Source organism: Acetobacter farinalis (genome assembly GCF_011516935.1).
Classification (GTDB): domain Bacteria; phylum Pseudomonadota; class Alphaproteobacteria; order Acetobacterales; family Acetobacteraceae; genus Acetobacter; species Acetobacter farinalis.
Genome location: NZ_WOTF01000001.1, coordinates 518,797 through 576,467, shown reverse-complemented (window position 1 = coordinate 576,467; position 57,671 = coordinate 518,797). Strand labels below are relative to the sequence as shown.

The 57,671-nt window shown below is 61.5% G+C and carries 48 protein-coding genes and 1 pseudogene (2 of these 49 only partly in view); 23 read left to right on the top strand and 26 right to left on the bottom strand.

From position 1 onward, the window contains the following. Positions 1-3,313: the 5' portion of a transcription-repair coupling factor gene (gene mfd, locus GOB82_RS02575; RefSeq protein WP_166119173.1), read on the bottom strand. The gene continues 167 nt to the left of window position 1, outside the view; the window shows 3,313 of its 3,480 coding nt (coding positions 1-3,313); its start codon is at positions 3,311-3,313; its stop codon lies off the left edge, out of view. Further along, a complete protein-coding gene (locus GOB82_RS02570; RefSeq protein WP_166119170.1) occupies positions 3,310-3,633 on the bottom strand; it encodes an FAD assembly factor SdhE in 324 nt (107 codons plus the stop codon). The genes mfd and GOB82_RS02570 overlap by 4 nt, the downstream gene beginning before the upstream one ends. A 69-nt stretch (positions 3,634-3,702) precedes the next feature. On the opposite strand from GOB82_RS02570, the gene recG reads away from it, so the two are divergent. Beyond that, the gene (recG, locus tag GOB82_RS02565) at positions 3,703-5,847 is read left to right on the top strand and encodes an ATP-dependent DNA helicase RecG (RefSeq protein WP_265793945.1); all 2,145 of its coding nucleotides are present in this window, start codon (positions 3,703-3,705) and stop codon (positions 5,845-5,847) included. 207 nt (positions 5,848-6,054) lie between these two features. After that, on the top strand, positions 6,055-7,347 hold the full coding sequence (locus tag GOB82_RS02560) for a GGDEF domain-containing phosphodiesterase (RefSeq protein WP_166119168.1): 1,293 nt from the start codon (positions 6,055-6,057) through the stop codon (positions 7,345-7,347). Positions 7,348-7,537: 190 nt separating this feature from the next. Here GOB82_RS02560 and GOB82_RS02555 read toward each other — a convergent pair whose 3' ends face one another. The 5 genes from GOB82_RS02555 to GOB82_RS02535 all read right to left on the bottom strand — a co-directional run bounded on the left by GOB82_RS02555 (position 7,538) and on the right by GOB82_RS02535 (position 10,807). Next, positions 7,538-8,161, bottom strand: coding sequence for a thiamine phosphate synthase (locus tag GOB82_RS02555; RefSeq protein ID WP_166119165.1), 624 nt, complete (start codon positions 8,159-8,161; stop codon positions 7,538-7,540). Beyond that, entirely contained in the window at positions 8,158-8,934 is a 777-nt protein-coding gene (locus GOB82_RS02550; protein ID WP_166119162.1) for a thiazole synthase, read from the bottom strand. Before GOB82_RS02550 ends, GOB82_RS02555 begins: the two co-directional genes overlap by 4 nt. Positions 8,935-8,940: 6 nt before the next feature. Beyond that, on the bottom strand, positions 8,941-9,138 hold the full coding sequence (gene thiS / locus GOB82_RS02545) for a sulfur carrier protein ThiS (RefSeq protein WP_166119159.1): 198 nt from the start codon (positions 9,136-9,138) through the stop codon (positions 8,941-8,943). A 95-nt stretch (positions 9,139-9,233) separates the two neighbouring features. Continuing rightward, complete coding sequence (gene thiO, locus GOB82_RS02540; protein WP_166119156.1) at positions 9,234-10,217, bottom strand: glycine oxidase ThiO; 984 nt, start codon at positions 10,215-10,217, stop codon at positions 9,234-9,236. A 113-nt stretch (positions 10,218-10,330) separates the two neighbouring features. Further along, on the bottom strand, positions 10,331-10,807 hold the full coding sequence (locus GOB82_RS02535; RefSeq protein WP_166119153.1) for a DUF3429 domain-containing protein: 477 nt from the start codon (positions 10,805-10,807) through the stop codon (positions 10,331-10,333). 180 nt (positions 10,808-10,987) lie between these two features. Here GOB82_RS02535 and eno point away from each other — a divergent pair, with 180 nt between their 5' ends. After that, positions 10,988-12,265 carry a phosphopyruvate hydratase gene (eno, locus tag GOB82_RS02530; RefSeq protein ID WP_166119150.1) on the top strand — a complete coding sequence of 426 codons (1,278 nt, stop codon included), beginning with the start codon at positions 10,988-10,990 and terminating at the stop codon, positions 12,263-12,265. A 157-nt stretch (positions 12,266-12,422) separates the two neighbouring features. Next, positions 12,423-12,752: an FtsB family cell division protein gene (locus tag GOB82_RS02525; protein ID WP_166119148.1), complete on the top strand. Its 330-nt coding sequence runs from the start codon at positions 12,423-12,425 to the stop codon at positions 12,750-12,752. 154 nt (positions 12,753-12,906) lie between these two features. Here GOB82_RS02525 and rpmG read toward each other — a convergent pair whose 3' ends face one another. Next, positions 12,907-13,074: a 50S ribosomal protein L33 gene (gene rpmG / locus GOB82_RS02520; RefSeq protein WP_003623017.1), complete on the bottom strand. Its 168-nt coding sequence runs from the start codon at positions 13,072-13,074 to the stop codon at positions 12,907-12,909. A 151-nt stretch (positions 13,075-13,225) separates the two neighbouring features. Here rpmG and GOB82_RS02515 point away from each other — a divergent pair, with 151 nt between their 5' ends. Then, positions 13,226-14,425 (top strand): molybdopterin molybdotransferase MoeA, encoded by a 1,200-nt coding sequence (locus GOB82_RS02515; protein ID WP_166119145.1) that lies wholly within the window; start codon positions 13,226-13,228, stop codon positions 14,423-14,425. A gap of 8 nt (positions 14,426-14,433) precedes the next feature. Here the strand turns inward: GOB82_RS02515 and GOB82_RS02510 are convergent, their stop codons facing one another. Continuing rightward, positions 14,434-15,723: a carbohydrate porin gene (locus GOB82_RS02510; RefSeq protein ID WP_166119143.1), complete on the bottom strand. Its 1,290-nt coding sequence runs from the start codon at positions 15,721-15,723 to the stop codon at positions 14,434-14,436. A gap of 296 nt (positions 15,724-16,019) precedes the next feature. Between GOB82_RS02510 and lexA the strand changes: the two genes are divergently transcribed. After that, entirely contained in the window at positions 16,020-16,685 is a 666-nt protein-coding gene (gene lexA, locus GOB82_RS02505; RefSeq protein WP_166119141.1) for a transcriptional repressor LexA, read from the top strand. On the opposite strand, the gene bioD is transcribed toward lexA, so the two are convergent. From bioD to GOB82_RS02490, 3 genes are read right to left on the bottom strand one after another with little or no spacing between them, the layout of a single operon-like run. Continuing rightward, on the bottom strand, positions 16,679-18,103 hold the full coding sequence (gene bioD / locus GOB82_RS02500) for a dethiobiotin synthase (protein ID WP_166119138.1): 1,425 nt from the start codon (positions 18,101-18,103) through the stop codon (positions 16,679-16,681). The two genes, lexA and bioD, sit on opposite strands and share 7 nt — an antisense overlap. Next, on the bottom strand, positions 18,100-18,783 hold the full coding sequence (locus tag GOB82_RS02495; RefSeq protein ID WP_242007149.1) for an alpha/beta fold hydrolase: 684 nt from the start codon (positions 18,781-18,783) through the stop codon (positions 18,100-18,102). Before GOB82_RS02495 ends, bioD begins: the two co-directional genes overlap by 4 nt. Beyond that, positions 18,780-19,976, bottom strand: a complete 1,197-nt coding sequence (locus GOB82_RS02490; RefSeq protein WP_166119688.1) for an aminotransferase class I/II-fold pyridoxal phosphate-dependent enzyme — start codon at positions 19,974-19,976, stop codon at positions 18,780-18,782. Before GOB82_RS02490 ends, GOB82_RS02495 begins: the two co-directional genes overlap by 4 nt. A gap of 147 nt (positions 19,977-20,123) precedes the next feature. Between GOB82_RS02490 and GOB82_RS02485 the strand changes: the two genes are divergently transcribed. Next, entirely contained in the window at positions 20,124-21,377 is a 1,254-nt protein-coding gene (locus tag GOB82_RS02485; protein ID WP_166119685.1) for an adenosylmethionine--8-amino-7-oxononanoate transaminase, read from the top strand. A 100-nt stretch (positions 21,378-21,477) separates the two neighbouring features. On the opposite strand, the gene GOB82_RS02480 is transcribed toward GOB82_RS02485, so the two are convergent. The 6 genes and pseudogenes from GOB82_RS02480 to GOB82_RS02455 form a co-directional block, all read right to left on the bottom strand. Further along, complete coding sequence (locus GOB82_RS02480) at positions 21,478-21,942, bottom strand: molybdenum cofactor biosynthesis protein MoaE (RefSeq protein ID WP_377792076.1); 465 nt, start codon at positions 21,940-21,942, stop codon at positions 21,478-21,480. 5 nt (positions 21,943-21,947) lie between these two features. Next, a complete protein-coding gene (moaD, locus tag GOB82_RS02475; RefSeq protein WP_166119135.1) occupies positions 21,948-22,211 on the bottom strand; it encodes a molybdopterin converting factor subunit 1 in 264 nt (87 codons plus the stop codon). Positions 22,212-22,481: 270 nt separating this feature from the next. After that, a pseudogene (locus GOB82_RS02470) lies at positions 22,482-22,997 on the bottom strand (hypothetical protein); the annotation flags it as partial. Between the two features lie 164 nt (positions 22,998-23,161). Continuing rightward, entirely contained in the window at positions 23,162-23,734 is a 573-nt protein-coding gene (gene pgsA, locus GOB82_RS02465) for a CDP-diacylglycerol--glycerol-3-phosphate 3-phosphatidyltransferase (RefSeq protein WP_166119132.1), read from the bottom strand. 99 nt (positions 23,735-23,833) lie between these two features. After that, entirely contained in the window at positions 23,834-25,747 is a 1,914-nt protein-coding gene (uvrC, locus tag GOB82_RS02460) for an excinuclease ABC subunit UvrC (protein WP_166119130.1), read from the bottom strand. 267 nt (positions 25,748-26,014) lie between these two features. Then, positions 26,015-27,103, bottom strand: coding sequence for a dipeptidase (locus GOB82_RS02455; protein WP_166119127.1), 1,089 nt, complete (start codon positions 27,101-27,103; stop codon positions 26,015-26,017). 102 nt (positions 27,104-27,205) lie between these two features. Here GOB82_RS02455 and GOB82_RS02450 point away from each other — a divergent pair, with 102 nt between their 5' ends. Next, on the top strand, positions 27,206-28,012 hold the full coding sequence (locus GOB82_RS02450) for an exodeoxyribonuclease III (protein WP_166119124.1): 807 nt from the start codon (positions 27,206-27,208) through the stop codon (positions 28,010-28,012). Positions 28,013-28,072: 60 nt separating this feature from the next. Here GOB82_RS02450 and GOB82_RS02445 read toward each other — a convergent pair whose 3' ends face one another. Both GOB82_RS02445 and GOB82_RS02440 read right to left on the bottom strand, forming a co-directional pair. Next, the gene (locus GOB82_RS02445; protein ID WP_166119122.1) at positions 28,073-32,401 is read right to left on the bottom strand and encodes a translocation/assembly module TamB domain-containing protein; all 4,329 of its coding nucleotides are present in this window, start codon (positions 32,399-32,401) and stop codon (positions 28,073-28,075) included. Continuing rightward, positions 32,401-34,287 carry an autotransporter assembly complex protein TamA gene (locus GOB82_RS02440; protein WP_265793934.1) on the bottom strand — a complete coding sequence of 629 codons (1,887 nt, stop codon included), beginning with the start codon at positions 34,285-34,287 and terminating at the stop codon, positions 32,401-32,403. Before GOB82_RS02440 ends, GOB82_RS02445 begins: the two co-directional genes overlap by 1 nt. Positions 34,288-34,621: 334 nt before the next feature. Between GOB82_RS02440 and GOB82_RS02435 the strand changes: the two genes are divergently transcribed. From GOB82_RS02435 to GOB82_RS02400, 8 genes are all read left to right on the top strand, one after another. Beyond that, complete coding sequence (locus GOB82_RS02435) at positions 34,622-35,698, top strand: lysophospholipid acyltransferase family protein (protein WP_166119680.1); 1,077 nt, start codon at positions 34,622-34,624, stop codon at positions 35,696-35,698. Positions 35,699-35,825: 127 nt separating this feature from the next. Then, positions 35,826-37,229, top strand: a complete 1,404-nt coding sequence (gene miaB, locus GOB82_RS02430; protein ID WP_377792069.1) for a tRNA (N6-isopentenyl adenosine(37)-C2)-methylthiotransferase MiaB — start codon at positions 35,826-35,828, stop codon at positions 37,227-37,229. Beyond that, positions 37,226-38,347 (top strand): PhoH family protein, encoded by a 1,122-nt coding sequence (locus GOB82_RS02425; protein WP_194300304.1) that lies wholly within the window; start codon positions 37,226-37,228, stop codon positions 38,345-38,347. The genes miaB and GOB82_RS02425 overlap by 4 nt, the downstream gene beginning before the upstream one ends. Beyond that, positions 38,331-38,870 carry an rRNA maturation RNase YbeY gene (gene ybeY, locus GOB82_RS02420; protein WP_166119114.1) on the top strand — a complete coding sequence of 180 codons (540 nt, stop codon included), beginning with the start codon at positions 38,331-38,333 and terminating at the stop codon, positions 38,868-38,870. Before GOB82_RS02425 ends, ybeY begins: the two co-directional genes overlap by 17 nt. Beyond that, positions 38,867-39,811, top strand: coding sequence for a hemolysin family protein (locus GOB82_RS02415; protein ID WP_166119111.1), 945 nt, complete (start codon positions 38,867-38,869; stop codon positions 39,809-39,811). The genes ybeY and GOB82_RS02415 overlap by 4 nt, the downstream gene beginning before the upstream one ends. Before the next feature lie 71 nt (positions 39,812-39,882). Continuing rightward, complete coding sequence (locus GOB82_RS02410) at positions 39,883-40,509, top strand: thioredoxin domain-containing protein (RefSeq protein ID WP_166119108.1); 627 nt, start codon at positions 39,883-39,885, stop codon at positions 40,507-40,509. Between the two features lie 35 nt (positions 40,510-40,544). Then, complete coding sequence (locus GOB82_RS02405; protein ID WP_166119105.1) at positions 40,545-45,071, top strand: AAA family ATPase; 4,527 nt, start codon at positions 40,545-40,547, stop codon at positions 45,069-45,071. A gap of 15 nt (positions 45,072-45,086) precedes the next feature. Then, positions 45,087-45,845: a hypothetical protein gene (locus tag GOB82_RS02400; RefSeq protein WP_242007148.1), complete on the top strand. Its 759-nt coding sequence runs from the start codon at positions 45,087-45,089 to the stop codon at positions 45,843-45,845. Between the two features lie 22 nt (positions 45,846-45,867). Here the strand turns inward: GOB82_RS02400 and GOB82_RS02395 are convergent, their stop codons facing one another. Beyond that, positions 45,868-47,385 (bottom strand): succinate CoA transferase, encoded by a 1,518-nt coding sequence (locus tag GOB82_RS02395; protein WP_166119102.1) that lies wholly within the window; start codon positions 47,383-47,385, stop codon positions 45,868-45,870. A 266-nt stretch (positions 47,386-47,651) separates the two neighbouring features. Between GOB82_RS02395 and GOB82_RS02390 the strand changes: the two genes are divergently transcribed. The 4 genes from GOB82_RS02390 (at position 47,652) to gltA (ending at position 50,776) form a co-directional block, all read left to right on the top strand. Beyond that, a complete protein-coding gene (locus GOB82_RS02390) occupies positions 47,652-48,395 on the top strand; it encodes a metallophosphoesterase (RefSeq protein WP_166119100.1) in 744 nt (247 codons plus the stop codon). Between the two features lie 79 nt (positions 48,396-48,474). Continuing rightward, entirely contained in the window at positions 48,475-48,792 is a 318-nt protein-coding gene (locus tag GOB82_RS02385; RefSeq protein WP_265793928.1) for a chorismate mutase, read from the top strand. Further along, on the top strand, positions 48,789-49,316 hold the full coding sequence (locus tag GOB82_RS02380) for a SixA phosphatase family protein (RefSeq protein ID WP_166119095.1): 528 nt from the start codon (positions 48,789-48,791) through the stop codon (positions 49,314-49,316). Before GOB82_RS02385 ends, GOB82_RS02380 begins: the two co-directional genes overlap by 4 nt. Positions 49,317-49,465: 149 nt before the next feature. Further along, entirely contained in the window at positions 49,466-50,776 is a 1,311-nt protein-coding gene (gene gltA, locus GOB82_RS02375) for a citrate synthase (protein WP_166119092.1), read from the top strand. Positions 50,777-51,013: 237 nt separating this feature from the next. Here the strand turns inward: gltA and GOB82_RS02370 are convergent, their stop codons facing one another. Both GOB82_RS02370 and GOB82_RS02365 read right to left on the bottom strand, forming a co-directional pair. Next, complete coding sequence (locus GOB82_RS02370; protein WP_166119091.1) at positions 51,014-51,253, bottom strand: hypothetical protein; 240 nt, start codon at positions 51,251-51,253, stop codon at positions 51,014-51,016. A gap of 130 nt (positions 51,254-51,383) precedes the next feature. Continuing rightward, positions 51,384-52,295, bottom strand: a complete 912-nt coding sequence (locus GOB82_RS02365; protein ID WP_166119088.1) for an ELM1/GtrOC1 family putative glycosyltransferase — start codon at positions 52,293-52,295, stop codon at positions 51,384-51,386. Positions 52,296-52,409: 114 nt separating this feature from the next. Here GOB82_RS02365 and GOB82_RS02360 point away from each other — a divergent pair, with 114 nt between their 5' ends. Both GOB82_RS02360 and GOB82_RS02355 read left to right on the top strand, forming a co-directional pair. Continuing rightward, positions 52,410-53,171, top strand: a complete 762-nt coding sequence (locus GOB82_RS02360) for an orotate phosphoribosyltransferase (protein WP_166119085.1) — start codon at positions 52,410-52,412, stop codon at positions 53,169-53,171. 13 nt (positions 53,172-53,184) lie between these two features. Beyond that, on the top strand, positions 53,185-54,054 hold the full coding sequence (locus tag GOB82_RS02355) for a glutamate racemase (RefSeq protein WP_166119083.1): 870 nt from the start codon (positions 53,185-53,187) through the stop codon (positions 54,052-54,054). Between the two features lie 72 nt (positions 54,055-54,126). Here GOB82_RS02355 and GOB82_RS02350 read toward each other — a convergent pair whose 3' ends face one another. Then, the gene (locus tag GOB82_RS02350) at positions 54,127-55,074 is read right to left on the bottom strand and encodes a polyprenyl synthetase family protein (RefSeq protein WP_242007167.1); all 948 of its coding nucleotides are present in this window, start codon (positions 55,072-55,074) and stop codon (positions 54,127-54,129) included. Positions 55,075-55,332: 258 nt separating this feature from the next. Here GOB82_RS02350 and GOB82_RS02345 point away from each other — a divergent pair, with 258 nt between their 5' ends. After that, complete coding sequence (locus GOB82_RS02345) at positions 55,333-56,070, top strand: tRNA1(Val) (adenine(37)-N6)-methyltransferase (RefSeq protein WP_166119078.1); 738 nt, start codon at positions 55,333-55,335, stop codon at positions 56,068-56,070. A 157-nt stretch (positions 56,071-56,227) separates the two neighbouring features. On the opposite strand, the gene GOB82_RS02340 is transcribed toward GOB82_RS02345, so the two are convergent. Together GOB82_RS02340 and GOB82_RS02335 are read right to left on the bottom strand one after the other, a co-directional pair. Beyond that, positions 56,228-57,244 (bottom strand): ribonucleotide-diphosphate reductase subunit beta, encoded by a 1,017-nt coding sequence (locus GOB82_RS02340; RefSeq protein ID WP_166119077.1) that lies wholly within the window; start codon positions 57,242-57,244, stop codon positions 56,228-56,230. 59 nt (positions 57,245-57,303) lie between these two features. After that, positions 57,304-57,671 carry the end of a ribonucleoside-diphosphate reductase subunit alpha gene (locus GOB82_RS02335; protein ID WP_194300303.1) on the bottom strand. The gene runs 1,570 nt beyond the window's last position, so 368 of the gene's 1,938 nt are visible here — the last part of the coding sequence; its start codon lies off the right edge, out of view — the gene reads right to left on this strand; its stop codon occupies positions 57,304-57,306.

Here is a 57,671-nt window from a genome sequence, read left to right as displayed (position 1 = left end):
GCCCCGCAGGATTTTTGAAGCTGTTATTACGGAACTGAAGCACCATTCCCTTCGGTCCGGCTTCCAGACGTTCAACACCAGCAGCGCGGCACAGCCTCTTCAGGTCCACAATATCCAGCAGGTTCTTGACCTCCGGCGGCACCATACCGAAGCGGTCCACCAGTTCTGCTTCCATGGCTTCCAGCTCGGCATCTGAACCAAGCCCGCTGATACGCCGGTAAAGGCCAAGGCGCACCGGCAGGTCCGGCACATACGCATCCGGGATCAGAACAGGCAGGCCGACAATGATATTCGGTGTCCAGTCCCGGTCTTCCGCACGGCGGCGGCTGGTTTCGGAACGCAGGTCCGCCACGGCATCTTCCAGCATCTGCTGGTAGAGTTCGATCCCCACCTCCCGCACATGGCCGGACTGCTGGTCTCCCAGCAGATTGCCTGCCCCGCGCAAATCCAGATCATGCGAGGCCAGCGTGAAGCCGGCGCCCAGCGTATCGAGCGTCTGCATCACTTCCAGCCGCTTTTCAGCCGAGGCCGAGAGCACATGCGTCTGCGGCCAGGTCAGATAGGCATAACCCCTCTGCTTGCCACGCCCCACGCGCCCGCGCAGCTGGTAGAGCTGCCCCAGACCGAACATATCCGCCCGGTGGATAATCAGCGTGTTCACCGCAGGCATGTCCAGTCCGCTTTCCACAATGTTGGTGGAGAGCAAGATGTCATACTTGCCATCGGAAAATTCGGTCATGACCCGTTCAAGATCAGTCGGCGTCAGGCGGCCATGCGCCTGCACCACCCGGGCATCGGGCACAATGGTGGCAATGCGTTCTGCCAGACGCTCCAGATCCTCAATGCGCGGCGCCACACAGAAAATCTGCCCGCCACGGAAGCGTTCGCGCTGAATGGCCTCACGAATCACAACGCTGTCAAACGGCATGATGAAGGTACGCACCGCCAGCCTGTCCGTTGGCGGGGTGGCAATCAGGCTCATCTCCCGCACGCCGGAGAGCGAGAGTTGCAAGGTGCGGGGCAGCGGCGTTGCGGAGAGAGTCAGCACATGCACGTCTTCCCGCAGGGCTTTGAGCTTTTCCTTATGCGAGACGCCAAAGTGCTGTTCTTCATCAATAATCAGCAGGTCAAGCGAGGCAAACTGCACGGTCTTGGCCAACAGGGCATGTGTGCCGATCACGATGTTAACGGACCCATCCGCCAGCCCCTTGCGCACGGCGGTTGCATCCTTGGCTGTCACCATACGGGACAACTGGGCGACCTTGAGCGGGAACCCTTCAAACCGGGCGGAAAACGTGCGGTAGTGCTGGCGCGCCAGCAGCGTGGTGGGCACCACAACCGCCACCTGTCCGCCAGACATGGCCGCCACAAAGGCCGCCCGCAGCGCCACTTCCGTCTTCCCGAAGCCGACATCACCACACACCAGACGATCCATGGGCCTGCCGGACGCCATATCATCCAGAACATCCGCAATGGCGCGGGACTGATCATCCGTTTCCACAAACGGGAAGCGCCCGCAGAATTCGTCCCACATCCCTTCCGCCGGGGCCAGCACCGGAGCGTCCTTCAGCGCGCGCGCGGCAGCCGTACGGATCAGCTCCCCGGCCATATCGCGTATGCGCTGCTTCATCCGCGCCTTGCGGCCCTGCCAGGCCACGCCGCCCAGCTTGTCCAGCGGCACACCGGCCTGATCAGAACCGAAACGGCTCAACAGTTCGATATTCTCAACCGGCAGATAGAGTTTCTCGCCACCATCATACAGCAGGCGCAAACAGTCGTGCGGGGCGACACCCACACTGACAGTCTCCAGCCCGTCATACCGGCCAATCCCGTAATCCTGATGGACAACCAGATCTCCGGAGGAAATTTCTCCAGCCTCGGCAATCAGTTCATCCGCACGGCGGCGGCGGCGCGGCGGGCGGCCAATCCGTTCCCCCAGCAGATCCTGCTCGGAAACAAATGCCAGATCATCCGCAACAAAGCCGCGCTCCAGCCCCAGAGTCAGCAGGCCAACGGAACCCGGCCTGGCCTTGCTGGCCGAAGCCCAGTCCTCATAACTCTGCGTGGCAACACCATGTTCACGCAGCAGGGTGCCAATGCGCTCGCGGGAGCCTTTGGTCCATGCGGTAACATACGTGCGGCGGTTAACCTGCCCCCAGTCCCGCACCTGCTCACCAAGCAGGGTGAAAACCTGCTCACGCTGGGCACCGGGAACAATCTTGGAAAACATCTTGCCCGGTCTGCCGCCCACATCCATCCCCGCCGCGCCATCCGGCTTGGCGAAGGGGCTGAAAGCCACAACGGGCAGACGGCCCAGAATGGCGTCCCACCCGGCGGAATCCAGATAAAGCCGGTGCGGAGGCAGGGCGCGGTACGGTGTTTCCCCCTCCCGCGCGGGCTGACGGCGCGCCTGATAATGGTCAGCAATCATCTCCAGCCGCGTGCGGAGCACGTCCTCCACCTGATAATCAAGGGAGACAGAGGCATTCGGCAGATAATCGAACAGGGTTTCCAACTGCTCATGGAACAGGGGCAGCCAGTGCTCAATGCCCGGATAACGGCGGCCGTCTGAAATATGCTCGTAAAGCGGGTCAGACGCAGCGGCGGGACCAAAGCTGTCCCGCCAGCCGGTGCGGAAACGGGAAATGCTTGGCGCATCAAGCGAGAATTCTGAAACAGGGCGGAGTGTCAGCGCGTCCTGCTTACCGGTGGAACGCTGGGTGCCGGGGTCAAACGAGCGGATATTTTCCACTTCATCCCCAAACAGGTCGAGGCGGACAGGCTCTGCCGCGCCCGCAGGGAACAGATCAAAAATACCGCCACGGGAGGCAAATTCGCCAGCCTCCATCACCGTATCCGTACGCGTGTAGCCATTGGCTATCAGCAGTTCGATCAGGAAAGCCTGATCAAGGCTTTCCCCCTGCCTGACTGTCAGAGACTGCCCCGCAAACGTGGCGCGCGGCGAGACACGCTGCACCACGGCGGCCACAGTTGTGAGCACCAGCCGGGGGCGGCCGTCAGACGGCTCGAGCAGGCGTGTCAGTGTGGCAACACGCTCCGCCACAAGAGAAGGGTTGGGAGAAACGCGGTCATACGGCAGGCAGTCCCATGCCGGAAAACGCAGGGTTTCCACATCGTCCGCCACATAGGCCAGCATATCCGCCAGGCGGGCGGTGGAGGTATCATCCCGCGCAATATGCAGAACGGGGCCTTTATGTTCCCTGGCCCGTCTGGCCAGCAAAAGCGCATCATACCCTTCCGGCACGCCCCAGATGGGCGCAACCCGGCCCTCTGCGCTCGTCTCTTCCTTCATCCGGCTATCCCAACTCCCTTTGCGCGACACGCATCAACCATCCGGCGTAACATGGGCGTCTCCCGTTCCACCGGCAATGGCAGACGGCCAAACAGCCAGTCTGTCAGGTCCGGGTCCGGAATTTCCAGAACAGCTTCCATATCCGCAAGCTCCGCTGCATTCATGGACGCCACATTGGTTTCCACAAACCCGCCAATGAGCGCATCCGTCTCGAACGTGCCGCGATGCAGGGCCCGAAACAGCAGTCGACGGCGCCGAAGATCGAGCTGGTCTTCGGAGTCCTGTTCGGGCGGGAGAGCAATGGTTGAATTGTGTTGCATGACGCTGGTGTCCTATAGCCTTGGCGTTCTCTTCTGTCAGCCTGCCAAACAGAGGCTTCTGTCGCGCCCGTGTCCAGCCCCGATCCCATCACATCCGCTTCGACACCCCGCCCGCCTGATGGCGCGGACCTGTCCGGCGTGCTGGCCGCGCTGGACACTCTGCCGGGTGTCAGCACCGCACGGGCGAAGCTTCTCGCCCGTATTGCCGGTGGCACGCGGGTGCTGGACCTGCTGTTCTGCCTGCCTGAAAGCGTGACAGACCGCCGCCTGCGCCCGCCTCTGGCGCAACTCAGGGCTGACACCATCGCCACAGTCTCCGGCACCGTGCAGGACATCCGCGCCCCGGCCCCGCGCACACGCCAGCCGTGGCGTGTCACACTGGCAGATGGCACCGGCTTTCTGGAACTCGCCTTTTTCTCCAGATGGCAGGCCGAGAAGGTTGTCGCGGGCGAATCGCTTGTCGCCTCCGGCAAAATCGAACGGTTTGGTGAGCGCCTGTGCATGACATCACCCGACTATCTGCTCCCGGCCCGCCTGGCTGAGCGTATTCCGCGCCTTGACCCGGTCTGGCCCCTTACCGCGGGGCTGTTTGCCGGGCATGTCCGGCAGGCCATGACCGCGGCCCTCGCCCGCCTGCCCGCCGCCCTGCCGGAATGGCATGATGCGGGCCTGATCAAACGGAAGCGCTGGCCAGATTTCATCACCGCGCTGACATGGATGCAGTGCCCGGACCAGATTCCGCAGAGCGAGACAGGGGACGCATGGCGCGCGGAGCAAACCCGCGCACACGCCCGGCTGGCGTGTGATGAACTGCTGGCGGACCAGCTTGCCACCCGCATTGCCCTGCATGCCTCCCGCGCCCGCCCCGGCCGCAGCCTGATGGGAGATGGCACCCTGCAAAAGCAGGCCCTTGCCGCGTTTGGCCATAGCCCCACCCCCGGGCAGAACAAGGCTCTTCGTGAAATCGAGGCCGACATGGCCGCCCCATGGCGCATGAGCCGCCTTTTGCAGGGGGATGTGGGGGCTGGCAAAACACTGGTGGCGCTGCTGGCCATGCTGCGGGCTGTAGAGGCCGGTACTCAGGCGGCCCTGATGGCCCCCACGGAAATTCTGGCCCGCCAGCATGCCGCAACCTTTGCCCGCCTCTCTCCGGTGCCGGTGGCGTTCCTTTCCAGCTCTGTCAAAGGCAAAGCCCGGAAAGCGGCCTTGCAGGACATAGAGGATGGCACAGCCCGGCTGGTGGTCGGCACGCATGCGCTGGTGCAGGACAGCGTGAAATTTGCGGACCTCGGGCTGGCTGTTATTGATGAGCAGCATCGGTTCGGGGTGGAGCAGCGCCTCGCACTGGTCGAAAAAGGCCCCGCCACGGACATGCTGGTGATGACGGCAACCCCCATCCCCCGCACGCTGCTGATCACCCGCTTTGGTGACATGCAGATCAGCCGGCTGGAGGGCAAACCCGCAGGCCGCAAGCCTGTACGCACCTCCCTCCATGCCATCAGCGCCATGGAGGACGTGGTGGAGGGGCTGGCCCGCGCACTGGCAAATGGGGGGCAGATTTTCTGGGTGTGCCCGCTGGTTTCAGAAAGTGAGGCTCTGGACATTGCCGCTGCCGAAGCCCGGCAGGCGAGCCTGCTGGAACGCTTCGGGCCCATTGTCGGGCTGGCGCACGGGCGGCAGGACACCGCCTTGCGGGAGGACGCTCTTCAGGCGTTTGCGCAGGGCAAGACCCGTATTCTGGTTGCCACCACCGTAATTGAAGTGGGCGTGGATGTGCCTACAGCGACCATTATGGTGATTGAGCATGCCGAGCGCTTTGGCCTGGCCCAGCTTCACCAGCTCCGTGGCCGGGTGGGCCGGGGGGCTGCGGCCTCCTATTGCCTGATGCTGCATGACGAAGGCCTCGGCCTGACAGCGCGGCGCAGGCTGACCTGCCTGCGTGAAACGGAAGATGGCTTCCTGATTGCCGATGAAGATTTCCGCCTGCGGGGCGGTGGAGACATGACAGGCCGCCGCCAGTCCGGCCTGCCGGACTACCGGATGGCACCGGAAATTCTGGTGGATATGCTGCTGGAAACCGCTCATGCGGAAGCAGAAAAACTGCTGCCGGATACCGGGCCAAACGCTGCGGCCCGCCCCCTGCCCCCGGCGGCCAGAACGCTGCTGCTCCTGTTCAACAAAATGGATGCGGCCCGCATTTTCTCTGGCGGCTAGAGCGTCCGCTCTCTCGCACTGCTCATTCTATCCGCGTCATCAACAATCAAATCCTTGGAAATTAATGTTATTTTTTAAATGTCTAAAATAAAATACTGTTGTCTTATTTTTTACATTTTTATTTTAAATTAAATACCCCTCCTTTAAAGACGAAAGATAAAGCATTTCGTCCGGCATTTTTCTGAACCAGCAAGGATAGTTTTCCGTATGCATCTTTCAGACCAGTCCACCTCGCACGGTCAAAAGCCCGAGGCGGACACTCTACCCGGGTGCTCCTCAGGGTGGCAGGCTCTGGAATGCGCCCTGACCCAGACACTCGAAGGTGTCATGCAGGCACCGCAAGACGCCTCCGTGGCACTCCTGCGTATTGCTCTGCTCCACGGCTCTTCTACAGAGATTGAAACAGACTGGCTGGCCGCCAGTTCCTTAACCCGACAGATTCTGGAGCGCCTGCACAAGGCCTTGCCGCAAACACTCCACAGTTTCTGCATTTCTCCAACGCAACTGGCACTTGTCCTGCAGGCTGATCCCAATGGGGAAACGCTGGCCGAGCTTGTTGCGAATGCGGAAGAAGCCCTGTCCCGCACCGTTGAGATTGAGGAGAGCCCCATCCTGGCAGAGGCCGTGACAGGCGCTGCGGTTTTCCCTCAGGATGGGACCACCGCCAGCGCGCTGATCACCGCTGCGAACGCCGCCTTGTTCGAGGCACACAGCAAGGGCGTTTCGTATCAGGAAGCCTCGGCTGACAGCACCGAATCTTACAGCGACCATATTACGCAGGATCACGCCCTGCGCCGCGCCATAACACGGGCAGACCTTCACCTGGAGTTTCTGCCTGTTATGGAAAGCACGAGTGAACGGATTATCGGCTTTGAAGCCAGACCGCTCTGGATCCGCCCCGAGCACCGGCACGAGCACCGCACTACTCCCGTAAACCTGCGTCAGGCCACACGGCTGGGGCTGATTGAAACCCTGAATATCTGGACCCTGAAAAATGCCTGCCTTCAGGCGCTGACATGGTCGCAGCCGCTGGGAGTCAGCGTCAGCATCTCTCCGCTGTGGCTGAGCCATGAACGGCTTTCCGAAACCCTGCGCAAGCTGCTTGCGGAAACCGGATTCCCTGCCCAGCGCCTGCAGCTGGAATTGTCCGAGCGCTCCTTCTTTTCAGCCCCCGAAATTGCCCGCAAGGAACTGGCCCGTATCCGCGCCATGGGGGTGCGGCTGGCGCTGGATAATTTCGGAATGGGCTATTCTTCTCTGGAACGCCTCAAGCATTATCCTTTTGACCAGATCAAGCTGGACAGCACCTTCACGCACAACATTCTTGAAGACTGGCGGGCGCAGGCGCTCCTGAGAGCCATTCTGCATCTCGTGTCCTCTCTGGACATGCGGTGCTGCGCCACCGGCGTTGAAACGCAGGAACAGTTTGCGTTTCTCGCCGTCAATGGCTGTCAGGAAATTCAGGGCAAGGTGGCAGGACCGTCCATCGAAACCTGCTAGAGCCCACGCCAGAGAGCCTGCCGGAGTTCAGGTCCGCCCTGAGGTCCGGCTCGGCCCAGACTGGAGTGCTCCAGTCTGGCTCGCTCCAGCCCGCCCCCGGTCTGGCTCATCCCAGTCTGATGCACTTCAGTCTGGTGCTCTTCTAGGCTGGCCCGTCTCAGTCAGGCCGATCCCGAGCCTGACCCGCGCCTCAGCCGGGTTGTTCCGCAGTCTCTCCGGCCTCGGCCAGCCAGGCTTTGACCTGCCCTTCCGGGTCTGCATGCTGTGTGAAAGCAGAAACGGCGGCAACACTGTCCGCCCCGGCCTCCAGACACGGGCGCAGGCGGTCCAGTGTAATGCCGCCAATCGCCACCAGAGGCAGATCACCAATCAGGGTTTTCCACTCTGTCAGCCGTTCTGTTCCCTGCGGGCCGAACGGCATTTTTTTCAGGCGCGTGGGCCAGACGGGGCCAAGCGCTACGTAATCCGGCTTGCAGGCAAGCGCCCTGTCCAGCTCTTCATGGCTGTGCGTGCTCAGCCCCAGCCGGATACCCGCCTTGCGAATTGCCCCGAGGTCCGCCGTATCCAGATCTTCCTGCCCGAGATGAAGATACCCAATCCCTTCGTCCAGAGCGATCTGCCAGTAATCATTCAGCACCAGACACACGCCGTGCGTTTTTGCAAAAGCATGTGCCGCACGGATTTCCGCAAGAAGCGCGTCATGCGGAAGGTCCTTGATACGAAGCTGGATGAAGCGGGCACCCGCTCCCCCCAGCCGGTCCACCCATCGGGCGGTATCAACAACAGGATAAATTTTCTGCGGGAGGGATGTCATGCCAGCATGGCCTTTCCGGCAACAGGGGTTGAAGGAACAGCCATATCACGCTCTTCCATGGGGTCTGCCGTGCGGGCAAGCGCCCCCGCCTGCACGGCAAGGCGGAATGCCTCGGCCATCCGGGCGGGATCTCCCGCCTTGGCCACGGCTGTGTTGAGCAGAACGGCGTCATACCCCAACTCCAGCGCCTGCGCCGCGTGAGAGGGCACGCCAATGCCCGCATCCACCACCAGCGGCACATCCGGAAAATGCGCACGCAGGGCGCGGAGCCCGAACACATTGTTCAGGCCCTTGCCTGACCCAATGGGCGCGCCCCATGGCATCAGCACCTCACACCCGGCAGCCAGAAGCCGTTCCGCCACCACCAGATCTTCCGTGGTGTAGGGAAAGACCTTGAACCCATCTTCCGCCAGCACCCGGGCGGCTTCCACCAGCCCGAACACATCTGGCTGAAGCGTATCCAGTTCCCCGATCACTTCCAGCTTGATCCACTCCGTGCCGAACACCTCACGCGCCATATGCGCCGTGGTGACGGCTTCCTTCACGGTGTGGCACCCGGCTGTGTTGGGCAGAACCGGCACGCCCAGTTCCTGAATCAGATCCCAGAAAGCCTGCCCAGCCCGCTCCCCGGCAGACTCACGCCGCAGAGAGACCGTCACAACGCCCGGCTGCGCGGCCTTCACCGCGTCCCTCAGAATATCCGGAGAAGGATACTGCGCCGTTCCCAACATAAGCGGAGAGGAAAGCGTGGTGCCGTAAAAGGATTTTGTCATGCGTGCTCACCCTCCCTGCATGGGAGCAACAATTTCAACCTGCGCCCCATCCGGCAGGAGAGTCTCGGCGCGCTGCGTGACCGGCACAAAGCGGCCGTTCAGAGCCGTGGCAATCCGCGCTCCGCTATAGCCCAGCTCATCAATCAAGGCCGCCAGCGTTCTGGCTGACACCTCATGAGCTTCATCATTGACCATGATCTGCATATGGGCGTTTCCCCTTCACTCTTCTGCGGCTGCGCCATGTCCGCCGAACGGCTCAGCCCGCTTGCCGCGCATGCCCCGCTTCTGGAACAGCAGCCTCATGCGGCCTTGTCCTGTGCGCCAAAAATCATATCCGCTGCCTCCCGCGCGCGGGCGGGAGAGAGCAAAAACCCGTGGCGATACATACCGTTTACATAAATATGCCGTCCATCCCGCACCACCAGCGGCATGTTATCCGGGTAGGAGGGCCGCAGCCCGGTTCCCATTTCCAGAATTTCCGCTTCCCCAAAGCCCGGATGCAGCACCCACACCGCATTGAGCAGTTCGGTCATGGAGCGCACGGTCATCCCGCCCGCATTCTCGCTTTCAATCATGGTGGCTCCCACCATGAACACATGGTCAGCCCGTGGCACGATGTAAATGGGAATGCGCGGATGCAGCATGCGCACAGGGCGATGCAGTTCCACATCCGGGCAGCGCAACAGAAGCATCTCTCCGCGCACGCCGCGCAGCGTGCTGAGGGCCGCGCGCGCGTTCAGGCCGGTGCAGTCCACCACCCAGTCAAACTGTGTTTCATCCGGTGCATGGGCACTGTCCAGCAGGACAGTCCCGCCCATGGCCTCCAGACTCTTCCGCAGGGCAAGAAGAGCCTTGCGCGGGTCTACATGCCCTTCCTCGGCAAAAAACAGGGCCTTGTGAAAGCGCCCGGCCAGATCGGGCTCCAGCCTGGCAATCTCTTCGGAACCCAGTGTTTCAAAATGGGATGTGCGCCGCCCGAACCGGGCGATTTCCCCCACATCACGCGGGGGGGCCAGCACCAGGCTGCCCGCCCGCACAACATCGGGCACATGCGCTTCCCACCAGTCCACTGAGTCAACAGACTGCGCCGTGACCTCCGCAGGAGCAGATTCTGCTTCACACCACGGGGCCAGCATACCGCCCGCCATCCATGAGGCCCCGGCGCCAATCCGCCCGGCGCACTCGTAAAGTGTCACCTGCCCGCCGCGCTCCGCCAGCGTGACCGCCGTGGTCACACCGGCCACACCGGCCCCTTTCACCAGAATGCGCGGAGTGCTGTGCATGGTCTTTCAATCCTTCCACGTCCATCCGGACTGCCCGTTCGGATTTTCATGTTATAACAACACAACAACAGGAGACAGAGGTCCGCGCGCCTCGTCTCGCATTCCTGATCTGTCTAGAACAGGCGCGCCATAAGCACCACCAGCAGGCAGGCCTCCGTAACCGCGGTGATAATCCACCGCAGGCCCATATACCCGCTGGGCAATGCTCCCATGCGCCAGCCCTGCCGCTCCACCAGCGCCAGCAGCGGCACCGCCACGGCCAGAATCGCAACGCCGACCACAGGAGCCCACGCAAACGCCATGCAGGCGGCAACCCACCCCACAAAAGCGGGCACAACGCCCAGCGCAATCCGGATAAGGTTCAGCCGGTCCGCCCCGCTGGTGATGATCACGGGCGCAGGCTCAAGCGCCAGCCCCCAGTGCACCGCCCCGAAAAAGGCCAGAGAGACCGCACCATAGGAAACAAAAGCCATCATCAGATTCGGGATGGGCACACCGGATGCATAAAACACAATTCCGCATGCACAGAGGAGAAACGGCAGCAGCCCCGCCAGTGCCAGCACCACAGCCACAAAAGGAAGTCTTTTCATAAGTGTCCGGCGTGCCTCCTCTGCACAATTTCAGGGCCTGAACTGGTTGACAGAAAAGCCGAACAGGAGGCCACTAGCAACTCCAGCGGAACATGCGCTGCCGCGTTTCGTTGCATCAAAAAGAAAAACAACGCATCCGGAGCAGACAAGTCGCCTGCGCCTGAAACGGGAATGAAAATTATGAGTGCCATCGTCGATATCATCGCGCGTGAAATTCTTGACAGCCGCGGCAACCCGGCCGTTGAAGTGGATGTTGAGCTGGCCTCAGGCGCAAAAGGGCGGGCTGCTGTCCCCTCCGGCGCCTCCACCGGCGCGCATGAAGCCGTCGAACTGCGCGACAAGGACCCCAAGCGCTACGGCGGCAAGGGCGTTCTGCAGGCCATTGAAAATATTGAAAATGAAATTCTGCCCACCCTGCAGGGCGCGGAATCGTCCGACCAGATTGATATCGACAATGCGATGATCGATCTGGACGGCACGCCGAATAAGAGCCGCATGGGGGCCAACGCCATTCTGGGCGTGTCTCTGGCAGTTGCAAAAGCTACGGCGGCCGAACTTGAAGTGCCTCTCTACCGCTATGTGGGCGGTGTGTTCGCCCACATCCTGCCTGTGCCCATGATGAACATCATCAATGGCGGCGAACATGCCGATAACCCCATTGATATTCAGGAATTCATGATCCAGCCGGTGGGTGCGCCAACGGTTTCCGACGCCATCCGCTGGGGTGCGGAAATTTTCGCGCAGCTCAAGAAGGCCCTTCATGCCGCGGGCCACAACACGAACGTTGGGGATGAAGGCGGATTCGCCCCTGCCCTGAAATCAGCTGATGAAGCGCTGGGCTTTATCACCCGTGCAGTGGAAGCCGCAGGCTACCGTCCGGGTGAGGATGTCACCTTCGCGCTGGATTGCGCCTCCACCGAGTTCTTCCGTGATGGCAAATACATCATGAAAGGCGAAGGCAAGACGCTTGATTCGGGTGAAATGGTCAGCTGGCTGGCAGACCTCACCAACCGTTACCCGATTGTCTCCATTGAAGATGGTCTGGCGGAAGATGACTGGGAAGGCTGGAGCCTGCTGACGCAGACACTGGGCAAGAAAATCCAGCTTGTCGGGGACGATCTGTTCGTGACCAACCCTGAGCGCCTGCGCCGCGGCATCAAGGCCGGTGTGGGCAACTCCCTGCTGGTCAAGGTCAACCAGATCGGCACGCTGACAGAAACACTGCAGGCCGTCCAGATTGCCCAGCAGGCGGGCTACACTGCGGTCATGAGCCATCGTTCCGGTGAGACGGAAGATGCCATCATTGCCGATCTGGCTGTTGCCACCAACTGCGGCCAGATCAAGACGGGCTCTCTCTCCCGTTCTGACAGAACGGCAAAATACAACCAGCTCATCCGTATCGAGCAGGAACTCGCAACGGCAGCCCAGTATGCAGGCCGGACGATTCTGAAAAGCTGATCTACAGGCCCGCGGGCACACCCTGCATCACAAAAGCCGTGTTCTTCGGAGCACGGCTTTTTTTATACCCGAAAAGCTTTCCTGTGCAGATATTCATGGTTTAGACATACAGTTATGAACAGGATCATATTTTCCGAGGCAAAGGGACGCTGAGACCGTGAAGATTGGCCGCTTTATCCGGCGTGTAGTGCGCGCCACTGTTCCGCCCACCGTTTTTCTGGGCATTGCGGCCTATTTCGGCTGGAACGCCACGCAGGGTGACCACGGTATCAAGGCCTATCAGAGCCAGCTCGTGCTGCTTGATCAGGCAAAGCAGGCCCAGCAGGACGCCACAGCCGAGCAGATTGCCTGGCGCCGGCGCGTGAATGGCCTGCGGGAGCAGTCTCTGGATAATGACACGCTGGATGAGCGCGCCCGCGCCATGCTCAATCTGGCCGACAAAAATGATATCGTGGTGCCGTATGACCGGCGGGACCCGCTTTACTGAAGCCGTTCTCCGCTTCAGCCTGCACGTCTCTCCCTGATCCGACCGTTCCTGAACCCCGCAGAACTCTCTGGCGGGGTTTTTCTTTGGAAAATGCGCATAAAAAAAGCGGCTCCCTGAGGAGCCGCCTTTTTGATCTTCTCCAGAACGGAAAAGATTATTTGATCTTTGCTTCGCGGAACACGACGTGCTTGCGGGCAACGGGATCGTACTTCTTCAGTTCCATCTTGCCGGTGTGCGCGCGAGCGTTCTTCTTGGTGACGTAGAAGTAACCGGTGTCCGCCGTGGAAACGAGACGGATTTTGATAACATTGGTCTTGGCCATAGCGTCCTCAGCAGAGCATCGTTAAACCCGGCAACGCTCCTGCACGTGTTCGGGTGGTGTTCAAGTGCCGGCAAAATGCGCATACAAGAGCCAAACGTCAAGCATTCTTGCATCATTCTGGCGTGGGAATAGCCGAAAGGAGTAAAAAAACATGCTGGATGTGGCTATTGCGCGCGCCCGAATCCTTGAAAAAATCTCACCCTGTGGTCTGGAAACCGTTTCTCTGGCCAATGGATGCGGCCGTGTACTGGCCTCTCCGCTCTCCGCCCGCCTCTCCAATCCCCCGGTTTCCGTCTCCTCCATGGATGGGTACGCCCTGAAGGCGGAAGACGCGCGGGAAGGTGCTGTGCTGCGCATTATCGGGGAAGCCCCCGCAGGCCACCCTTCCAGCCAGACTGTAGAACGCGGCACCTGCCTCAGGCTGTTTACCGGCAGCCAGATCCCTGCCGGGGCCGATATGGTCATGATTCAGGAAAACGTGCGCCGGGAGGGTGAGAGCGCAACCCTTCTCAGCGCCGGGCGTCAGGGCCAGTTTATCCGCCATGCCGGGCAGGACTTCCATACGGGTGATACCCTTCTGCCCGCGGGCAGGCTGCTCGGCCCGCGCGATATCGGGCTGGCCGCCGCCGGGGGGCACATCTGGCTGCCTGTCTCGCGCCGCCCGCGCATTGGTGTTCTGGCTACGGGGGATGAAATTGTTCTGCCGGGTGACCCGGCCAGTGCGGACTCCATCGTGAATTCCGGCGCGTTCATGATCATCGCCCTGCTTCAGTCTCTGGGCGCAGAGGCCATCCTGCTGCCTCTCGCGCAGGATAATGCCGACTCACTCTCCGCCGCCATCGCGCAGACGCACACACTGGATATGCTGGTGACAATCGGCGGGGCCAGCGTGGGCACGTATGACCGCGTCCGCAGCACTCTGGAGGCTCACGGGCTCACGCTGGATTTCTGGAAAATTGCCATGCGCCCCGGCAAGCCGCTCATGTTCGGCCAGCTTGGCCACACACCGGTTCTTGGCCTGCCGGGCAACCCCGTGGCAGCACTGGTGTGCAGCCTCATCTTCGTGGCCCCTGCCCTGCGCAAACTGCTCGGCCAGACGGTGCCGGAAGAGATGGAGACGGAACCCGCCCTGCTGGGGGCGGATGTGGGGGAAAATGACCAGCGGCTGGATTTTATGCGCTGCCGCCTGACACCACAGAGCAACGGGCACCCGCCGCTGGTAACACCGTTCAGCTCACAGGACTCAGCCCAGTTGAATATTTTTGCGCAAAGTCAGGCCCTGCTGCTCCGGGCCCCTTTCGCACCCGCAGAAAAAGCAGGAACGCCCTGCCGCATTCTGCGCCTGCCGTAAAAGACCCTTCAGAACGCAACGTTGGAATGCAGGCCAAAAACAGCCTCATCCCGCACCTTCCGGCCTGAGATGCTCAGCACACCACCACTGGGGGAGAGCATGCCCTGTATATCAGGCTGGATCTGAAGCCAGGGTGTAGCCTGAACCAGATAGGTCAGTTCCAGATGAGACTCGGCATGCGGCGCTGGCTGGCCTGCCTGCCGTCTGGCACGCCGCAGGACAGGACTGGCCTCTCCATAGCCAAACCCCAGCCCAAGCACGTCGGCAGCTCTCTGAAACGGCGCATTCAGCACAATCCCGGTATCCGCCGCATTCGCAATCTGGTTCCTGTCCGTTGGCGGAGCCCATGTGACCCGCACAAAGCCTGCCACCGTCCGGGTACCGGAAAGGCGGGCCAGAATCTGGTCCGCCACCACATAAAATGTCCAGTTGCCCCGGTGCCGCACCGTCGGGTCTGCCTGATCGGGAAAACGGCCTGTATCGCCATATCCACCAATCTTGTAAGTCCCGCTCTCGCCCAGCATGTTGGTATGATACTGCGCCTCAAGAAACATCAGCGCGCCGGTGCCAAAGTGAAACCGCAGGCCGCCGGGGTCCTGATTCTGGTTCCAGGGGTCGGTGTCATTCAGGAAGCTGGCACCAATCGGGTTATCATCCCCCACAGCGGCCAGAACCGTCCAGTTACCAGAAAGCCTGTATTTCGCCCTGACGGCAGGCGTGCCCAGCGGGGATGCAGGCCCCTGATCATACAGGTTGTTATCCGGCACCATGGGCCAGGTGAAGGAGGCGTTCAGAAAGGACTGGCTGGTGTCGCTCTGCATGAAGTCATGGCTGAAATCGAGCCTGCCAACCCGCATATCGAGCCGCTTGTGCAGGAATGTCTGCCCATACCATACCTCATAGAGCCTCAGGTTCACATCGGCCTCAATGCCCGAAACCTGATTGAACACATACAGCCGCTGGTTACTGAAGGGGTGCCCGCGTATATCAACGCCGCTGATGCCAAGAGTGCCCAGCGGCAGATGAACAAGATGCTCGAGGTTCAGGGAAAGCTGCGCCGTTGTCATGGCGATATAGGTGTTTGAAGGCTTGCTGCCGCCCACGGGCACTGCCCAGAATTCGTTCTGGTCTGTCAGCTGCAGATCCACGCCATGCTCAGCCAGCACACGCCGCACGCCGCCCCAGTCCTGTGTCAGGCGTCCGTCAAAATTATAGGTCTCACTGGTGCTCTGGGGAGATGAAGCACTCTGGGCTCCGGCCCGGGACGGGGTGAGAAAAACGGCCGCCACAAAGGCCATCTGGGCCGATAGGATCTTTTTAAAACAAACTCTTTTCAATGCTTTGATATTGCCGCCAGCAACAGGCGATACTCCGTTTTCCAGACAATCCTGTTTATTTTGATGAAACCCGCTCCCTCAGTCTGCCCGAGCCCGCCACAGGCAGCAACCGGGACACAGGGCTGCAAATTTCACACACGCCGGAAAGGATGCAGAAAACATCAGGACTGGTAGAATAACCCCTTGACCAAAAAAGAGAACTTATATAGAACAAACTTCTATAAATACAAAAACACATATCTGCTCCGAGGTGCCGCATGCTGACCCGCAAACAGCACAAACTGCTGCTTTTTATTGATTCCCACCTCAAGCAGACGGGTTTTTCTCCTTCTTTCGATGAAATGAAAGATGCCATGGGCCTGCGGTCCAAGTCCGGCATCCACCGCCTGATTTCCGGACTGGAAGAACGCGGCTTCCTGCGCCGCCACCATCACCGGGCACGCGCGCTGGAAGTGATTCACCTTCCCGAAATTGCTTCCGCGTCTGAAGCCCTGCCCGCCAATGTGGTCCGGGGAGATTTCGTACGCCAGCAGAACAGTGCTCTGAAAATTCCGCTCTATGGCCGCATTGCCGCGGGTTTGCCGATTGAAGCTCTGGCTGAAACCGATACGTTTCTGGATATCCCGAAAGACATGATCGGCTCAGGAGAGTTCTACGCTCTGGAAGTCGCCGGAGATTCGATGATTGACGCCGGCATCATGGACGGAGATCACGTGATTATCCGCCGTGCGGAAGATGCTGAGAATGGCCAGATTATCGTCGCTCTGATTGATAACAGTGAAGTCACGCTCAAGCGCCTGCGCCGCAAGGGCAACACCATCGCGCTCGAGCCCGCCAACCCGCGTTATGAAACCCGCATTGTGCCAGCCGAACGCCTGCATATTCAGGGGAAACTGGCCGGATTGATCCGCCGGTATCATTGATCCTGCACGGGTGTGCAGACATCACGCCATGAGGGAAGCAAACGGCTCAGCTCCACAACACTCTGAGCCGTAATCTTCTCCTGCTGCGGAAGTGCTGCCAGAATGCGCACCCGTCCTTTTTCCTGAATTGTACGGCTGTTTTCCGGATTAAGCGGCCCGCTGAACACCACACCCGCAACAGCCAGCCCACGCGCACGCAGGGCCTCCAGACTCAAAAGGGTATGGTTCAGGGTGCCCAGCCCGCTGCGGGCAACCAGCACAACCGGCAGCCCCCAACGTTCTGCCAGATCAATCATCATCAGTGTTTCTGTGGCTGGCACCATCAGGCCGCCAGCCCCTTCCACCACCAAAGGACGCTCGGCCTGATCCAGAGGAAGAATTAGGCCTGCCGGGTCAATCTCCGCCCCTTCCGCCTGTGCCGCTGCCAGAGGGGAGAGCGGTGCCTGATAAGCTCCAGCAGGAGCAAAGCAGTCCTCCACCGCGCACCCGCTCAATGCCTGAACCGTTGCGGTATCCCCCGCCTCATCCGCAAGGCCGCTTTGCAGTGGTTTCCAGTAGAGCGCCTTCCAGGCCTGCACCAGACAGGCGGACGTCAGGGTTTTTCCCACACCGGTATCTGTTCCGGTCACAAAAACCCCGGCACGCTGCGGCTTCTGAAAACAGCCATAGGCCAGATTCCAGGTCACAACAGCGCCAGCTTTTTCAAAACGCCGTAAAACACGCCGCAACTGCGCCGGAGAAAACGGCCGCCGCCCTTCCCGTGGCACAGATGCCCCCGTATCTTTCAGATGCCTGACAAAAGCCAGACCGTCCTCAAAGGACTGGAGGCAGCGTTCCGCCACCCAGCGCCCGGAACACAGGTCGGGCTGCCATGCCTGAAGGGCCTGCTCTGCGGGATACTCCGGTGTTGCGGCCGCAAGCCCTTCCGCAGCGCAGGCCCTCTGCCATTCCTCAAATGTCCCTGCCAGCAGGGTTGAAACCCCGACCACCCCGCCGGGAGCCAGCAGGCCAGTCAGCGTGCGCAAAACTGTTTGTGGTGCGTCCAGCCACTGAAAAACCAGATTACCGCAAATCAGGTCAAACGGCCCTGAAACATCGGGGCGGGCGGCATCCATCTCATAAAACCGCACGGTATTGCCAACGCGCGCGCGGGCGCGCTCCAGCATGCGTGGGGCCAGATCTGTCGCCACCAGCTCCGCCTGAGGCCATGCCCTGTGAAGCAACTCCGTCAGAAAGCCCGTGCCGCAGCCAATTTCCAGAATGCGGGTCGGCACGCGGCCTGCCAGCCGTCTCTGGATCTCTTCAAACAGACGCCGGGCCGCCACACGTTGCAGCACGGCGGTGGCCTCATACGCCTCAGCGGAGTCAAAACTTTGCTGAATTCGGACGTGTCGGGCGTGAGAAGAGGCGTCAGTCATGGCTTTTCCATCGTTTCAGACATCATGCGCCGCACAGCCCCGGCGCAGATATGCGGATGCGTGAGCGGCAGCATGTGGCCCCCCTCGCCCTGCCATTCAACCGGCACACCGGCCGGAAGGGAAGCCCGTGTCATATCCGGGCTAACAATTGGGTCCTGCTCGCCCGCCAGAATCCTCACATTCCCGGCCAGATGCGCCAAAACAGGCCGTGCATCCAGCGTCATCAACCCGTTCAGCCCGTCCGCCAGTGCTGGCACGCACAGATCGTGCGCGGCCGCGGGTTCTGCGCCGCACCGGGCGCGAAAACTGTTCACCACCTGCCCGGCATCACGCTGCAAGCCCGCCTGCATACGGGACAGCACACGCGGTGCTACGCCTTGCACAAACGTATCCCCCGCGGAAAAACGCCCGAATGCATTGATCCCCAGAAAGTGGCTGCCCTCCGGCCACGCGCCCTGCGAAAGCCCCCAGAGAAACCCGAAGGAATGGCCCACCAGCAGCACAGGCCGCCCGCTCTTCATCAACGCATGGTGCTGAGCCTGTGTTTCCGCCTGTGGCGCCCCGAAGTAGCCCAGATCCAACAGGGTTGAGGAAGGCTGCTCAAGCGCTTCCAGCACGGGCCGCCAGACCTCCGGCCCGAACCCCCACCCATGCACGAAAACCGGTTGCAGGCCCGTCATGACAGCCCTTCTGCCTCAAGCTCCGCCACGGCAGCGCATAGCCCTTGCGCAAGCTGATCCACCTGCGCTTCCGTGTGTGTGCCGTGCAGCACCACACGCAGGCGGCACGCGCCCGGGGGCACGGTTGGAGGACGAATGGCGATGGCCAGAAACCCTGCTTGCTCCACCTTGCGTGAGAGCGCCAGAGCTCTCTGCTCGCTCCCCACCACAACGGGCACGATCTGGGTAGAAGATGGCCCCGTTTCCAGCCCGGCACGGGCCATATGCTGGCGGAACCGGGCCGCCAGCCCGGCCACATGCTGGCGGGTCTCGTCCAAATGCGGCAGCAGGTCCAGTGCGGCCTCCACCGCCCCCAGCACCAGCGGAGAAGGCGCTGTGGAATAGATATAGCCCGAGCCTTTGTTCACCAGCCAGCGGCACACGGCGGAGGAGGATGCAACAAACGCGCCCATCCCGCCCAGCGCCTTGCTGAACGTGCCGATAATCAGGTCTGCCTGCCCGTCCGCCAGCCCCTTGCCCCCTGCCCCCAGAATGCCGGTGGCATGGGCCTCATCCACACACAGGAACGCCCCGTAGCACCGGGCCAGCGCACCCAGCGCCGCCATATCGGCCCGATCTCCATCCATGCTGAAAACGCTTTCCGTCAGGATGATTTTCAGCCCGGGCGCGTCTGCCTTGCGCAGCAGGTCTTCCAGATGGTCCAGATCATTATGCCGGTAGCGCACCGGCCGCACACCCGCCGCAGCACACCCATGATACAGGCTGGCATGAATCAACCTGTCCACCAGCAGCACAGGAGGCGCGCCCGTGGCGGCAAGGGATATCTGCGCGAGGGCTGGCACCAGAGTGGCGTTCGCCTGCCAGCCGGACGAGAAAATGCAGGCGGCCTCCATCCCTTTCAGGGCCGCCAGCCGGGCTTCCAGCGCCACCACGCCGGGTGCTGTGCCTGTCACCAGCCGTGAAGCGCCTGAACCGGTGCCATACCGTTCGCCCCACGCAAGGGCACGCTCCCGCAACAGAGGGTGCGCCCGCAGGCCGAGATAATCGTTGGAGGAGAAATCAACCAGAACGGTGCCGTCTTCTTTTGCCAGCAGCCCATTGGCTGCGGGCTGAAGACTGCGCGGCGCGCGAAGACGCCCCTGTTCGGCCAGTTCCTCCAGCCCCCGCTGGAAAAGATGATCAAACCGCGTCATGAAGCGAGTGGTGCCGGAGCCGGGACCGCCGGTCAATCACCCAACAGGAGTTCTCGTGCAATGTCTTCCCCCCGGAATCCCTCTGCAGCACCCCGCACCCCCACCGTTCAGCACGCAGAACAGGCCACACCGCACAGCCCGCCCCCCATGCCCGACTGGTATCAGCAGGGCCTGCCGCATATCTGGCTACCCTACAGCCAGATGAAAACAGCGCCCGCCCCTCTGGCCGCCCGAAGCACGCAGAATGCCCGCATTCAGCTTACCGATGGCCGGGAACTGGTGGATGGCGTTGCCGCGTGGTGGACAGCCTGCCACGGCTACAATCATCCCCACATCCGCGCGGCCGTTCAGGCACAACTGGAGACCATGCCGCATGTCATGTTCGGCGGCATGGTGCATGAGCCCGCCCTGCGGCTTGCCAGCCGCCTGAGCGCCCTGCTGCCCGGAGATCTGGAGCGTGTTTTCTTTACGGACTCCGGTTCCGTTGCCGTGGAAGTCGCCATGAAAATGGCCATTCAGTACCGGCTGAACACAGGCGAGCCAAAGCGTACCAAAATGCTGGCGTTCAAGGGCGGATATCATGGAGATACCCTTGCAACCATGGCGGTGTGTGACCCGGAGGAAGGCATGCACCACCTGTATGGCGATGTGCTGGCCACCCATATCATCGCCCCGCTCCCGCAGGATGAGGAGAGTGAAGCCGCCTTTTTCAAGCTGCTGGATGAGCACGCCCATGAACTGACAGCCATTCTCACCGAACCGCTGGTGCAGGGCGCGGGCGGTATGCTGTTCCACGCCCCCGCTGTCCTGCGCACCTTGCGGGCGGCGGCGGACCGCTATGGCCTGCTTCTTATTCTGGACGAGATTTTTACCGGCTTTGGCCGCACAGGCACGATGTTCGCCTGTGAGCAGGCAGGGATTGTGCCGGATATCATCACGCTTTCCAAAGCGCTGACAGGCGGCACCATGGCGCTGGCCGCCACCGTGGCCCGCCCGCATGTGTTTGAGGCCTTTCTTTCAGACACGCCGGACCACGCCCTGATGCACGGCCCCACCTTTATGGCCAACGCTCTGGCCTGCGCCAGCGCCAATGCCGCGCTGGATCTGTTTGAAACAGAGCCTCGCCTTGAGCAGGTGGCCGCAATCAACCGGCACCTGACGGAAGCGCTGGAACCCTGCCGCATGCTGCCGGGCGTGAAGGATGTGCGCGTGCTGGGCGCTATCGGCGTGGTGGAGCTGGAAAAAATCGCCAACCCGGATGCCCTACGCCAGCGCTTTATTGCGGAAAATGTGTGGATCCGCCCCTTCCGCTCCATCGTGTACGTCACGCCGGCTTTCACGATTCCGCCAGAAGACCTGCGAATCCTGACGGATGCCATTTACCGGGTTCTGTCTACCTAACACGCCCCCACGCTGGGTGCGCCGAGGCCATGCCGCAAGCGCACCGGACAGCCTCGCTACGCACAGGCGGAGCCGCCCTCACGATACCTGGCAGGACGCGCTAATCCCAGGAGGCAGCGGCTTTATCATCCGCGTCCCGCGCTTCAACCCAGACCCGGCGTCCATCCTGATACTGTTCGCACTTCCAGAACGGAGCGCCGGTCTTGAGTCGGTCTATCAGGAAATGTGTTCCCGCCAGAGCTTCCGCCCGGTGGGCGGAGGCGGTGCCCACAAACACGATCGGGGCTCCCACCGCCAGCGTGCCGACACGATGGATAAGCGTGCACCCCAGCAGGCTGAACCGCTCCATGGCGCTTGCCGCCAGATCAGTCAGAACCTTTTCAGTCATGCCCGGATAGTGCTCCAGCGTAAGGCTTTCCAGCCCGTCCGGCCCACCCCGCACCTGCCCCATAAATACGCTGATCCCGCCTGTTCCTGGCGCACCGGTGGAAAGGCGGGTCATCTCCGCCCCCATATCAAACAGGTCTTCCTGAACAAGAACACGCGGCTCGGGACTATGCAGCACGGGGCTTATCCCCCGGTCATGGGAGGGAAAAAGGCCAGTTCATCGCCCGGCTTCACGGTATCCTGAAACGTTGCGAGGGTCTGGTTGATGGCAACCCGCAAACGCGGAGAGGCTGCAAAAACCTCATCCATCACAGAGTCCTGCCTGCGCAGGCCCTGTATCAGGGCGTCTACCGTCATGGGGGATGCAGGCAGGCTGACAGCCTCTCTCTCCCGCCCCATCTGCTCGCGCAATGCAGCGAAATAGAAAATCGTGACGTCCTGCGTCATACCCGTATCCTTAAACTTTCAATGCCCCGAAGGCGGCAACCTGCGGCGTGCCTGTTCATACCACACACTGTGGCCGTAACACTGTAGCCGCAGCCCGCCGCACGTCAGCCACTCTCCTCTATGCATGCCACCCTGCGCGCACAACGCCCCCGCTCAATGCTGCGGAGCAGGAGCTTGAGCCGGAGGGGAAACCGGAACATGGTTTGGGGTTGAGGCTGGGGCTGAAGTTACCGCTGGAACTGGAGCCGGAACCGCAGTCGGGGCGGGAGCCGGAGCCGTGGTCGGCTTCGTGGCTTGTGTTGTTGTGACAGACCCATCCGGGTGAATGAGTGTTATGGTGCCGTCTCCATTGGGAATTTCAATGGTAGAGGCAGATTCGGGCTGAGCGCCGTATCGCGATGCAGCATCAGGTTCCGCATCCGGCAGCTTTCCTGTGATGGAATCCGAAGAGCCATCCGGCTCCCCAACGCTGAGTTCCCCACCATCCTGCAAGAGCGGTCCACCCCCCAGACCAGCGCTACCACCCAGAACCGTGCCTGAGCGTTCTTTTTCCACATCGGCGAGCGTTGGCAGCGGTGCGGGCGGCCCCGGCCAGATATCGCCACCGGAGGGCAGCAGCGGGGTTTCCGCAGTGGAATACCCACGCACCCGGCGCATGTTGAGCGTATCCCCGGAGGGTGCGTTAGGATTCGCACCCGGTAGTGTTGCGGTATCGGATACAAATTTCCCGAGCCCGGAGCACCCGCTCAAAACCAGACACACACCAACAAGAGCGGCTTTCCGCATCAACTGACTCCGCTAACCATGACACATGCAGGCGAATCAGAGATCCCTGCCCCGGCACCAAGCATGCCGCCTGAAACTTAAATAACGGTTTGCGAAGGCGACACAACCCGGTGGACCGGATTTGCCGCCCCTCTATCCGGCAGGCGTGATTTTAAAACGGCAGTTCACGAGAGATTAACGTGGCGCAGCCCCGTTGTCAGATAATCCCACCCGGTGATGAGGGTCAGCACTGCGGCAATCCACAGCAGAACCGCACCAATCAGCGCGACATGCAGCCATGGCATCCCCAGCAGTACACCTGTGCCATCTCCGGCCAGCAGGAAGCCGATAGCCGTCATCTGAAAGCCGGTTTTCCATTTTGCAAGGCGTGTCACCGGCAGGCTGGCCCGGCGTTCGGCCAGATATTCCCGCATGCCGGACACAAGAATTTCCCGGCAGAGAATGATAATGGCAGGCCACAGGGTGAAATAGGGCATCCGGCCCAGCCCGGCCAGTGTCATCAGGCAGGCCCCCACCAGCAGTTTATCTGCAATGGAATCGAACATCCGCCCGAAGTCGGACAACTGATGGCGGGACCGCGCCAGCTTGCCATCAAAATAGTCGGTCACCCCGGCCAGAATAAACAGCAGACACGCCATCGCATCCATTAGCGGCGTGCCGCATGCGGCAAGAAGCACCACAATCGGGATCGCTACGATACGCGATATGGTCAGAACATTCGGCAGGTCTGTCAGCATCTGTAGAATGCTAGCCTATTTCCCGCACAGCTGAAATGGTTTCTGAGTGGTGCTTTCAGCCACTCACCCAGAAGTTCCCTGCACGGCTGAAAACGGGGGCTATCCCGGCGTCCAGTCCGGGTGAAAATGGCCATACACGGCTCGCGCTGTCTCCCGGTTGATCCCCGGCGCCGATTCGAGCTCCGCCAGACCTGCCTGCTTCACGGCCCGCGCGGAGCCAAACGTGTTGAGCAGCATTTTTTTCCGTGCAGGCCCGACCCCCGGAATGTCATCCAGTTCGGATGTGACCAGCGTTTTGGAACGCCCGGCCCGATGCGTGGTGATGGCAAAGCGATGCGCCTCATCCCGCAGCCTTTGCAGGTAATACAGCACAGGATCACGCGGTTCGAGCTGAAATGGCGGGGCATCCCCGGTATGGAACCATTCCCGCCCGGCATCGCGGTCCGGCCCCTTGGCAATGCCAACCAGCTTGACACCCGTCACACCCAGATCATCCAGCACACCGCGCACGGCGGAATACTGCCCTGCGCCACCGTCAATCAGCAGCACATCCGGCCAGTTTGACACATCCCCCTCCGCCGCTTCTTTCAAGGCGCGGCCAAAGCGGCGCTCCAGCACTTCCCGCATCATCGCGAAGTCATCCCCCGGGGTTACAGGCCCCTTGATCAGGAACTTGCGATAAGCGCGCCGATCAAAGCCTTCCGGGCCGCCAACAATCATCACGCCATAGGCGTGCGAGCCCATGATGTGGCTGTTATCATATACTTCAATTCGCTCGGGTGGGGCGTCCAGCCCGAACACCCGCGCCACGCCCTCCAGCAGTCTGGCCTGCCCGGCACTCTCGGCCAGCTTCCTGTGCAGGGCGTCCCGCGCGTTGGCTACCGCGTGATCCAGCACCTGCTTTTTCTCGCCCCGCATGGGGTGCAGGATTTCCACCCGGCGCTCACGCCGCAAGGTCAACGCTTCGGCCAGAAGCGCTTCTTCCGGCAGATCATGATTGACCAGAATCTGCGCAGGACATGGTTTGTCATCATAAAACTGCGCGATAAAGGCTGCCAGAATATCGCCCGGAGCCTCTTCCTGCGTATGGGCCGGGAAAAAGGACCGGTTACCGTTATTGCGCCCGCCCCGGATGAAGAAGACCTGAATGCAGGCCTGCCCGGCTTCCTGCCATATCCCGAAAACATCGGCATTCTGGAGGGAGGCCGGATTGACCACACTGGAATCCTGCATCTGCGCCAGCGCGCGGATACGGTCCCGCATGGTGGCCGCACGCTCAAAATCCAGCGCTTCAGCCGCCCGATGCATCTCCGCACTCATCTCTTCCCGCAGGGCGTGATCCTTGCCGGACAAAAAGGCCCGCGCCTGCTCAACCAGCGTCGCGTAGGACGCCTGATCAATCCGGTCCACACAGGGCGCGGAACAGCGCTTGATCTGGTACAGCAGGCATGGCCGGGTTCGGCTGTTGAACACGGCATCCGCACAGGAGCGCAGCAGAAAAACACGCTCCAGCAGATTGAGGGTCTGGTTCACGGCCCAGGCTGACGCAAAAGGCCCCCACAGACTGGCCCCTTTCACCGGTTTGCCACGATGTTTGGCGATCTGCGGGAAAGGATGACCGTCTGTCAGCATCAGCCAGGGGTAACTCTTGTCATCCCGCAGCAGGATGTTGAAGCGCGGCTTCATGCGCTTGATGTAGTTGGCCTCAAGCAGCAGGGCTTCGGCCTCTGTATGGGTTGTGACAATCTCCATGGAGACTGTTTCAGACACCATCCGGCGCAGGCGTTCGGGCAGGCGGTTCACCTGCGTGTAGGAGACCACCCGCTTTTTCAGCGCCAGCGCCTTGCCAACGTAGAGAACGTCTCCCTTCTCCCCCAGCATGCGGTAAACGCCCGGGGAGAGAGGCATGGTTTTCAGCGCCTCCCTGATCACCTCCACCCCTTTCAGCGGGGCAGAGGGGGTGCCCTCCTCCGCCCCGCCGGGGGGCACGTTTGAAGAGTTTTCAGATGCCATCAGGCGCTCTTTCGAGGCAGGAATTTCATCCACCGATTTTGTGGATAAGTCTGTGGACCAGCCGGGCTTGACACCCCGAAATCCGCAGATTTCCCGCACTCCTGACGCATTGCATATTTTTTAGCCAAACAGAACAACCCATTGATTTAAAAGAATTTTATGCACCGCACTCCAAAGCCGTCAGCCCAACCATGGAGAGTTTGTTAAAAATAAGACCTGTCAAGAGAGGAAGTGGACAAAACTCACAAAAATCTGGCGCTGTGCTTTTCAGCCAATAGTCCCGCTTTGTTCTGCCACAGCTTCCGCCCTGGCAAGTAACCGCATGAAATTTCCGCCCCAGAATGCGGCAATTTCGCTCCTGTCATACCCACGGCGCAGAAGCTCTGCCGTCAGGTTCACGCCCTGCGTGGCGTTCTGCCAGTCGGCCAGCGCGCCGCCGCCATCAAAATCAGATGAGATGCCCACATGCTCCGGGCCAATACGCCGCACGACATAGTCAATATGGTCCACAAAATCGGCAACACCGGCAGACCGCGGCGCATCCCCCTCACGCGGCTTCAGGAAGGCGGGCATGGCGGTAATCTGGATCACGCCCCCGCTCTCCTTCAACGCATCCAGCTGGCCATCATCCAGATTGCGCGGATGGTCACACAGGCTCCGCACGCAGGAATGGCTGGCCACAACCGGCACGGCGGACGCCGCCACAGCCTGCATCATGGTGTTTCTGGAGGCATGAGAGACATCCACCAGCAGTCCGAGCCGGTTCATTTCCCGCACCGCCTCACGCCCCAGCGCGGAAAGCCCGCCATGTGTCTCCGGCTTGTCCCCCAGACTGGGGCGATGCACGGCGGAATCCGCCAGAGCGTTGTGGCCATTATGGGTCAACGTCACATACCGCGTCCCTCTGGCGCGGAACTGCGCGAGCAGAGCCGGATTATCCCCCATGGCATAGCCGTTCTCCACGGCTGGAATAACGGCCAGAACCCCGGCCTCATGCGCCGCATTGATTTCTGAAACTGTGGCGCACACGCGCGCCGTCACCCCATTCCGGGTGCCCTGCATGCTGTTGATCACATCCAGCATGGCCAGACACTGGGCCTGCGCCTGAGCGTGGTTTTCCGCATTCACCTCCGCCTGGGCGATATAGGCCACAAAGCAACCCGCGGACATCCCGCCTTTCTGCATCTTGGGCAGATCAACCCGGCGGGCCTCTGTCTCCTCAAAGGCATCATCCTGATCCGGCCAGGGGATGTCGATATGGCTGTCCAGCGTGAACAGGGCGCGGTGCAGCGCTTCAGCTTCAGGAGAGGAAACGGAGTGAGGCTGGCCCTGCCGAGCCTGTGGGGAAGACGTCATGAGAGGAAAATGGTCCTGCTGGTAAAGATTACAAGGCACATACCCTGCGGTGCGCACTCATTATGTGACGGTTTTCTCTTGCCCCGCAAACCAGGATGCGCAATGCCTCAGCCTATGCGACTTGTGACATGGAATATCAATTCCCTCCGCCTGCGCCTGCCCCGGCTTGAAGAGCTGGCAGCCGCTCTGGCCCCGGACGTTATCTGCCTTCAGGAAACCAAGGTGCCGGACCCGCTCTTCCCCGAAGAGGCCGTGCGCGCCCTGGGCTTTGAGCACCTGCATTACAAGGGCATGAAGAGCTATAATGGTGTCGCCATTCTCTCGCGCCACCCGATAACCCCGCTGGATAATCTGCCGGACTGGCATGGCAAGGAAGATTGCCGCCATGTGGGCGCGACCCTCGCCACGCCATCAGGCCCGGTGGAGCTGCATGATTTTTACGTGCCCGCCGGAGGCGACATCCCGGACCCGGAGGCCAACCCGAAATTTGCGCACAAGCTGGCGTTTGTTGAGGAAGTAACCGCGTGGTTTGAGGCCCGCAGGCCGCAGCGCGCCGTTCTGGTGGGAGACCTCAATATCGCGCCGCTGGAACATGATGTGTGGAGCCACAAGCAGTTGCTCAACATTGTCAGCCACACCCCGCCGGAAACCGAGCGGCTGAACCGCTGGATGGAAACAGGCTTTGTGGATGCCATGCGGCATTTTGTCCCGCCGCAGGAAAAACTGTACACATGGTGGTCCTACCGCAATCGCGACTGGAAGGCCTCCAACCGGGGCCGCCGTCTGGACCATGTGTGGGTCACGCCTGATCTGGTTCCGAACCTCTCGGGCATGACGGTCGCGCGGGAAGCACGAGACTGGGCCAGCCCCTCCGACCATGTGCCCGTGGTGGTGGATTTCCAGTTCTGAAGGCTGCCTGACGCAGCCTTTGCGGGAACAGCCTCAGCAAATCACTCCCGGCACAGCTTCTCAGTAACGGTACTGCCAGAGCAGCCCGACACTGCTGCCGGGATCATTTTCCGGGGTGGTGAAGCCTGTCACGTTCCCGCCCGTGCCCACCGTGGTGTTCAGCTTGAGGTGTTTGGTCAGATCAACCTGCACCTGCGCCTGCGTGCCCGAGCCGGAGGTGGCCTGCTTGGCCCCTACATAAACGCCACGCATCACATATTTCCCGGCTTCCACCGTGGTGCCGCCATTCCCCACGCCTGAACCACCGCCAACGGCAAGCCGGTCCAGATGCAGGGTTTTGCGGAGCGTGCCCATCGGGTCAAAAGATGTCACGCCTGTCAGCGTTGCCAGTGCCGTTCCCAGCTCTATCATCTGGGTGGATGAGAGCGAGTGGGCATCCGTGCCGAACAGCAGCATGGCCAACACCTGATCCTGCGGGAGAGGCGGGATGGATTCAAAGCTGATTTTGGGAGCGCTGGCATAGCCCCCCACCTTCAGCATGGCGGTCTGCCCGTTCACAACGCGGTCTGCCTCGAAATCCAGCGTGGGGTCCAGCTTGTGGTCCACGCTGCTGCCGTTGAAGCCCACGCGCCCCTTCGTGAAGTTGAGCGAAATCCCGGCCAGATCGAAATTTCCGCGCTTGAGGTCAAACCCACCGCTGACCAACGGTGCGGAACTCGTTCCCTTGATCCTGAGCCTGCCCGCCATTTCCGCATCCAGACCATGTCCGCGCACGGAAAATTTGCCGGGGGATGTCACGATCAGATTCAGCCCGATCACGCTCGCCGTTGCGCTGGCCGCCGCATCTGCATCCGTCTGTGGTTTGTCCCCCGGACGCACCACATCCAGCCGCGCCACGGACGATGGCAGGGAGTTGGGGATATTGATTTCCACTTTCTGCAGATCAATGCCCCCGGCCACATCCATCCGGGCCTGCGCCTGCCCCTTGATGGTGATGTCCGAATTCATCACAGCCGTCAGCAGGCTACTGGCAACAGGGCGGGCATTATGCGCCACAAAATGAAGGTCCACCGGCAACCCCGGTGCCAGAACCCCGACAGACCCCGTAAGCCCCAGAGTGCCACCTCCCGCCTTTGCGCTCAGGTTCTGGATAACAATACTGCTCCCTTCCCCCACAATACGCCCGTTAATGGCAGCCAGATGCACACCCTGCGCAAAATCCTGAATATCCGCATTCAACAGGTCTACCGCGCCGGTCACACGGGGTGCGCCCAGTGTTCCCGCCACCTGCAAGGCAAGCTGGATCTGCCCCAGCGCCTGCCGCCCCTGTGCGCCCAGATAGCCATTGGCAATGGCCAGATCCAGATGCCCGCTGGTGCGTAGGTTAACCGGCCCGGTTTTGGAAAGCGGGGCCGTGCCGGAAACCCCCAGCGCCAGCTTTGGTCCGGCTTCCGCCTGCACCTGCACCTTGGCGGCAGTGCCCGCCAGATTAACCGAGGCATCCAGTTGCAGAGGCGGGAGAGAGGCCACAGCCGAAGCCCCCTGCATCCGCAGCCCGTGCCCTGCGAGATGCACCTGCCCCACAGGGCGCTCCATGGTGCCGCTGACTTTTGCCTGAACAGCCAGCGTGCCCTGCGCACGCAGGTCCGGCATGAAGGGCCGTGCCAGAGCCGGTGTCAGGTTGCGCACATCCACCGTGGCCGCAAGCGTGGGTTTGATACGCCCGGCGATATCCGCCGTAGCGGGCTCCGCGCCCTGCGTGCCCAGTGTCACACGCAGGCGGTCAACCCCCATGGTCTCACCAAAGGAAACCAGCGCCGGCGCCAGAAGCCGCAGATTTTCCTGCCGGGCCGTGGCGGCCAGCTTTTGCAGCCGCACCTGCCTGGCTGGAAGATTGAGCAAGGCCGCCATATCAAGAGAGAGCGGGCTGCCAGACCAGCTTGCCGGGCCAATCTGCGCAGTCAGCGCCATGGCGCTGTCCGGTCCTTTCGCGGCAAGACGCGCCTGCCCTGTCACCCCGGCCGCAGCCAGACCGCCCAGCTTCAGGTTCAAATCCACATTCGGGTGCGCTGCCGGGTCCTTGATCGTTCCGGCCAGAGAAAGTGAACCGACTTTGGCCTGCGGCATGGCCACATTGCCATCCAGCTTCAGCGCCACCAGCGGCTTCTGGTCCACCTGCGTGGTTTTGACAGCCGCCACCAGCGCCCCGGAAATCGGCTGGCCGATAAGCTCTTTCAGGTCAGCAAGCCGCCCTACTTTCAGGTCCAGCGTGCCCAGCGGCACCACCTCTCCTGCGGCAAGAGAGAGCGACCCCTGCCCCTGAAGACTGTTCCAGGAGAGTTTTTTCAGGTCAATCTGCCGGCTGCCCTTGGCATCCTGCGCAAGAGCCACGTTGAGCAGCAAGGGCGCACGATTAACCGAACCATGCGCATCCACCGTGCCTTGTGGCGCGGACGGCAGATGGGCAAGATCAGCATCCAGCACCACAGGGCCGCGCGGCATGGTCGCGGTGCCGGGGTCTCCCTCAAGGTGCAGTTTGGCCACAAAATCCTGCATCAGCCCCTTGGCGGACAGCGCCAGCGTGACCCCGCCCCGCAGGGAGGGCAGCGCCCGCGCCAGATCAGGCAGCGCCAGCGTGCCGGTGATATCCAGATCCTGCCCGACATCCACCCGGCCCTGCGCCTTCAGGTGCAGGGCCTGTCCGTCCACGGTCAGGGACGTCAGATCAATCTGCTGCCCGCCAGACTGCGCAGCAGGCTGCGGGGCTTGCGCCTTCTGCGCGGGCGCAGGGCCAGCCCCACCCGGGTTCGTGTTGGGGCCGGGCGCGGCGGGTGTCGCGGCAGGAGCGGCCTTTTCTGGTGACACGGAACCGCTCTGCGGGCGCATGGCGGCAACCAGCGCAAAGGTGCCTTTCGGGCCGATAAGCCCCGCAGCCTGAGGCTGGCCACCGGTAATGGCCAGAGTGCCATCCGCTTTCAGGTGGGTGTCACCCTCCGCTTTGGCGGGCAGGTCAAACTGCGCCGTGAGAGCGGTATTCCCTTGCAGCGGTGTGCCCGCCACCTGCCCGATGGGGCGGAGGTCCGGCAGGGTCAGGGTGAGCGTGCCCCGTTGCGGCGCCGCAGTCAGCACAGAGCCTGTCAGATGCAGCAGGGGGTGTGAAAGATCGAATTCCAGCGGTTTTCCGGCGGGCTGCGGAGAAAGCTTCGCGTCCAGTTGCAGCGGCGCGGAAGCCAGCAGGTTCGGCGCACTGCCGGGAATGCGCACCCCCTCCGCCGTCATGACAAGATGCAGCAGGTCCGCCACGCCGGGCCGCCCGCTCTGGCCATTGAACGTGGCTTTCAGCGTTCCCACCGCAGCTCCGGCCGCGGCCAGCCTTTCGACCAGCAACTCAGCCGTGCCATCCGGTGCGGCCATTTTTCCTTTAAGCTGGACGGCCAGATGAAGGGTGTCCCACCCGATATCCGGTGTCAGGGAAAGCTTGGGCGCGTCAAACTGCGCAGACAGACGCCCCATTTCTCCGGCCAGCAGGTTCAGCACGCCATCCGCCTTGGCTGTTACCGGCCCCGCCGCAGCGGAAAACCCCAGTACAGCCGCGTCTGTCGGCCCCTTGATATCCAGCGCGAGAGACAAGGGCGTGAGCTGCGGCATCTTCAGTCTGGCCGCGGCAAAGCCATCCTTGCCTTCCTGCGCATCCAGATGCAGGCCGAGCAGCCCGCCTCCGGTTGTCGTGGTCAGGTCAATCTGCCCGCTGGCATCCAGCCGTTTGACGTGCAGCGCGATATCCGATTTCGGCAAATTGGGCAGGCTCAGCCCGTCAATCACCGGATCAATGGAAGAGAGGCTCCCATGGCCGGACAGGGAGAAGCTTGCCGGAACACCCGCCAGAGCCGCGCCCACGGCAATGCGCCGCACCGCCAGCGTGCGGATATCCACACTCAGACCGAGTTTGGACTTTGTTGCCGTGGTGGCCGGAGGCGAAGGCGGCGCGGCGGGGTCTGCCACCGGCAGGCGCGGAATAGCCAGTTCATCCGCCGTCAGGGCATAGATCCGGGCGGTGCGCCAGAGCATGCTCACCGGGGACCAGTTCAGGTCCACATTGCGCAGGGAAAGCCAGACACCCTGCGTGTCATGCAGCGCGATGGAGTCCAGATGGAAATGATCAGGAAAGCGGCCGGACATCCCTGCTAGGGTCACGCTGCCGCCTGTGAGTGCTGTGGTCTGCCTGATCAGCAGCGCGCGCCCCGGCCCGGTATTGGCCCCCACCAGAATGACGCCAACAGCCAGAACGGCAACACCCGTCAGCACACCTGCTGAAATACCAAGAATGCGGCCCGCACGGCGGAGAGGCGAGCGACGTGGGGCGGGATTTTCCTCAATGTGCCCAGCCATCAGAACGTCTCCCCAAGACCGATATACAGATCCCACTTGTCTCCGCGATACGCCCGGTTGAGCGGCACGGCCACATCCACCCGCACAGGGCCAATCGGGGTATAATAGCGCACACCGGCACCGGCCCCCACACGCAGGGTGCCGGTAAAGGGCATGCTGCTGCTGCCCACCTGCCCGGCATCAACAAACCCGGCCATACCAAAACTTTTGAAGAGCCGCTGGCGGTATTCAATGGTCCCGGCATCCAGCGATGTCCCGCCAATGGCGTAGCGCGTGCGCCCGTATTGCGGCCCCACACCCTGCCAGCGGTAGCCGCGCACCGTGGCGCTGCCGCCGGCATACATGCGCTGGTCTGGCGGAATATCGTATGTGGAGGCACCCTGAATGCTGCCGATCATCCCGCGCAGGGCAATGATGCTGCGTCCGGGGCGGCTGATGCCAAGATGTGTCAGGTCAAAATAGGTTGAGGCCGAAGCATTGAGAATGGTGAAAAACGACGTGCCACTCCCCTTGTTTCCAAGCGAGACAGACGGCGTTGCATTGATGCTGGCCCGCACACCATGCTGCGCCGGTTCAAGCGGGTTTCCAACACCTGTATTGTCAAACGTGGCCGCCAGCGGGACCGAGACAATCGTGTAGTCCCGCGTGACGTTGAACTGATCAATTTTTTCCTGCTCGCCCGAGAGCCCGAAATTGATATTCCAATGTTTATCAATCCGCCGGGCAATACCGGCACTCACCAGAAATGCCGTCTGGCGGTAGGACCAGAACAACTGGCGCAGGGCTTCAATCCGCACACTCAGATTCTGGTTCCGGCTATAAAAATCGGGCTTCATGAAGTCCGCATAGACATCATACCCCAGCCCCTGCTGCGCGGAGCCGCCCAGACCGGTGATCAGGGCCGTCAACTTCAGACGCTCGGCATTGCCCAGAAGGTTATAATGCGTCCACGTCGCGCCGACGCGCCCCCCCAAATCCGTGGAATACCCCACTTCCGCCCCCACGGACCGGCGCTTGCCTTCCCGCAACGTGAAGTCCAGCGGCATGGTGCCATTGACCGGCTGTGTGGAGCCATCCTTCACCGTCACGCTGGAAAACACGCCAAGCGAAGTCAGGTCCTGCCGTGCGGCCTCAATTCTGGAGGGCTGATAAAGCTCGCCCTCCCGCACGGTCAGACGGCGGCGCACAAAGGACTCATGCACCCGCTTCAGCCCATCCACATCAATCGTACCAATATTCAGCACCGGTCCGGCTGAAACAGGGTAGACAATATCCAGCGTATGGGTCTGCGGCTGCAGGTAGGCGCGGGGCTTGTCCACCTGCGCCAGCGCATGCCCTTCCTCCCGCAGGATATCCAGCAGGGAGCCCCCACTGCCCAGCACCGTCTGCGCCACGGCAGGTTGCCCGGTTTTCAGGCCAAACGCCTCCTGCTGTGCTTTTGTCAGAACAACCGGAGCCTTGGTCTTCGGATCCTGTACCGTGATCGACCCAAGGTGATAAAGCGGGCCTTTCTGAACCTTGATGTCAGCGGTTATTTTTTCACCCGCCGGCACACTGTTCAGCCAGTCAGCAAGGGCGGGAGAGAGCCCATCCATCTGGACGGAATCTTTTTCCTTGGCCCGATGCAGGGTGATCTGCACCGTGCCATTGTAATAGCCGTAACTGTCCAGAGCGGAACGAAGGCGGTCATAATCATTCCGGATCCGCCCGGCGAGCGCAAACGGCCCCACGGCCTGTGTTGCCTGTAAGCCCAGCAGATCGGATGAGGATTTCAGCGCGGCATCCAGATCGGCCTGCCCGGAGCTTTCAAGCTGCGTCACGTAAGGCTGCGGGTCCGCTGCCCAGGCACACCCCGCGGCCACGCCCCAGAGCGTAAAACCGGTCACGACACGATTCGCTGTTAACACGAGACCGTTCAGAACGCCCTTACCGCTCACCTGCACGCACCTCCGCCCAACCCGCTTTTCACCCTCACACGCTTACCCTGCCTCTTAATGTGTCACATTTCGTCGTACTGTTCGTATTGTGCTCCACCACCATGACGAAAATGAGATCACTTTCAGGCTTTTGGATCAGTACACTCCGTATTCTCTTGTGCCATCTTGCGCAGCACTTGCGAAGCACGATTGTCCGACCGGCTCAGTTCGCGTTATGAGAGCCTATGATTCTCCATTCCTGCAGCAAGCCCACCCCCTGCCTGTGCGTGGCCGGGGCAAGATCATGAAGCGCGCCTCCCCGCCTCTGCCCCCCATCGCCGGAGCACCCGGCCAGCCGGGAGGCGTGTTTCTCTCCCCGCTTCCGGAATGGGTTGCGACTTGCTGCCGCTTTGGCAATCAGGCGCGGGCAGTCCTGCGGCTTGGGGCCATTGCCGTGTGGGTTCCGCTTTCTGTCGGGTTTGAAGCCTGCCTCCTGCTGGTGCCCGGCACCGTCAAGATCCGCTGGACGCGTGTCATCTGGAGCATCCTGTGCAAACTGCTTGGCCTGCGTATCCGGGTTATTGGCAAGCGGGCTGGCACGGTTGGCGGCGCACGCGCCCGCGCACGGGGGGAACGCCCGGTTATTTATATCTCCAACCATTCCACATGGCTGGATGTTCTGGTTCTGGGCAAGCTTCTGCCGTCTGTTTTCGTGGCCAAGGGAGATATCGAGAACTGGCCTGTCATGGGGCTGGTCTCAAAAATCGGCCGCACCATTTTTGTCAGCCGCCAGCGTAGCACCACCGGGCGTGAGCGTGACCTGATGATCCGCCGCATGGTGGAGGGGGACAATCTGGTTCTCTTCCCCGAGGGCACATCCTCTGATGGCTCCCGCGTGCTACCCTTCATGTCCGCGTTTTTCGCCATCGCAAAACTGCCCCGGCTGCCTGAGGGTGAAAAAAGCGCGCTGCCGGTAGTTTACGCACCGGGCATGTCCCCCATCATCCAGCCGATCTCCATTGTGTATGATAAGCTGGAAGGCCTGCCCGTGGTCCGGCGGCGGCGGCCTGTTTTTGCCTGGTACGGAGATATGGATCTCGGCCCCCACCTCTGGCAGCTTGCCCAGTGGCATGCCTCCCGGGCCACGGTGGTGCTGCATGAACCGCTGGACCCGGAACTCTTCCCCAGCCGGAAGGCGCTGGCTCAGGCCGCATGGCATGCCGTGGCCCGAGGCGCTGCGGAACTGCGCCAGAACCAGACCCCGGTTATCCAGCCCGGCCGGTGTGATCCTGCGGAACTGCCCTGTAATAAATCCCGTGTCACAAAACCTCTGCTTGACAGAGTGGCCCCGCGTTTTGCTTCATACCTGAAGAACCGGTGAGGACTCCTTTTTATGGTGTATCTGCCCTCTGCCAGCGGAAAAGACTCTTGACCTCAGGCCCCGCTCGCCTGATTCCCTCCTCCTGCCGTAAGGAATGGGCCTGCGGTGTGCCGGAACCACTGCTGCCATGACTGGACTTCCCCCCTCTTCCCCCTCGCCCGCACGTGGTCTGCCCGCACGTGGTCTTCATGTCATCACATGGGGCTGCCAGATGAATGTGTATGACAGCGCCCGCATGAGCGATGTCCTGCGCCCGCTGGGTTATCAGCCGGTGGAAACGCCCGAGGCGGCGGACATGATCATTCTCAACACCTGCCACATCCGGGACCGGGCCGCCGAGAAGGTCTTTTCCGAACTGGGGCGGCTGAGGAAAATCAAGGACGAGCGCACAGCACACGGTGAGCAGACCATTATTGCGGTCGCAGGCTGCGTGGCGCAGGCCGAAGGGCAGGAAATTCTGGCTCGCGCACCCTATGTGGATATCGTGCTCGGCCCGCAGACCTATCATCGCCTGCCGGAAATGGTGGCCCGCGCCGCCCGCGCCGGTGGTGCCGTGATCGAGACGGATTTCCCCGCGGAGCAGAAGTTTGACTTCCTGCCCGATGCCGCCGCACCGCAGACACCGGGGAACCTCACCGCTTTCCTCACCATTCAGGAAGGGTGTGACAAGTTCTGCTCCTTCTGCGTGGTGCCCTACACACGCGGGGCGGAAGTCAGCCGGCCGGTTGCGTCCGTTCTGGCGGAAGCCCGCCGCATGGTGGAAAGCGGCGTGCGGGAGATCAGCCTGCTCGGGCAGAATGTGAACGCCTATCATGGCGCCGGCCCGCAGGGTGATGTGTGGGGGCTGGCACAACTGGCCGAAGCACTGGCGGCCATTCCGGGCCTGAACCGCATCCGTTACGCCACATCCCACCCGCGTGATATGGATGCGGCCCTGATTGCCGCGCATCGGGATATTCCGGCCCTCATGCCGTTCCTGCACCTGCCCGTGCAATCCGGCTCCGACAAGATCCTGCGGGCCATGAACCGTGGCCACACGGCGGATGACTACCGCGAGATTGTCCGGAAGCTGCACGAGGCGCGGCCGGACCTCGCTCTTTCATCGGACTTCATTGTCGGCCATCCGGGCGAGACGGATGAGGATTTTGAAGCCACCATGCAACTGGTGCGGGATGTAACCTTCGCGCAGGCCTATTCCTTCAAATACTCCCCCCGGCCCGGAACACCTGCCGCCGGTGCGCCGTTACAGGTGCCTGAAGACGTGAAAGACGCCCGCCTGCAAGCCCTGCAGGCCCTGCTGCGGGAACAGCAGGATGCGTTCAACCAGTCGCTCGTGGGGCAGACCGTGCCTGTCCTGTTCACATCGGAAGGGCGCAAGCCGGGCCAGATTTCCGGGCGCTCCCCCTGGCTTCAGCCGGTGCATGTCACCGGCACGCCAGATCTGATTGGTCAGGAACTGCCTGTCCGTATTACTGAACGGCTTACCAATTCGCTGAATGGCGTTCTGGAAGAGGAGAAAGTTTACGCTTGAGCACCACTCCCCAGCCCCTTTCCCCCGCTCCTTCCGGCACGCCTGTGCCGGAAAAACCGATCACCCTGCTGTTTGAAGACAACACCCTGCTGGCCCGGCTGGTAGGCGATCATGATCGTAATCTGCGTCATCTGGAAGAAGGGCTGGATGTGCAGGTTGCCCACCGTGGAAACCGGATTTCCATCAAGGGCTCCCCTGCCGAGGTCGCTCTGGCCCGCACCACACTGAGCAAACTCTATCAGAAACTGGCTGCCGGTGGCACGGTGGATGTCAGCACCATTGAGGCTGTTATCCGCATGACCCGTCTGCACGAAAGCACAAGGCTTACTGATATGCCCCGTTCAGAGTCTGAAACTGACCACACCACGGCTCCTGCGGTTCCTTTTTCTGCATCCCGCGAAACCCTGCCCGCCCTGAAAATGCGCCATGGGGTGATTGAACCCCGCTCCTCCGGGCAGGCCGCCTATATGCAGGCGCTGGCCAAGAAAGAGATGGTGTTCGGCATTGGCCCCGCCGGCACGGGCAAAACCTATCTGGCCGTGGCGCAGGCGGTGGCCATGCTACAGGCGGGCTCGGTGGACCGCATCATCCTCTCCCGCCCGGCGGTGGAAGCAGGTGAGCGCCTTGGCTTCCTGCCGGGGGACATGAAGGACAAGATCGACCCCTACCTCCGCCCGCTCTACGATGCCCTGCACGACATGCTGCCGGGAGATCAGGTCATGCGGCGCATGGCGGCGGGGGAAATTGAAGTGGCTCCGCTGGCGTTCATGCGCGGGCGCACGCTCTCCCACGCGTTTGTCATTCTGGACGAAGCCCAGAACACCACCATCGCGCAGATGAAAATGTTTCTCACCCGTCTGGGGCCGGGCTCCCGGATGGTGATTACGGGTGACCTGACCCAGATCGACCTGCCCACGGGCACAAAATCCGGGTTGCAGGACGCACTCGAAACACTGGAAAATGTACGCGGCATCACCATCACACGGTTTGATGCGACAGATGTCGTGCGCCACAGGCTGGTCGCGCGCATTGTGGAAGCGTATGATGCAAGGACGACGGCTCTCCGGGGATCCCCCCGCAACACTGGCCGTCAGGAGAACAATGGAACCGCCAAGTAGTACAGGCCACGTTCATTCCCCGAACGTGGCTGACCCGGAAAGTCTTGTTGCGTCAGGTCTTTTCCCATCACACGCGTTTGAAGAAACGCCCGAAATCCTGACAGAGGACCGGCGCTGGCGCTGTTACGTGCCAGCCCCGGAAAAGCTGGTGCGGCGCGCCCTTGCCGCCTGCGCGGGCTACGGCAGGCAGCCCGGCAGTGTTGTCCTTTCAACAGACCGCGTGGTGCGTGTGCTCAACGGCCAGCACCGCGGCAAGCACCGCCCCACCAATGTTCTGACATTTGATCCGCCCCCGGGCATTCCCGGCGGAGATATCATTCTCGCTCTGGAAACCGTGCTGCGTGAAGCCCGCCAGGCGCGCAAGCCTGTCAGCCATCATCTGGCGCATCTGATCATTCACGGCAGCCTGCATCTGGCCGGGTATGATCATCATCAGGCGGGAGAAGCCCGCGAAATGGAAATGCTGGAAGGGCGCCTGCTCTCCCGGCTGCACATTCCAAACCCATGGAAACCACGGGCATGAGCGAGCACGAGACCACGCGATCCGAAGGGCCGGAAACACCGGGCCGGAGCCTGTTCTCCTTTTTCGGCCGGAAGAAGCCCCCGCCGGGCCTGCGTAGTTCCATCGCGGCACTGGTGCAGCAGGCTGCCAACGAGTCGGAAACGCCCGAAGGCGAACAGCCCGAACTGGACCGGCAGGAACGTGTGCTGATTGCCAATATCCTGCGCCTGCGGAATATCTCCGCTGATGATGTGATGATCCCGCGCCCGGATATTATCGCCATGCCTGTCACCATCAGTCTGGATGACGCGCTGGCCATGATGCGCCGGGAAAACCATTCCCGCATGCCGGTCTATCGCAATCAGCTCGATGATATTGTGGGCATGATCCATGTGAAGGATCTGATCGCCTATGTCGGCACCAGCGAGGCGTTCAATATCGAACCCCTGCTCCGCCAGCCTCTGATGATCGCGCCACAGATCCCGGTGATGGACCTGATGCTGCAAATGCGCCAACGGCAGACACATCTGGCTCTGGTGATTGATGAATATGGCGGCGTGGACGGTCTGGTCACGATTGAAGACCTGATTGAAACCATTGTGGGCGATATTGCGGACGAGCACGATGAACCCGCCGTGACCATGATCACGGAGCGGCCGGACGGCACCTATGATGTGGATGCCCGCTGCCCGGTACAGGAATTTGAGCAGAAGGTGGGCGCGATTCTCACGCCTTCGGAAAAGGAAGCGGAAATCGAGACCATCGGCGGGCTGGTGTTCCGCATGGCCGGCCACGTCCCGACCCGCGGAGAAGTGCTCACACACGAAAACGGCTATGTCTTCCGGGTGCTGGATGCCGATGCACGGCATATCCGCCGGGTGCGGGTGCGCAAACTGCCCAACGCGGCGGAACCCACCCCCGGCGAGGGGGAGAGCGACGCCGGGAGCCAGCGCACGTCTTGACGGACGAGGTGTTCTGCCGCCATCCCTTAAACTTCAGATCAGTCTCACCTGTAACGGAGCCAGGATTTCCGATGTCCTTTTCCCGCCGCTCACTCCTTGTCACCGCAGGCACGGCTCTGGCCGCAACGGCAACGCATGGTCTGGCTTTTGCCGCTCCCGCCGCTGGGGCGGACCCACGCATGGCCACGCGTGAACTGGGTGACCCGAACGCAAAGCTGGTGGTGGAAGAATGGTTCTCCCTCACCTGCATTCACTGCGCCCATTTTTCTGAAAACACCTTTCCGCTGGTCAAGAAAAACCTGATCGACACCGGGAAAATCCGTTACGTCTTCCATGATTTCCCCACAGACCAGCTTGCAACGGTTGCCGCCATGGTGGCCCGCACCCTGCCGCCGGAACGTTATGAACCGTTTACGGCCTCCCTGCTCGCCAGTCTGGACCGCTGGGCCTATGTGCGTGACAGCAGCCCGCTGGAAGCCCTGAAAAAAATGGCAGCCTTCGCCGGTATGCCCGCGGATGTGTTTGATAAAACCGTGGCTGACCAGCAGCTCATGCAGTTCATCCTCTCCCAGCAGACGGAAGCGCAGGACAAGTATCATTTCGATTCCACGCCCACTTTCCGTTTCAACAACAAGGTGCAGATCTCGAACGACATGACATACGAAGCCTTCACCAAGGCTCTGGCAGACGCAAGCTGACAGCCTCTCTCAGCCTGCGGTAAGCCCGTTTCTCCATGACAGTTCGTTTTGTTCGCTTGCGGATTGCCGGGTTCAAAAGCTTTGCCGATCCCGTCACCGTGGAAATTCTCCCCGGCCTGACCGGCATTGTGGGCCCGAACGGCTGCGGCAAATCCAACGTGGTGGAAGCCCTGCGCTGGGTGATGGGGGAATCCTCCGCCCGCTCCCTGCGCGGCGGAGAAATGGATGATCTGATTTTTGCCGGCACCACGGGCCGGGCTGCCCGCTCTCTGGCGGAAGTCACCGTCACGCTCGAAGGCACGCAGGGCCGTGGCCCCGCAGCCTTTGCGGATCAGGATGAACTCCAGATCACCCGCCGGGCCGAACGCGGCTCCGGCAGTGAATACCGGATAAACGGCAAGCCCGCCCGCGCGCGGGATGTGCAGACCCTGTTTGCGGATCTCGCCTCGGGTGCGCGTTCCTCCGCCATGGTCAGTCAGGGTCGGGTGGCCATGCTGGTGGGGGCCAGACCGGAAGAACGCCGCTCCATTCTGGAAGAAGCCGCGGGCATTACCGGCCTCCATGCCCGCAGGCATGAAGCGGAACTCAAGCTCCGCGCCACAGAAAGCAATCTGACCCGCGCTGAAGACCTGCGCCAGCAACTGGAAGCGCGGCTGGGCGGGCTGGCCGAACAATCCCGCGAGGCCGGGCGCTATCGGGAACTCTCCTCCGCCCTGCGGGAAGCCGAGACAGAATTGCTGGCCGTGCTCCACGCCCGGGCCCGGCAGGCCGTGGCACACGCCATTGAAACAGCCACCCGCGCCCGCCATGCCCTGACAGAGCATGAAGAAGCCGCCGAAAGCGCGGTGGTTGCAGAATTTGAAGCCAACCAGAAACTACCCGCCATCCGCACCCGTGCGGATGAAGCCCGCACGGTTCTGGAACGGTGCCGTGTAACGGCGGAAGGGGTCACTCGGGAAGAAGAACGCGCCGCCGCGCAAGCCCGCAGTGCGGCAGACCGCCTCCAGCAGCATGAAGCCGATTACGCTGCCGCCCAGACCCGCGAGGAAGACGCCACCCGCACGCTGGAGCGGCTGAAGGCGGAAAAGGCGGAAGCCGAGGCCGCGGAAGCCTCCCTCCCGCTCCGCGCCGCGGAAGCAGAAACCCGCCAGGCCGAACTGAGCGCAGCACTGGCAGAAAGCGAGCGTACACTCGCGCACCAGACAGAAACTCTGGCCGCCGCCCGCGCACGCAGGGACCGCGCAACGGAGGAACTGGAAGCCGCAACTGCCTTGCTGGCCCGGGCCTCGGACGCCGTTGCCACCCTTGAGGCGGAACTGAACGCCCTGAAGGACCGTATGCCCTCCGAGGAGAGCATGGCGGCAGCAACTCTCGCCGTGCAGGACGCTCGCGCGGCACAGGCAGCGGCCCGCACAGCCTTTGAGGACGCAGACCGCGCCCGCTCCGAATCCAGCGTTGCCCTCTCCATCGTGCGGAACGATGCGGAAAACGCCCGCCAGACACAGGCCGAAACCCGCAAAGCTCTGGACCGCACCCGTGCGAAGCTGAACACCCTCCGGGCTGATCTGTCCCGCCTTGAAGCACGCCATGCTGAAACACAGGGCGCCCTGCTGGAAGACGCCGCCCTTCAGGCCCTGCGGGAAAAAGCGGAACAGGCCGCCGCCGCGCATCAGGCCGCCATACGGGCGCTGGAAGAGGCCGACAGCACCCGGCGGGAAACCTCTGCGGCGCTGACACAGGCCAGCCGTACCTTTCAGGACCACGAAAGCCACCGCAAGGCGGCAGAGGCAGCGTTCACCGCAGCGCAGACAGCCCTGCATCGTGCGCGTCAGGAAGAGGAAACCCTGACACGCGGGCTGACGCAGGCACAGGCCGAAGCCATCCCCGATGCCACACTTCAGGACGCACAGGCCCGGCGGAGAACGCAGGAAGACCAGCTTCGCGCCGTAGCGGAGGCACTCACTCAGGCCGAAACGGCTCTGGCGGACCTGAAAACCACGCATAACGACGCACTTGCGCACCACAACACGCTCCGCACGGAACTCACCCGCCTTCAGGCGCAGGCGGACGGGCTTGCGCAGGCGCTGGGCACGGAAGACGCCGGAACGGAAGAACCCGTCTCTGCCCGGATGGATATTCCGGAAGGGTATGAAGCCGCTCTGGCCGCAGCCCTTTCTGAAGGGCTGGATGCCCCGGTGGCGGACAAAGCCGCCCGTGGCTGGCACACGCTGCCCGCCCTGCCCGAGCAGCCCGCGCTGCCGGGTGGTGCTGTGCCTCTCAAGGCCCATATGACAGCCCCGGAGGCCCTGAACCGCATTCTGGGCCGCATCGGCCTGCTGCCAGAGGGCGTGGATGGCCACGCCTTACAGGCCTCCCTCATGCCGGGGCAAAGCCTTGTCTCCCTCCGGGGGGACCTGTGGCGCTGGGATGGGTTCTATGCACGCGGCGGGGAGCCCGATGCCGCCACCCGTCGCCTTGGACAGCGCCGTATTCTCAAAGAAACAGAACAGCGGATTGCCACTCTTCAGGCTGACCTCCCGGCAGCGGAACAGGCTGCCACCGCAGCCGCGGCCGCCCAGCGGGACATGGAACAGCAGGCCGCGGAGCAGCGCAGCCAGCGCGCAAAGCTGGAACAGGCCCTGCAACAGGCCCGCACGCAGGAAGCGGACCTTGAGCGCCGCCATGCGGCCTCCCGCGCGCGGCTGGATGGCCTACGCCCACAGCAGGAACGCGCCACAGCCGCGCGTCTGGACGCCGAGGCCGCACTCGCCACGGCCACGGCCACCCGGGAGGCTCTGCCGCAGGCAGAATCCCTGAAAGCCGCTCTGGATCAGGCCCGCCAGCAGGACACCGCCGCCCAGCAGGCCGAACAACAGGCCCGCACGGCTCTGAAAACTGCCGAGCAGGCCCTCCGCACAGCGCAGGACGCTCTCACCCGCGCGGAAAACCAGCAGGCCACCGCCAGCGCGCGGCTGGAAACCCTGCTGCCCGAACGTGACCGCCTGCGGCAGGATCTGGCGGCAGAGGAAGGTACGGTGGCTGATCTGGAAAGCCGCCTTGCCGCCGGGCAGGCCGACCAGCAGATTGAAGCCACCCTGCACGCCGCCCAAGCCCGCCAGACCGAAGCCGAAGCCGCCTGCCGCGCGGCAGAACACACCGCTACCCAGACGGAAGCCGCGGCGCAGGACGCCATACAGCAGCACCAGAAACTGCAGGAACTCTCGCTCGAACTACGCGCACGTCTGGCGGCCCTCACCCCGCGCCTGCACACGCTTCAGGCCGAGCAGACCGAGGCGGAAGAGCGCAAGGCCCGCGCCCTCACCCTGCGGGACGAGGCCTCCGCCGCGCTGCCGGAGACTGGTGAAGCCGATCTGGAAAGCCTGCGGGAACAGCGCGGCAGCCTGACAGCGGAGCTGGAGCAGGTGCGCGAACTGCGCGCCGCCCTTCATGCGGAAAAGGCCACTCTGGCCAACCGCCTGGCCTCTCTGGATGCTGCCTTGCAGGACTGGACAACACGGGCCGCGTCCGCCCGGACAGACCTGGCCCACGCACAGGCCCGGCTGGACGCCGCCCGCACGGAGCATCAGACCGTCTCGGAACTTCCGGCAGAAGCGGAACGGCTGAAGAAAAACACGCTTCAGGCCCTGACCGAAGCCGAAGCCGCCTATGCTGAAGCTGATAAAGCCCGCACGGATGCAGAAACCGCATTGGCCGAAGCCACGGAACAGCGCCGCAGGACCGAGGCACAGCTCACCACCGCGCGGGAAAACCTGCTGAAGGCCGAAGGCCGGAGCGAGCAGGCCAAGGCCATTCTGGACCAACTTCTGGCCGAGAACCCCGCACCACCCCATCACCCCACCACAGATCTGACAGAAGCGGCGGAAAGCTCCCTCCGCCGCAAGATCTCCCGCCTGACGCGTGAGCGGGAAGAAATGGGGCCGGTCAACCTGCGGGCGGAAATAGAAGCGGAAGAAGCCTCCGGGCAAGCCAATACACTGGCAGCTGAAATTGCGGATCTTGAATCCGCCATTGCGCGCCTGCGTGGTTCCATCGGCTCCCTGAACAAGGAAGGCCGGGAACGCCTGATGGCGGTTTTCACGCAGGTGGACCAGCATTTTCAGTCCCTCTTCTCCCGCATGTTCGGAGGCGGGCGGGCGCATCTGGGCCTTGTGGGGAGTGATGATCCTCTTGAAGCCGGGCTTGAAATCTATGCCCAGCCACCGGGCAAAAAGCTGGCGACTCTCTCCCTTCTTTCGGGAGGTGAACAGGCTTTAACCGCTCTTTCATTGATTTTTGCAGTATTTCGCTGTAATCCAGCTCCCGTTTGCGTCCTCGACGAAGTTGACGCACCTCTTGACGATGCGAATGTCGGACGTTTCAGTTCCCTTCTGGGGGACATGGTTACAGAAGCAGGAACCCGTTTTCTGGTTGTCACTCACCATCAACTGACCATGGCTCATATGGACCATCTTTTTGGCGTCACCATGCAGGAGCGCGGGGTGAGTCGCGTTCTGTCGGTTGATCTTGCCCGCGCAGCCGCCATGGCTGAGCAACAGGACTAGGGATTTTAAAAACAGATGCCGCATCCTGATACGACATCGGACAAACCCCACAAATGCGCGGGTAGCCCGCTCAAGCGCTGCCTTGGAAAAGGTGTGCTGGCCGTGGGCGTTTGCATGCTGGCCAGTGCGGGCTTTGTGCTGCACCAGTCCAAGGCATATGGGCTGCTTGAACGCATCCATCATGGTCTGATTATCTGCACGCCCGGCACCGGCCTGAGCATGACAGCCGCCTCCGCAGGGCTGGCGCGCCAGAGCAGCCCCGCCATGCTGCGGCTTGAGCTTGCCTCTCAGGAAGACGGGCGCGTGATTGTCATGCCCGGTTCCAGCCAGCTCAGTGATGTTCTGGCCTCATCCCGCCGAGCCCATACCCTGCTGATGCTGGATCTGAACAACACCAATCCGGCAGATGTCGCCGCCCTTGTGCGCAAGGCCAGAATGCTGGACCGTGTTGTGCTGGTGTCCTCCTCCAGAGAAACAACGGAAACCGCCCTGCAGGCTGACCCGGACCTGCTGGTCGCCATTCCCATTCATTCTGTGCGCGATGCCTATGCGGCGCACCGTATGGCGGGGACACACCCCTACGCCGCCTATCTCTCCCCCACCGCGTCACCAAACCTGTTCACGCTGGTGCACCGCGATGCGGAAGCCATCATTACGGAAAACCCGGCCACACCAGCCCTCTCCACCGAAGAGTTTCTGGCTGACCGGCCGGTTGATATTGTTGTCACACCCCAGCCTGCCCAGCTGACCCAGGCTCTCGCCGGGGGCAGCTGAAGGCCGGTCTCCCGGCCTTTTTTCAGGCCGGAAGCATGCTTCCTGTTTCCACAAACCGATGATGCCAGGACAGGGCTTCATTCAGCAGGTGCGGCGTATGCTTGCCGAACGACTCTTTGCGTGCCCGGTCAAAATAATCCTGCAACATGGGCTTGTAGTCCGGATGCGCGCAGTGGGTGATGATCTGCTGCGCCCTCTGCACAGGTGAAAGCCCACGCAGGTCAGCCAGCCCCTGCTCTGTCACGAACACCTGAGTGTCCTGCATGATGTGGTCCACATGTGCTGCCATGGGCACAATAGCGGAAATTTTCCCGCCCTTGGCTGTGGAGGGAGAGAGGAAGATGGACATATAGGAACTCCGGGCAAAATCGCCCGAACCGCCAATCCCGTTCATCATCTTGGAGCCCATCACACGGGTGGAGTTCACGTTCCCGTAGATATCGGCCTCAATCATGCCGTTCATGGCAATACAGCCCAACTGGCGGATCACACCGGTGCTGTTGCTCACATCCTGCTGGCGCAGAATGATCTTGGTGCGGAAGAAGTCCATCCGGTTATTGATCTCAACCGCCGCATCGGGGCTGAGAGAGAAGGATGTGGCCGAGGCCACCCGCATCCGCCCGGAATCCAGCATGGCCAGCATGCCATCCTGAATCACTTCACTATAGCCGACCAGATTTTCAAACGGGCCTTCATTCAGCCCTTCCAGCACGGCGTTTGCCACGTTCCCCACACCAGACTGCAAGGGCAGCAGGGAGGGCGGGAGACGATTCTGCTTCACTTCATGGCTGAAGAAATCCAGCAGATACCCGGCAATAGCCCTCGCACTGTCATCCGGCGCGGCAAACGGGGCGTTACGGTCCCTGTCATGCGCTCTGACAATGCCCACAATCTTGTCCGGGTTCACGCGCAGGAAGTGGCCACCAATGCGCTGGTCAGCCGAGCGCAGGGGGATGATGTCACGCGGGGGCACACCGCTGACATTCCCGTCCCAGATATCGTGAATGCCTTCCAGTTCGGGGCTCTGCCAGTCATTGACCTCAATAATCACTTTTTCGGCGATATCGAGAAATGTCTGGGAATTGCCGACTGAAGAGGTGGGAACGATGCCGCCATCTTCAGTAATGGCAGTGGCTTCAACCACGGCAACGTCAAACTTGCCGTAATTCCCCTGCACCGCCCGCCCGGCAACCTGACCGAGATGGTTGTCAAAATACTCTGTCTCATCCTCGTTAATACGGTTGCGCATCCCGGCATCCGTATTGAAGGGGGAGCGAAACGACACACCGTTGACCTTTGCCAGCACGCCGTCCAGCTGCGGGCCGGTTGAAGCTCCGGTAATCAGGCTGATCCGGTAGTCCTCACCCCGTGCGTGGGCCTGCCCCATAAGCTCGGCCAGAGCCTCCGGCACGGCCTTGGGGTAGCCTGCTCCGGTAAAGCCACTGGTACCGACAACGGCTCCGGGGCGAATGAACGCCGCGGCGACTTCCGCCGGGCACACTTTGCTACGCAGGGCTACGTTACGAATGCGCTCTGTCATGAGAGGCTTTCCTGTTCTTGATTATTGCTGTTCCGACGCAAAACGAAGCAACCGGGAAAATGATATGTTTTATACCCCAATGCTTCGCTCCTTCCCACCGGCACTCCAGTGGAGCCGGATGACGTAGGTAAAGTTAGGCAGAAAACTCCGGGCGTGGCGCGTCACATGCTTGTGCACAAACATGTTCCGACAAAAAAATACGGCTTCTCCCTTCCCTGCTTCCGCCTGTGGCGCCTACATGGAAAGGAGAGAGGTAATGAGAGCAGATGCACACAGGGTTCTTCCTTGACGAAAACGTGAAAGCGGCAATGCGGAAAGGACTCCGCATTGTGGGAGACGTGCATGGAGATCTGCAGGCTTTTCGGCACGCCATCGCCACGGACCGATTCATTATCCAACTGGGTGATCTGGTGGATTACGGGCCGGACAGCGCGGGCGTGCTCCGGCTGATGCAGTCTGTCATGGCCGAAGGGCGCGGCCTGTTCCTGATTGGAAACCATGACCGCAAGCTGGGCCGCGCCCTGCTGGGCAAGAAACTGCGCCCGGACCCGCCGCTGGAGGCCACGCTCGCCCAGCTTCGCCTGCCGGAGAATGCGGATGTCCTCGCAACCGCGCTGGCCATGCTGGAAGCCGCCCCGGCGTGGCTGGTGCTCGGCCGCATGATCTTTGTGCATGGGGCTTTTGATGTCCGGATGCTGATGGAGCCACCACCGCCCGCCCTGGGGCGCGTGACCTTCCTGCTCTCCCGCGCCCTGTTCGGAGAGACAACCAACAGAATACAGAAAGATGGCTACCCGGAACGCTGCCTGAACTGGGTCAACCACATTCCCACCGGCTACACGGTTTATTGCGGGCATGACCAGCGCTCCACCAATGGCTGCCCGCTGACCATTCCCGGCCGCGCCGGGGGGCAGGCCATTTTTACGGATACAGGCGCGGGCAAGGGCGGCCATCTGGCCTGGCTGGATGTCCCTGCCGATTTTATGGAAAACTCCTGGGAAGGCCTGTAAACAGTCTACGGTAGCGCTCAGGGCATTACGGCCTTATTCTCTTACGAGACAGAAACAGAAACAAAAGATCGTGCACACCGTGACAGACCAGCTCTCTCCTCAGGATGCCCTGCTGGACCTCCGCCGCAGCATAGACAATATCGACGCCGCTCTGGTGGCGATGCTGGCGGAACGCTTCCGCTGCACCAAGGCCGTCGGCGCGCTCAAGGCGCGTTGTGACATGCCCCCGGCGGACCCGGAGCGTGAAGCCCGCCAGATCACCCGCCTGCGCCAGCTTGCGGAAGACGCCCATCTGGATCCGGATTTTGCCGAGAAATTCCTGAACTTCATTATCCATGAAGTCATCCGCCATCATGAAGCTATTGCGAAGCAGTCCGCCGAATCGGCGGCTAAATGACACGCCGCCTTCTGCTGCTGCGGCATGCTGAAGCCGCCAACCCTCCGGAGGGCGACTTCAGCGAGGAAGCGGATAGAGCCCGCCCCCTTACTGCCGAAGGGCAGCGCGCCGCTGCCCGCTGCGGGGCATGGCTTCGGGCGCAGGCTCTGGCGCCAGACCTTGTTCTGTGCAGCCCCGCCCGCCGCACGCGGGAAACTCTGGCCGCCCTCGCGCCGTTCCAGACCACTCCGGCACTGCGCACACTGTTCTGCCCCGATATTTATGAAGCCCAACCCGACGCCCTGCTTGCCCGCATCCGGCAAGCCCCTGCCAGCGCCCGCACTGTCCTGCTGATCGGCCATAATCCCGGCATCTCGGCACTCGCCCGCTGGCTGGATGATCAGGCCCCGATTCTGGACCAGGGATTCGCCACCGCCTCTCTGGCGGTCTTTCACATGTGGGGGTCTGAAAACGCGCAGAGCATGCCGGATTGGGCCTCGTGCGATGCAAAAAGCCTGACGCTGGACACATTCGCGCGACCCTGAAGCACAGAAAGCCCGGTTTTCCAAGAAAAACCCGTCCTGATAACGCGCGGTTTATCATCCACCAGCTTCCTGTTTCTTTCGGGATCGGGGAAAAGATTCAAAGAGCAGGCCGCAAGAGGCTGCGGTCCCATAATGCAGAAGGAAACACCATGAGCACATCGCAGAATGAAGGTCAGCGGTCTGTCGCAACCCTGTCGCTCGGTGGACGAACAACGGAACTGCCTATCCTGTCAGGTACTCTGGGGCCGGATGTTGTCGACATTCGCAAGCTCCCTGGGGAGATGGGCGTTTTTACATATGACCCCGGCTATGGTGAAACCGCGTCCTGCTCCAGCAAGATCACGTTCATTGATGGAGAAAAGGGTGTTCTCCTGCATCGTGGCTACCCCATTGCCCAGCTTGCGGAACACGCGTCCTATGAAGAGGTGATCTACCTGCTTCTGAACGGCGAGCTTCCGAACACCGCCGAATTCCAGAAATTCTCCAACACCCTGACAAACCATACCCTGCTGCATGAGCAGATCCGGAATTTCTTCAACGGTTTCCGGCGTGATGCTCATCCTATGGCCATTCTGTGTGGCACGGTTGGAGCGCTCTCCGCCTTCTATCCGGATGCCAGCGATATCGCGATCAAGGATAACCGTGAGCTTGCCGCCATGCGGCTGATCGCCAAAATCCCGACCATTGCCGCCTGGGCCTACAAATACACGCAGGGCGAAGCCTTTATCTATCCGCGCAATGACCTGAACTATGCGGAGAACTTTCTCTCCATGATGTTCGCGCGGGTTTCCGAGCCCTACAAGATCAATCCCGTTCTGGCCCGCGCCATGAACCGGATCCTGATCCTGCATGCAGACCATGAGCAGAACGCCTCCACCTCCACTGTGCGCATGGCGGGCTCCACCGGGGCAAACCCGTTTGCCTGCATTGCCGCAGGGATTGCCGCCCTGTGGGGGCCTGCCCACGGTGGCGCGAATGAAGCTGTCCTGAAAATGCTGGCGTCCATCGGCAACAAGGAAAATATCCCGGACTTCATTGCCAAGGTCAAAGACAAATCCAGCGGCGTGAAGCTGATGGGCTTTGGCCATCGCGTTTACAAGAACTTCGACCCGCGCGCGAAGATCATGCAGCAGACCTGCCACGAAGTGCTGGGTGAGCTGGGCATCAAGGATGATCCGCTGCTTGACCTCGCCATCGAGCTTGAGAAAATCGCAATCCATGACGACTATTTCGTCCAGCGGAAACTCTACCCGAATGTGGATTTCTATTCAGGCATTATCCTGAAAGCCATGGGCATTCCCACCAGCATGTTCACCGTGCTGTTTGCCGTGGCCCGCACCACCGGCTGGGTCAGCCAGTGGAAGGAAATGATTGAGGAACCCGGCCAGCGCATCTGCCGCCCCCGCCAGCTCTACACAGGGGCTCCGGAACGGGACTTCGTTGCGCTCGACAAACGCTGAGCCACACGCTTACCCTCTGAACCTACTTGAGGCGTGCCCCATCGGCACGCCTCAGCCAGAGACCACCTCGAAAAAGCGTGTTCCCCGCCTCATGCCGCATCCCGGCTCGTTGAATGGGCCTGATTGAGCGGGGTTGGCCGAGGCAAGCGCCTTCCTGTGTTTTCAAAACAAAAAAGCCAGAGCAGCCACCCGCTCCGGCTTCTTCAAAAATTTCGAGAGAACCTGAGAGCGGCTATTCTAACCGCAGTCACACCCCTTGGTCGGGGCCTTGGACTGACGCACGACGTGGTGGTCAATCCATTCGGACACAAGGCGACGCGCTTCGTTTAGGGACGCTTCAGGGTGATGAATGCGGTAGAGCGTTGTGCAGGCGTGAAACGCGGTCACATCTTCTGTGCCGACTTCACGCAGTTCCTGATAGGCCGTGACGACTGCGCGTTCGCATTTCCGCGCGATCCGACTTGGTTCAACAGACACGGCACCATCCTTAGTTAATAACCACTCTCAACAACGCAGATTAAACGCCAATTTCCATGAAGATGCAAGCTGGAAACAGGGTTTGGCACAGGGCGGCTGATCACAACTTTCTTTACAGGCTCCAGTTTCTTTACAGACTCCAGCGGCTCCGCAGGACAGACGCCACGCGGCCAGCTTCATCCAGCACTGTGCGTGGCCACGGTGCGAGGCTGTGCTCCAGAAACCGTGCATGGCCTTCTTCAACCAGACGCCGCGCCAGCCTGCCCCGCACGCCGCGCAGGTCCTGTTCACGCTCCATCAGGAAAACCGGCTGATCCACCACACAGACTTCGGCCAGCAGTGCACTGTCTCCCCCGCCAGCCACGACACAGTCTGAACACGCCATGAAGCCTGCCAGAGGGTCTTCATCCGGCTCGCCCTGCCGCCAGACGAGCAAGAATGTCTCGCTCAGCCCGGTAATAAAGGCGTCCGTCAGATCAGGCTTGCTGTCATCCCGCACAACCAGCAGCACCGCACCACCCTGACGGTTGACCAGCCCGGCCAGCTTTTTGCCCATCAGCAGCGCCTCTTCCTGCGTGCGATACGCACCCGCCCCCACCACAACCGTGACTCGCGGATGCGGCAGATGCTCCAGCCGCTCCTGCCAGGCCTTGCCCGCACGGGCCAGCACGGCGGGGGAGGAAAGCGTCATTGGCCCCAATGTCGGGCAGAACCGTGCCGTGGGCGCTGCGGGAGAAGGCGCCACCACCAGATCAAACGGCAGGGACCGCAGCATGGAGGCTGAGCGGCCCTCATGCCGCACACACCACACCACCGGGCACCCTGCCCTGCGTCCGGCCCGGAGGGCGGCATAGCCCGAGCGCCAGCCGGATGTGAGAATCAGCCCGGGTTCACGCCGTTCTTCCAGAAACGAATCGAGAGCCAGCATTTCCATCCGCACCCGCCGAAACAGGCACCCAAGGCGGGAAGCCAGCACATAGGCCGGGCCGGGCTCCGGCCCGAATGTGGTTTCAACCACCCACACAGGCGCCAACTTTGTCACAGAGAAGGTCATTTTCTCATTCCGACACGGAAGACTGAGAAGAAGCATAGATTTTCAGGCCGCCGAGAGCTATGCCAAAGCAAATTCCAACCGCCAAATTCAAGGAAGCGCTTCATGACGTCACCCGCAAACCTGGCCGCCCCGCACTCTGGCGAGACCAGCGACTGGGACCGCGATGCGGCCCTGTGCACGGCACGTCTGCTGCTGGAAATCAAAGCCATCAACTTCCGCCCGGAAGAGCCTTATACCCTCACCTCCGGCTGGAAATCCCCGGTTTATATCGATTGCCGCCGCATCATTTTCTTCCCCCGCGCCCGCGCCAAGATCATGGAGCTGGGCGTTGAGAAAATCGGGCGTCATGTCGGTTATGAAAGCCTTGATGCCGTTGTAGGCGGTGAGACAGCGGGCATTCCCTTCGCCGCATGGATGGCGGACCGCATGATGCTTCCCATGGCGTATGTGCGCAAAAAGCCGAAGGGTTTTGGCCGTAACGCCCAGATTGAAGGGGATGTGCCCGAGGGCATGCGCACCCTGCTGGTGGAAGACCTCACCACAGATGGTGCCTCCAAGGTCGCTTTCGCCAATGCGCTGCGGGATGCCGGTGCGCTGATCAATCATGCCTTTGTCATCTTCTATTACGGTGTCTTTCCGGGGGCACACCAGTCTCTGACAAACATGAACATCTCCCTGCATGCCCTGTGCACATGGTGGGATGTGCTGGAAGCCTGTTCAACGCGTCCTTACTTCTCGGAAGAAGCTGCGGCAGAAGTGCGGCGCTTTCTTGAAAATCCGGCTGCATGGTCCGCCCGCCACGGCGGCGTAGGCAGCCTGGAAGAAGCCGCTGCCTTCAAGGCCAACAAAGACAAACCTGCCTGAGTTTTCCCGCCGCATGACCAGCCCTGCCCACCCCTCCACCCAACATATTCTGGCGTTTGATTCCGGAATTGGAGGGCTTGGGATTGTCAGGGCGATTCGCACACTCTGCCCCGCCGTATCCGTCAGCTATCTGGCGGATACAGCCGTCTTTCCTTACGGAGAGCAGGAGGATGCGTTTCTCATCAAGCGAATTGTCTCCCTGCTCTCAGAAGCCATCCAGCGCTTGCGCCCGCAAGCGGTTGTGGTGGCCTGCAACACCGCCAGCACGCTGACACTGGACGCCCTGCGCGCAGCCTGCCCCGATATGCCCTTCATCGGCTGCGTGCCTCCCATCCGCTGGGCGGCCCGCACAACCCGAACGCATGTCATCGGTCTACTGGCCACCCGCGCCACCAGCACGCGCCCTTATCTCAGCACGCTTCAGGCGCTTTACGCACCAGACTGCACCCTGATCGCGCACGCTGCCCCGGGTCTGGCGGCCCATGCGGAACAGGTTTTCCGGGGGCATTCCGTGCCGGATGAGGCGATCCGGGCGGAAATCAACGGGCTTTTTACACGGGACTGTTCAGACAGGCTGGATACCGTGGGTCTGGGCTGCACCCATTACACCTTTCTGCTGGAGCAGCTCCGTGCTGTCTCTCCGCCCGGCATCACATGGCTGGACCCGGCGGAAGCCGTAGCCCGCCACACGGCAACCGTGCTCAGCACCCTGCCCCCAGCGCCGCACAGGCGCGAACCTGCCCGCGCATGGTTCACGGCACAGCCGCCTGAGTGTGCGGCCCTTATCAAGGCCCTGCCGCCCTACGGATTTGAGACCATTGCATTATGGGACACCGCTCAGAAGGCAGCTCCGGCGGACGCTCTCCAAAAAGGCTGCCCATAAAAAAAGGGCGGCCTGACGGCCACCCTTTGACGGTCATTCCCTGACCGCACGCCCAAGAATTTGGAGCGTCTCTTAACTCTCGCGGTTGGCTGAATAGCTCGCTGTTTCAATCAGCAGCCCGCGAATTTCACTGTCAGCAAACAGGTTCAGGGCATCCCGCGCCTTTGCGGCATACTCTTCCGCCTTGCGCAGGGTGACCCCGATGGCATCAGTCTGTGCAATACGCGCCAGAGCGGCGTCCAGATCCTCAGGCGTCTGCTCGCTGTCTTCAATCACGCGTCGCCAGAACACACGGTCTTCCTCACTGCCTGCCTCATAGGCTGCCAGAACAGGGAGTGTCACTTTCCCTTCCCGGAAGTCATCCCCCACTTCCTTGCCCAGCACAGCCTGATCTGCCGCATAGTCCAGCGCATCATCCACCAGCTGGAAGGCCATGCCCAGATTGGCGCCGTAAACCCGCAGGGCTTCACGCTGCTCCGGTGTTCCCTCCCCGATCACCGCACCGGCTTCACACGCGGCTGCAAACAGCGCCGCGGTTTTGCCATAGATCACCTGCAAATACTGATCGACCGAGGTGGAGAGATCATTCTGCGTTGTCATCTGCATGACTTCGCCTTCCGCCAGCGTGGCGGACGCCGCGGACAGAATCGCCATCACCTCCAGCGAGGCATCGGCTGTGAGAATCTGGAAAGCCCGTGCGAACAGGAAATCGCCCACCAGCACGGAAGCCTTGTTTCCGAAAATGGCATTGGCGCTGGCCAGCCCGCGGCGGAGCTGGCTTTCATCCACTACATCATCATGCAGCAGGGTCGCGGTATGAATAAATTCAACACAGGCCGCAATTTCAACATGCCGCAGCTTGCCGTCCTGATTGTCGTACCCACAGAGTCGGGCCGTAGCCAACGTCAACAACGGGCGCAGGCGCTTGCCCCCGGCGGCAACAAGATGCGCGGCAAGTTGCGGGATAAGCGCAACCGGGCTTTGCATCCGTGCAACAATCACCTGATTACAGGCGCGCATATCCTGCGCGAGGTAATCGGCCAGGGCCTTTAAGCCCGCTTCTCCTGGCTTACTCACAGAAACACTAGATCCATCCTGGCTTGTGGCCCTGCCAGACTCTGGCAGACTACCAGACTCTGGCAGACTAACTGCAACATTCAAACGCTATATCCCCCAGCCATGGGATGAGTTGACGCCCAACCATATGCGGGGCACCAGAAAAACGGTCAAGCATCAACCGCTTCAAGACAGCCAGACCCTTTTTGTTAAGGCCCGTTTATGGCCCATTCTTCAGAACTTTCTCAAGACACCTTGCTGGGTGGGCGCATTGCCTACGCGCAGTTCCGTATTGGCTACCGAACCGGGCTGGAGCCGGTGCTCATGGCCGCCGCCGTCCCGGCCCGCGCCGCGCAGCGCGTGGTGGAAATCGGCTGCGGGGCGGGAGCTGGCCTGCTGTGCCTCACTCACCGCATCCCCGGCCTGACAGGCACCGGCGTGGAGCAGAACACGGAAACCGCAGCCCTTGCGCACCAGAATCTCAGCGCCAATGCCCGTACGGACATCAGCATTCTGAATGCCAGATTTCCAGACACGCTCCCTGAAGGCCTGTTTGACCATTGCCTTGCGAATCCGCCCTGGCATGATCCGGACAGCACAGCCTCCGCCACAGAGCGGCGCGATCTGGCCCGACGGGCACAGCCGGACACGCTGAAAACCTGGATTCAGGGCTCTGCACGCCTGCTCAGGCACAAAGGCAGCCTGACCCTTGCCCTGCCTGCCAGCCTGATGGCCGCCGCCATCACACATCTGACAGAAAGCGGCTTTGGCGGCATCACCTCCTACCCCTTCTGGCCAAAAGCCGGGAGAGAGGCCCGCATTCTGCTCCTTCAAGCGCGTTATGGGGTCCGCAGCCCGGCCCGTCTGGTGTCTGGCATGATTTTACATGAGGAAGACGGGCGTTTTACCCCACAGGCACGCGCCGTACTGGAAGAGGGAGCAGCCCTGCCCGGCCTGTAAGTCTGTGTGCCTGCGAGAACGGGGGCGCGGGATGAGACACGCCTTCAGTCCCCCACCAGGCCTCGAAGCAACGCGCCCCAGAGGCAACCTGAACAAAGCCCTTGCCCGAAGCCTCCTTCTACAGAACGCTTCGGGCGAGCCCTGTCAGTGCCGTTTTTTATTCAAAAACAGAGGCTTCGAACGCTTCTTCCCATGTTCCCATGGTTGAGGCGCGGCTGTATTCCGTAGAGCGGTTTTCAAAGAAGTTGGTGTGCTCCACCGCGTTCAGCATGTCATCCAGCCAGGGCAGCGGATTGGTCGTGGTGTTGTAAAGCGGGTCGAGCCCAAGCTGAATCAGGCGGCGGTCCGCAATAAAGTGGATGTAGGTTTTCACCTGCTCGGCATTCAGCCCTTCCACTTCACCCATTTCAAAGGCGAGGTCGATAAAGGCTTCTTCATGCTCGACAATGGTCGCGCAGATATCCCGCAGTTCCTGCTGGAACGCATCCGTCCAGATTTCCGGGTTTTCATGTACAAACTCACGGAACAGACGAATGACGGACAGGCAGTGCAGTGTTTCATCCCGCACGGACCAGGAAACAATCTGCCCCATGCCCTTCAGCTTGTTGAAGCGCGGGAAGTTCAGCAGAATGGCGAAGGATGCAAAAAGCTGAAGCCCTTCGGTAAAGGCCCCGAAGGCTGCCAGCGTCTTGGCGATTTCATGCTTGCTGTCCACAGAGAACGCCTGCATGTAATCGTATTTATCCTTCATTTCCTTATACTTAAGGAATGCGGAATATTCGGCTTCCGGCATACCCAGCGTATCCAGCAGATAGCTGTAGGCCGCGATATGGATGGTCTCGATGTTGGAGAATGCCGAGAGCATCATCAGCACTTCAGTCGGTTTGAACACCCGGCTGTAATGCTTCATGTAGCAGTTGTTCACCTCCACGTCGGACTGGGTGAAGAACCGGAAAATCTGGGTCACCAGATTCCGCTCGCTGTCATTCAGCACGCGGTGCCAGTCTTTCACATCGTCAGCCAGCGGCACTTCTTCCGGCAGCCAGTGCACGCGCTGCTGGGTCAGCCACGCATCATAAGCCCACGGATAGCGAAAGGGCTTGTACACGGGGTTGGCGGTCAGCAGGTCAAAGTGCTGTTCCGGCTCGCCCGGTCCGGCAGATGTTTCGCTCATGAGACTGTCCTTTAAGAGGAAAGTTTTAAAATCAGAAAGTTATGAAGCTCTTATGAGACTTACTGGCACGCCAGACATTCATCATAATTGCTTCCGTTCGAAGCCTGGGCCTCAGCGGCATCTCCGGCCCGACGGGCCGCCTCAGCCGCCAGAACCCCTTCCTTGGTCAGCACATTGCTCACCGTATCAGCACGCTGAATGGACAGGGAACGGCAGTAGTACAGAGACTTCAGGCCCTTCTTCCACGCCATGTGATGGATCTGGTGCAGGTCGCGCTTATGCACATTGGCAGGCAGGAACAGATTAACCGACTGCGCCTGACACACATAGGGCTGGCGGTCTGCCGCGTGTTCCACAATCCAGCGCTGGTCCAGCTCAAACGCGGTCTTGAACACATCCTTTTCCTGCTGCGTCAGGAAGTCCAGAT

Bases quoted from the DNA above. Each gene is read 5' to 3' on its own strand.
- GOB82_RS02415 (WP_166119111.1), top strand. From the start codon at position 38,867: ATGAGCGAGCACGAGACCACGCGATCCGAAGGGCCGGAAACACCGGGC.
- lexA (WP_166119141.1), top strand. From the start codon at position 16,020: ATGCTGACCCGCAAACAGCACAAACTGCTGCTTTTTATTGATTCCCAC.
- gltA (WP_166119092.1), top strand. From the start codon at position 49,466: ATGAGCACATCGCAGAATGAAGGTCAGCGGTCTGTCGCAACCCTGTCG.
- ybeY (WP_166119114.1), top strand. From the start codon at position 38,331: ATGGAACCGCCAAGTAGTACAGGCCACGTTCATTCCCCGAACGTGGCT.
- uvrC (WP_166119130.1), bottom strand. From the start codon at position 25,747: ATGGCATCTGAAAACTCTTCAAACGTGCCCCCCGGCGGGGCGGAGGAG.
- GOB82_RS02555 (WP_166119165.1), bottom strand. From the start codon at position 8,161: ATGACATCCCTCCCGCAGAAAATTTATCCTGTTGTTGATACCGCCCGA.
- GOB82_RS02340 (WP_166119077.1), bottom strand. From the start codon at position 57,244: ATGAGCGAAACATCTGCCGGACCGGGCGAGCCGGAACAGCACTTTGAC.
- GOB82_RS02510 (WP_166119143.1), bottom strand. From the start codon at position 15,723: ATGGCCTTTGTGGCGGCCGTTTTTCTCACCCCGTCCCGGGCCGGAGCC.
- GOB82_RS02390 (WP_166119100.1), top strand. From the start codon at position 47,652: ATGCACACAGGGTTCTTCCTTGACGAAAACGTGAAAGCGGCAATGCGG.
- GOB82_RS02515 (WP_166119145.1), top strand. From the start codon at position 13,226: ATGCTGGATGTGGCTATTGCGCGCGCCCGAATCCTTGAAAAAATCTCA.
- GOB82_RS02435 (WP_166119680.1), top strand. From the start codon at position 34,622: ATGAAGCGCGCCTCCCCGCCTCTGCCCCCCATCGCCGGAGCACCCGGC.
- eno (WP_166119150.1), top strand. From the start codon at position 10,988: ATGAGTGCCATCGTCGATATCATCGCGCGTGAAATTCTTGACAGCCGC.
- GOB82_RS02355 (WP_166119083.1), top strand. From the start codon at position 53,185: ATGACCAGCCCTGCCCACCCCTCCACCCAACATATTCTGGCGTTTGAT.
- GOB82_RS02485 (WP_166119685.1), top strand. From the start codon at position 20,124: ATGCCCGACTGGTATCAGCAGGGCCTGCCGCATATCTGGCTACCCTAC.
- GOB82_RS02495 (WP_242007149.1), bottom strand. From the start codon at position 18,783: ATGACGGGCCTGCAACCGGTTTTCGTGCATGGGTGGGGGTTCGGGCCG.
- GOB82_RS02455 (WP_166119127.1), bottom strand. From the start codon at position 27,103: ATGACGTCTTCCCCACAGGCTCGGCAGGGCCAGCCTCACTCCGTTTCC.
- bioD (WP_166119138.1), bottom strand. From the start codon at position 18,103: ATGACTGACGCCTCTTCTCACGCCCGACACGTCCGAATTCAGCAAAGT.
- miaB (WP_377792069.1), top strand. From the start codon at position 35,826: ATGACTGGACTTCCCCCCTCTTCCCCCTCGCCCGCACGTGGTCTGCCC.
- GOB82_RS02490 (WP_166119688.1), bottom strand. From the start codon at position 19,976: ATGACGCGGTTTGATCATCTTTTCCAGCGGGGGCTGGAGGAACTGGCC.
- GOB82_RS02350 (WP_242007167.1), bottom strand. From the start codon at position 55,074: ATGCGCGCCTGTAATCAGGTGATTGTTGCACGGATGCAAAGCCCGGTT.
- thiS (WP_166119159.1), bottom strand. From the start codon at position 9,138: ATGCAGATCATGGTCAATGATGAAGCTCATGAGGTGTCAGCCAGAACG.
- moaD (WP_166119135.1), bottom strand. From the start codon at position 22,211: ATGACGCAGGACGTCACGATTTTCTATTTCGCTGCATTGCGCGAGCAG.
- GOB82_RS02445 (WP_166119122.1), bottom strand. From the start codon at position 32,401: ATGGCTGGGCACATTGAGGAAAATCCCGCCCCACGTCGCTCGCCTCTC.
- GOB82_RS02345 (WP_166119078.1), top strand. From the start codon at position 55,333: ATGGCCCATTCTTCAGAACTTTCTCAAGACACCTTGCTGGGTGGGCGC.
- GOB82_RS02450 (WP_166119124.1), top strand. From the start codon at position 27,206: ATGCCTCAGCCTATGCGACTTGTGACATGGAATATCAATTCCCTCCGC.
- GOB82_RS02400 (WP_242007148.1), top strand. From the start codon at position 45,087: ATGCCGCATCCTGATACGACATCGGACAAACCCCACAAATGCGCGGGT.
- GOB82_RS02410 (WP_166119108.1), top strand. From the start codon at position 39,883: ATGTCCTTTTCCCGCCGCTCACTCCTTGTCACCGCAGGCACGGCTCTG.
- GOB82_RS02395 (WP_166119102.1), bottom strand. From the start codon at position 47,385: ATGACAGAGCGCATTCGTAACGTAGCCCTGCGTAGCAAAGTGTGCCCG.
- pgsA (WP_166119132.1), bottom strand. From the start codon at position 23,734: ATGCTGACAGACCTGCCGAATGTTCTGACCATATCGCGTATCGTAGCG.
- GOB82_RS02360 (WP_166119085.1), top strand. From the start codon at position 52,410: ATGACGTCACCCGCAAACCTGGCCGCCCCGCACTCTGGCGAGACCAGC.
- GOB82_RS02380 (WP_166119095.1), top strand. From the start codon at position 48,789: ATGACACGCCGCCTTCTGCTGCTGCGGCATGCTGAAGCCGCCAACCCT.
- GOB82_RS02560 (WP_166119168.1), top strand. From the start codon at position 6,055: ATGCATCTTTCAGACCAGTCCACCTCGCACGGTCAAAAGCCCGAGGCG.
- thiO (WP_166119156.1), bottom strand. From the start codon at position 10,217: ATGCACAGCACTCCGCGCATTCTGGTGAAAGGGGCCGGTGTGGCCGGT.
- GOB82_RS02570 (WP_166119170.1), bottom strand. From the start codon at position 3,633: ATGCAACACAATTCAACCATTGCTCTCCCGCCCGAACAGGACTCCGAA.
- rpmG (WP_003623017.1), bottom strand. From the start codon at position 13,074: ATGGCCAAGACCAATGTTATCAAAATCCGTCTCGTTTCCACGGCGGAC.
- GOB82_RS02550 (WP_166119162.1), bottom strand. From the start codon at position 8,934: ATGACAAAATCCTTTTACGGCACCACGCTTTCCTCTCCGCTTATGTTG.
- GOB82_RS02535 (WP_166119153.1), bottom strand. From the start codon at position 10,807: ATGAAAAGACTTCCTTTTGTGGCTGTGGTGCTGGCACTGGCGGGGCTG.
- GOB82_RS02405 (WP_166119105.1), top strand. From the start codon at position 40,545: ATGACAGTTCGTTTTGTTCGCTTGCGGATTGCCGGGTTCAAAAGCTTT.